Here is a 57671-nt window from a genome sequence, read left to right on the forward strand (position 1 = left end):
CGCGCTTGACTGCCTCGGCATCCCGGGCAGACCTCGATCGAAGCCGCGAACCGCTGCCGATAACGGGGAGGGTGGGGCGAATCGAATCCTGCCAACCTGCGAAGCCAATTGCAAAAAGCGCAACCTGACGGCGGCGCCCGGCAAATCACCGGCTTGGTGGATCGAGCTTTCATTTTACTTTAGGGGTTGTGAAAAGAATTCGGCAGGCTAGGATGGCGTGAAAGAAGATCATCGGGATGCGGGGGTGGCGTACAGCCAGGAAATGCGAACGACAATGTACCGGATAATTGCCGCGCTTCCCCGCCGCACGAAACAACTCATCATGGTCGGGGCGGATGCGGCCATGCTGCCGCTTGCCGTGTGGTCCGCTTTCGCCCTGCGCTTCGGTACGGTGGCGCCGCCGTATCTCACGCGTTTTTGGTGGCTGTTCATAGCGACGCCGTTGTTGACCATTCCCATACTGCATGCGCTTGGTCTGTACCGGGCCGTGGTGCGGTATATGAGCACACAGGCGGTGTTTGCCGTGGTCAACGGGGTGGGGATATCGGCGCTGCTGATCATCGCGATGAGCTTGATGATCAATATGCGCGGCTTGCCGCGCTCAGTGGTGCTGCTCTACGCGTTGCTCGCCTTGCTGTATATCGGCGGCACCCGGTTTCTCATCCGCGCCTCGCTGCAAAGCCTCATCCGGCGGCGTACGAACAAAGAGCCGGTCGTCATCTACGGGGCCGGTGCGGCGGGACTGCAATGCGCCGCCGCGCTGCTGAGCGGCAACGAGTACGAGCCCGTGGCTTTCGTGGATGACGACCCCGCCCTACAGGGCATGGTCATGCACGGCATCAGGGTTCACTCGCCGGAGATACTGCCGAAGCTGACCGAGACCCTCGAGGTCGTCTATGTGCTGCTGGCGATGCCCTCGCTATCGAGGATGCGGCGCAATGCCATTCTCACCCGCCTGGAGCCGTTGCCGGTGCACGTCAAGACCTTGCCCGGGCTGGCGGATCTGGTCTCCGGGGCCGCGCGGGTCGACGAGTTCCGCGAGGTCGACATCGAGGATCTGCTGGGGCGCGATCCGGTAATTCCCGAGCCGCGCCTGTTGGGGCAGTGTATCCAAGGCAAGGCGGTAATGGTCACCGGAGCGGGGGGAACGATCGGCAGCGAGCTTTGCCGTCAGATCCTGCGGCAGTCTCCGCGGGTGTTACTGCTGTATGAGTTCGCCGAACCCGCCTTGTACCAAATCGAGCGGGAGCTGCGCCATATTGTGCAGGCCGAGGCGTTGGCGGTCGAGCTGATACCGCTCTTGGGGTCCGTCACGGAACGCGCGATGCTGCGTCGCGTGATGTCCGTATGGGCGGTGCATACGGTCTTTCACGCGGCGGCTTACAAGCATGTGCCGCTCGTCGAGCAGAATTACGTCAGCGGGGTGCGCAACAACGTCCTCGGCACATGGTATGCGGCCGAGGCGGCATTGGCCTGCGGGGTCGAGCGTTTCGTGCTGGTTTCGACGGACAAGGCCGTTCGCCCGACCAACGTGATGGGGGCGAGCAAGCGCCTGGCAGAGCTGGTGTTGCAGGGCTTGAATGATCGGTGCACCCGGGATGCGACGCTGACGACGCGTTTCTGCCTGGTACGGTTCGGTAATGTGCTCGGCTCCTCGGGCTCGGTGGTGCCGCTGTTTCGCGAGCAGATTCAGCGCGGCGGCCCCGTCACCGTTACCCATCCCGAAATCACCCGCTACTTCATGACCATCCCGGAGGCGACGGCGCTCGTCATTCAGGCGGGCGCCATGGGCCGGGGCGGGGAGGTCTTCGTGCTGGACATGGGTGCTTCCGTGAAAATCGTGGATATGGCCCGGCGCATGATCCAGCTGGCGGGCTATGAGGTATGCGACGCGGATAATCCCCACGGCGACATCGCCATCGAATTCACCGGCCTGCGTCCGGGCGAGAAACTCTATGAGGAGCTTTTGATCGGCGATGAGGACGCCGCCACGCAGCACCCGATGATCCGTCAGGCCCAAGAGTCCTTCTACCCCTGGCATCAGCTCAAGCCGTATCTGGAGCAACTGACGCGCGCCTGCGATCGCTTCGACTGCGAGGGCGTGCGTACGCTGCTCTTGGAGACCGTGAGCGGATTCACTTCGACGCAGGACATTCACGACCTGATCTGGCAGCGCGAGCCGCGTCCCTCGGTCGCGCTCGTGCGCAATATCGAAGACGGGCGGAATGTCGCCGCCTCGCGCGCTCAGCTGCCGAAGCCTTAGCGCTCGGCCGGCCACGGCGGCTTGACCAGCGTATACGAGAACGCAATACCGGCGAGGAGCAGCCAGAAAAAGCGAAAGTCGATGTGTGTCCAGCGGAAATTCATGAGCGCCGCAAGAAGCGTTAAGCCGGCGGTACCCAGTAGAAATAAAAACATCCGCTGGGACATCGCTTGGCTACGGTAAGCTTGCCATACCCACCGGCTGAGATGTATGGCTCCACCAAGGTAGATGAGTCCTCCGAGAAACCCTAAGCGCACGAGCATAACCAGATAGCTATTGTGTAGGTCCGGCTGTTCGGCGAGGCTGGGAAAACCGTCTGCAGTGGCGAACTCATGCGTTACGACCGTGCTGGGACCCCAGCCCAGAAAAGGTCGCTCGAGCAGTTTTTCGAAGCCGTACACATCGAGGGAGAGCCGAACGCTGATTGTTGAGGGAATGTGAGACCAGTCCATCAAGGCGGCGTCTTTAAGTAGGATGAAACGCCGCAGAATTACTTCGCTGTTAGCAAAAAGAATTCCCAGCAAGCAGACCGCGACAATGACTGCGCCAATCAACAATTTGAGAATTTGTCCCCGAGTCAGCTTGTTGAGCTCTCTCCTGTAGCTATAGGTTACAAAGGCAAGCAACGAAATCCCGACTAGGATCAGCGCCAGCCAGGTTGTGCGGGATTGGGTGATGATGATTGCCTGAAGGAGCAATAGGGAAATTGCGGCCCAGGCAATAGAAGTGAAAATCCAAGTCACGTGATTTTTCAGATGCAAGTTCCACGGCCCGGCTAGAAGTAGCCAGCCGAGGAGTGCCGTGGCCGTATAAAGCCCAGCGGCCGCCGCCGTAAAGCCGATTCCGGACCGCCGACCTTCCGTCAGAGTCGAGAGCCATTGTGCCCAGTCGAACTCCATTGCCAAAGAAGCGACTAAGCTCACGAAGGCCAAGCCTAGAACAATTCGGATGCGCTGCTCGTTCCCCGCGCACCACCAGGCCGTGACGACGAAGAGCCACAGGCTGAACCAGCTCAATGCCGCCCGTGGCTGCTCGGAGGCGAGCCCGGGGTGGTGGTGCATGGCCCACAGCGTGTTGCCCAGCAGGTAGACGCCGGCGATGAGCACGAGCTTGAACATCGGCTCACACCGAATGCGCGGCCACTCGCCGGGAAGTTGCGCGAAAAAGGCAAGCAGGCACACGCCCAGGGCGACGTTGGCAAGCGCGGTGCTCACCCAGGCCGAGGCGGCGAATACGTAAAGCGCGCCGACGCCGATTCGGGTGCTTATGGTCCGGGCCAATTGGCTTGTCCGCGGTGGATGGTTCGCTACGCTGGTGATGGGGTATTTACCTCCTGCGTTTTTGCACCGGCGCCGATACTCCGGCTTTCATCGGCGCGTGCGGGAGAGTATGCGCAGGTGTACCTCGGCGGGCAATAACGAGACCGGCTGCAACGCGGAGCAGAGGTGGTATGCTGGCGTTGAACCTCGCTGCGAGGGTGGCGTGTGACGATGAACAAGCTGACGGCGGTCTTGAGCTTGGCGCGCGAGGCTTTTCGTCTGCCTCACCCCATCGATCCGGTGCGTCCGCCGGCCAAGCGTTGGATGCCTTCCCCTTGGGCCAGCAAGGTCCCGCTGCGCCGTCGCGAAAATTTCGCCGAAATCTTCCGAGCGTTGAACGAAAACGGCGATAATCTCGATTACGCCTGGCGTATTCTCAATCACGGCGTCTGCGACGGCTGCTCGCTCGGCACGGCGGGGCTGCGCGACTGGACGATGGAGAACATCCATCTGTGCAACGTGCGCCTGCGCCTGCTGCGTTTGAATACGATGCCGGCGCTCGATCCCGCCAAGCTCGAGGACGTATCCGCCTTGCGAGCCTGGCGCTCGCGCAATTTAAGGGCGCTGGGTCGTCTGCCCTACCCGATGCTCCGCCGTCGCGGCGAACCAGGGTTCAGCCGCATCTCCTGGGAGGAGGCGTTGTCGCGGGTCGCCGAGCGGATCCGCGCGAGCCGCCCGGAGCGGCTGTATTTTTACATGACCAGCCGCGGGGAGCCGAACGAGAATTACTACGCGTTTCAGAAGGCGGCCCGCGCCATCGGCACCAACAACGTCGACAACGCGGCGCGGGTGTGCCATTCACCGAGCACTTTTGGTCTCAAGGCGACGCTTGGCGTCGGTGCTACCACCTGCAGCTACCGTGATCTCATCGGCACGGACCTGATCGTCTTCATCGGCTCCAATGTCGCCAATAATCAGCCGATGATCATGAAGTACCTCTATTACGCGCGTAAGGCCGGTACGCGGGTGGCGGTCATCAACCCGTACCGGGAGCCGGCGCTCGAGCACAACTGGGTACCCTCGGACTTGGAGAGCGCGCTGTTCGGCACGCGGATGACCGACCGCTTTTTTCAGATCGCCGCCGGTGGCGATATCGCCTTCCTCAACGGCACGCTCAAGGCCATGATCGAGCGCGATTGGGTCGATCGCCGCTTCATCACCGACCACACTGTCGGTTTCGAGGATTTGCGCGCGCGGCTCGAAACCGAGAGCTGGGATGCGCTCGCACGCTCGAGCGGTGTCGCGCCCGGGCAGATGCACGAGTTCGCGCAGATGCTCTCCCAGGCGCCGCGGGCTGTGTTCGTCTGGGGCATGGGGATCACTCAGCATGTCCGGGGCGAGGAGAACGTCTACGCGCTGGTCAATCTCGCCATGAGCAAAGGTTACGTCGGGCGTGAAGGTTGCGGCTTGATGCCCATACGCGGCCATTCCGGCGTGCAGGGCGGTGCCGAGATGGGCGCTTATGCGACCGCGTTTCCGGGCGGGCGTGGCGTGAACACCGAGAGCGCACGGGAGATGGCGGAGCTTTGGGGATTCCCGGTTCCGGAGCAGCCGGGTTTGACCACGGCCGAAATGATCGGCTCGGCATTGGCTGGCGAGATCGACGTCCTCTGGTCCGTCGGCGGCAGCTTCAACGAGGTGCTGCCCGATCCGAGGCAGGTCGAGGCTGCGCTTGCCAACATTCCTCTGCGGGTGCACTTCGATATCGTGCCCGCCTCGCAGATGCTGATCGAGCCGAAGGAGGCCACCTTGCTGCTGCCGGCGGCTACCCGCTACGAGATGCCGGGCGGGGTGACCGAGACGACCACCGAGCGACGTATTATCTTCAGCCCCGAGATCCCCGGCCCAAGGATTGGCGAGGCACGCCCGGAGTGGGAGGTGTATCTGGATCTGGCGCGGCGGGTACGCCCCGAGATCGCCGATAAGCTTCGTTGTGCGGGCACACCGGCGCTGCGCGAGGAGATCAGCCGCGTCGTCCCGCTCTACCGCGGTATCGAGGCGCTCTGCCGCGAGGGCGATCAGGTGCAATACGGTGGGCGCCATCTCTGCGCCGATTGGACGTTTCCGACCCCAGATCGCAAGGCGCACTTCATCCCTGTGCCCTCGGAAGATGCAGAGCCGCTCGATGGGCGGTTTCATGTGGTCAATCGGCGCGGCAAGCAGTTCAACAGCATCCTGCACGAGGAATCCGACCCGATCAACGCCAAGCCGCGCGACGCGATACTCATCAGTACGGCCGATCTGGAACGCCTGGGCTTGCGCGAGCGCGACGAGGTCGTGCTGGAGAACGACTACGGTGCGCTCTGCGGCCGGTTGTTCGCGGCACCGGTCAGCGATGGCACATTGGAGGTGTATTGGCCCGAGGCGAACGTCCTGGTCAATCCGCAAAGCCGTTCCGCCCTGGCGCGGATTCCGGCATATCGCGACGTGGTCGCTACGCTGCGCCGCCGAGAGCCAGAGCGTGACGATGCGCTCAGACATAACGCGGTACAACTGTAAGCTGGCGTGCATGAGTGCCTCTGACGAGCTTTCCGAGCTCTATGCCGTGGATCCCCTGCTTGCCTATGACGCGCGGCAGATCCCGCGGGCCGCGCGGGTCGTGCGCACACGGGTGACGGAATACCGCGCTCGCAGCACTCGCCGGCACAGCGACGAGGTGATCGGCGAGGAGCCTTTGGAGATACGGGTGGTGGCCTGGGAGCACGGTGTCCAAGTCCACCACCGGCTGTCGGTAACCATGCGCTCGCCGGGCGCGGACTTTGATCTCGCCGTCGGTTTCCTGTTCTCGGAAGGGGTGCTCCGTGATCGACAAGCGATTGAGCGACTCGCCTACTGCACCGAGGAAGGCGAGGCGCAGCAATACAATGTGGTCAACGTTTTTCTAAAGCCGCAGGTACGGGTCGACCTGGAGCGGCTCAGCCGCCGTGTCTACACCACTTCAAGTTGCGGTGTTTGCGGTAAGGCGGCCTTGGAGCTCGTCGAGGCGAGCTGTCCGCAGCCGCCGCTCGGCGCCTCGCGCTTGACGCCGGCTGAACTGTTTAGGCTGCACCGTGCGATGCGTGTTTCCCGCTCGACCTTCGCGCGCACCGGGGGCTCCCACGAAACCGCGCTGTTCGACCCATGCGGCGAGCTGATGCTACGTCGCGAGGATGTCGGCCGGCACAACGCCACCGACAAGCTGATCGGCAACCTGCTGTTGGACGGCAAGCTTCCGGCATCCGATACCACCGTGGTCTTCAGCGGCCGGGCGGCCTTTGAACTGGTTCAAAAGGCGCTGTTGGCGGGGATACCCAAGCTCGTCTCCATCGGCGCGCCTACCAGTCTCGCCGTCGATCTTGCCAGGCGCTACGGGGCGACTCTGGTGAGTTGCCTGTGGCGCGACCGGTTAACCGTGTACAGCGGCGAGGAGCGCAACGCTCTGAACGCAAGAGCGAATGGAGTGACCGGGTGCAGAGGGGCTGGCCGAGCCGGTGCCTCGGTTCGGGACCGTTTCCTCGATGAGCGCCCGGTTTTCGACCGGCTGTCCAGGACGGAGGCACTAATGAAGGTTCTAGTCACGGGGGGGGCTGGTTACATCGGCTCGCATGTCGTTCGCCAGCTGCTCGCCGCCGACCACGAGGTTACGGTCTATGACAATCTCTCCACCGGCCACCGCTGGGCGGTACCGGACGTCCCATTGGTCGAGGGAGACTTGGCAGAGCACGAGAAACTCTCGGAACTCATGGAACGAGGCCGCTTCGAGGCGCTGATGCATTTCGCCGCGAGCACGGTGGTCCCGGAATCGCTTGCCGTACCATTGAAATATTACGCCAACAACACCGGCAACACACTCGCGCTGCTCGAGCTCATCGACCGCCATCGCATACCCTGGTACGTCTTTTCCTCTACGGCGGCGGTTTACGGTATGCCGGCGACGGCGGCAGTAACGGAGCAAACGCCTTTGGCGCCGATCAATCCTTACGGCGCCTCCAAGATGATGAGCGAGCGCATCTGCATGGATCTGGCGGCGGCCTCGGAGCTGCGTTACGTGATTCTGCGCTATTTCAACGTCGCCGGCGCCGAGCCTCAGGCGCGGATCGGCCAGGCCACCCCGCGGGCAACCCACCTCATCAAGGTCGCCTGCGAGGCAGCGCTCGGCGTGCGTTGGGGGCTGAAGCTCTACGGTAGCGATTACCCGACCGCCGACGGAACCTGCATTCGCGACTACATTCATGTCGAGGATCTCGCCCACGCCCACCTCATGGCGTTGGAGCATCTGGCGGCGGGCGGGGCGAGCGAGGTGCTCAACTGCGGCTATGGCCATGGTTACAGCGTGCGCGAGGTGCTCGATCGGGTGCGTGCCGTTGCAGGTGTTGGCTTTCCCGTGGAAGAGGTCGACCGGCGCCCCGGCGATCCGCCGGCCCTGGTCGCCGACAATACCCGCATCCAGCGCGTGCTGGGCTGGGAGCCGGCATACGATGACCTGGATCGGATCGTCACGCATGCGCTCGCCTGGGAGCGGGCGTATCAAGCAATGCAGCAACGCGTGTAATACGGCAAAATAATCGTTTGACGGGCCGGGTGCCCGCAGGTGGGTGCTCAACGCCCGTTAGGGGCTTGCCCGTGCCGAGGGTGCAGGGCATCATGCGCGGGCACGCCGCCGGTTGGCTCGATGTCCGGAGAAAACGGCGCCGTGAACAGAGACTATGATGTGGTGGTCCCGGCACCCTTCGGCGCGATTGCCGTGCATTGCGAGGCGGGCGCCGTCGTTGCTCTCGAATTGCTCGGTCGGCCGGCGTCGGTTACACCGGCCGGGTGCGGCTTCGCAGCGCGGGTAAAGGCACAAATCCAGGGGTATCTCAGGGACGGTCGCCTGAGCCTGACGCTTCCGGTGCGCTTTCGTGGCACGGCATTTCAGTGCCGCGTGTGGGAGCGCTTGCGGCGGGTCCCGCCCGGTGTTGTCTGCACGTACGGGATGTTGGCAAAGGAGCTGCGCACCTCGGCGCGCGCGATTGGCGGGGCGTGCCGTGCCAATCCCGTGCCGCTGGTGGTTCCCTGCCATCGGGTGGTCGCCGCCGGCGGGTTGGGCGGTTTCTCAGGCTTCCGCGAAGGCCGCATGCTCGCGATCAAAGGTTGGTTGCTGGAGCACGAGCGAAGCAGCGGCGGTTAGCGTTTACGCGCTCGCGGGAAACGCCAACACGGCGTCGTACGGCCGCTGCGCTTGAATTACCATGCGCGGGCGCCCATCTCCATGTGACTTTAACGAATTCGGCTATCACGGGTTAGGGGTTGATCACTCATGACGGTACAGGCGGAGAAGGAAACGCTCGAGTTTCAGGCTGAGGTTCAGCAGCTGCTGAAGCTCATGATTCAATCGGTATACAGCAACCGCGAGGCGTTCCTGCGCGAGCTGATCTCGAATGCCTCGGACGCGACCGACCGGCTGCGCTTCGACGCGCTGCGCGACGAGTCGCTGCTCGAGGACGATCCGGAGCTCAAGATCCGGGTCGACTTCGACCTCACCGAACGCACCATCACGGTAAGCGATAACGGCATCGGAATGAACCGCGACGACGTCGTGAGCAATCTCGGCACGATCGCCCGCTCCGGCACGCGCGCCTTCATCGATTCGCTCACCGGTGACGAGGCGCACGACGCCCGCCTCATCGGACAGTTCGGCGTCGGTTTCTACTCGGCGTTTATCGTTGCCGACCGGGTCACTGTGCATACCCGCAAGGCGGGCGAGAATCCCGATCAGGGCGTGCGCTGGGAATCCTCCGGCGAAGGCGCCTACTCCGTGGAATACGAGCACCGCCCCAAGCGGGGGACCGAGGTCGTGCTCCACCTGCGCATGGATGCCGAAGAATATCTTGACGGGAAGCGGTTGCGGGAGATCATTCGCCGTTACTCGGATCACATCTCGATCCCGATCGTCATGCCGGTGATGGGCGAGGCAAAGGACAAGGAGGAAGGCAAGGAGGCCGAGAGCGCCGAGGCAGCGGGCGAGCAACCGAGCGAGGAGACGGTCAATCGCGCTTCCGCTCTTTGGATGCGCCCCAAGATCGAGATCTCCGACCCGGAGTACATCGAGTTCTACAAGCACGTGGCTCACGACTACGAAGAGCCCCAGAACTGGGTTCACTACAAGGTCGAGGGAACGCAGGCGTACACGGCGTTGCTTTATATTCCGGGCATACGCCCGCTCGATCTCTATGCGCGCGAGCAGAGCCACGGCATAAAGCTTTACGTGCGCCGGGTCTTCGTTATGGAAGACACCAAACACCTGATGCCGCGTTACCTGCGATTCGTGCGGGGAATCGTGGATACCGATGATCTGCCGTTGAACGTCTCCCGTGAGCTGCTCCAGCACAACCGCTTGATCGACACCATCCGTGCCGCCTCGGTGCGCCGGATCCTGGAACTGCTGGAGAAGATGGCAAAAAAGGAGCCCAAGAACTACAAGGAGTTCTGGACGCGTTTCGGCACCGTCCTCAAGGAAGGCGTGGTGGAGGACACCAGCAACCGGGAACGGATCGCCGGGTTGTTGCGCTTCTGTTCGACTCATGAAACCGGCGATCAGGCCAACGTCTCGCTGGAGGATTATATCGGGCGGATGAAGCCCGAGCAGAAGGCGATCTATTACGTGACGGCGGAGACTTTGAGCGCCGCGCGCCGCAGCCCGCATCTCGAAGTGTTCAACAAGAAGGGCCTGGAGGTGCTGCTACTCCATGAGCCGGTGGACGAGTGGCTGGTGACCTATTTGCTCGAGTACAACGGAAAGCCGTTGCACTCGGTGGCCAAGGGCGAACTCGACCTGGGCGAGTTGGACGACGAAGAGAGCAAGGCCGCTCTGCAGCAGGCCCAAGAGGAATACAAGAGCCTGGTGGAGCGGATGCGCAAGACCCTCGATGAGCGTGTCTCCGAGGTGAGGGTGAGTCACCGGCTGACCGATTCGCCGGCCTGCTTGGTGGTAGGCGAGCATGAACTCGGCGCCGGTGTGATGCGCATGTTACGCTCCGCGGGTCAGCCGCTGCCGCAGGGCAAGCCGGCCCTGGAGATCAACCCGGAGCATGAAATCGTGCGCCGGCTCAAGGAAGGTGAGGACGGCGGCCGGTTCGAGGATTGGGCACAATTGCTCTTCGAGCAGGCCGTGTTGAACGAAGGCGGCCAGCTCGATGATCCGACCGCCTTCGTCCAGCGTCTGAACGCGCTGCTCAGCTCACGTTACGCTTGCGAGTGACCAACGGTCGCGATATAAGAACGGGGTGCGCCGCTGCTCAGGCGAGTCAAGAGATGGTCTAGCAGGGGCGCACCGGTATTTCTCGCACAGGCCAAGGGAAGCTCATGGCCCCGCAAACCAGCCCTGGACCCCGGGCAGCCGCTTTCGACCTGAAAGGTCGGATGGTGACCCTCACGGTGCTTCGCCTAAGCAGTACCGATATCGAATCCCTCCTCAGGCAGCTGGATGCCCGCATGGCGACAGCGCCGGACTTGCTTCGCGCACTGCCTCTCGTGCTTGACCCGCAACCGGTTGCCGCGGAGCTGACGGCATCGCGGCTGGCGGCGCTGCTGGTGGAGCTGCGCCGCAGGGAGTTGGTTCCCATCGCGCTCCGTGGCGAAGGAGAAGCCCTCGAGCGCCTCGCGGCGGAGACGGGGTTAGGCGTCTTGCGTCAGCTCGCGGACGGGCCGGATCTGCAGCGTCAGGAAGAACGGCCGCCCGAGGCCAGTGCTTTGCCGGGGCGCATCGTGACCCAGCCCGTGCGCTCCGGTCAGCAGATTTACGCGCGTGGCGGCGATTTGGTCGTCATCGCCTCGGTCAGCGCGGGTGCCGAGCTGCTTGCCGATGGCAACATCCATGTTTATGGTGCACTACGAGGGCGCGCTTTGGCCGGGGTGCAGGGAAATACCGAGGCACGGATTTTTTGTCAGAGCTTGAATGCCGAGTTGGTCGCTATCGCCGGGCATTATCAGGTAAGCGAGCAGATCGGCGAGGCCGACCGCGGTCGGCAGGTGCAAATCTTCCTACGAGGTGATGCGTTATATATCGCGCCGCTTGGTCACCCAGGGTAGGGGAAGACGCTCCGGGCGGTACGTCCCCGGTAAAGATATTTCATCCAAAAGCAAAGGCTGGTGTAGCCACCGAATTTTCGGGGGGAGGTAGATAACGTGACGAGAATTATCGTCGTGACTTCCGGTAAAGGTGGTGTGGGAAAAACCACCACCAGTGCCGCCTTTGCGGCCGGACTGGCGAGCGCTGGCAGGCGAACTGCGGTAATCGATTTTGATGTGGGGCTGCGCAGCCTGGATCTGATCATGGGTTGCGAGCGCCGTGTCGTCTACGATTTCGTCAATGTGATCAACGGAGAGGCGGTCCTCAAGCAGGCGCTGATCAAGGATAAGCGAATTCCCGGCCTTTATATCCTTCCGGCCTCGCAAACGCGGGACAAGGATGCGCTTACCACGGAAGGCGTGGAGCGGGTGCTCGACGAGCTCTGCGAGGATTTCGATTACATCATCTGCGACTCCCCGGCCGGTATCGAGCGCGGTGCCTACCTGGCCATGTATTTTGCCGATGAGGCCATCGTGGTGACGAACCCGGAGGTCTCCTCGGTGCGGGATTCCGATCGGGTGCTCGGCCTGCTCGCCAGCAAGACACGGCGCGCCGAGCGTGGCGAACCCTCGGTGCGCGAGCGGCTGCTGGTGACCCGTTATGCGCCGTCGCGCGTGGGCAAGGGAGAGATGCTCAGCGTCGAGGACGTCCAGGAAATACTGGCCATCGAGTTGCTGGGCGTGATACCGGAGTCGACGACGGTGCTCAACGCCTCTAATTCCGGTATGCCGGTCATATTGGAATCCCGCTCCGATGCCGGTCAAGCGTATCAGGATGCGGTGGCGCGCTTTCTTGGCGAGGAGCGCGAGCATCGATTCCTGACCGAGAAAAAGGGTCTGTTCGGGCGGCTCTTCGGGGGCTCCAGCGCATGAGTTTCTTGAGCTATTTCCGCTCTCAGCGCAAAAAAACGGCGTCGCTCGCCAAAGAGCGGCTGCAGATCATCGTCGCCCGCGAGCGTCTTCAGTGCGCGGGCGGGCCGGACTATCTGCCGATGCTGCAGGATGAGCTGCTGGCCGTCGTGCGAAAATACGTCCAGGTCGATCGCAATGCCGTGCGCATGCAGTTGGACCAGGAAGGTGATTGCGAGGTTTTGGAGCTCAATATCACGCTTCCGGACAATCCGGAGGCTTCCTCCGCGCGAGCGCGCTGAGCTTCCGGAGGACCGACGAACTACTTGCTGCGCCGTTCGTCCTGACGGCTGTCTCAGCTGTTGTCACTGATATGGGTGACGTCCACGCGCAAACGAAGCTTCTGGCCGGGTTGCAGAAATCGCCCTTCGTGCAGATTGTTCCAGCGTCGCAGGTCGTCGATGCTCACTTTAAAGTGGCGGGCGATGCGATAAAGGGAATCGCCGCGCCGGACCGTATACTGGACGGATTGGATCGTCGCCGGCCCGTGGCTATCGGCCAGGGCGAATGAAATCGATCGGGTAGCCGGTACAGTGAGGCTTTGACCTGGACGCAGCACGGTATCCGGTGCGATTTCGTTCAAGCGGCAGAGCCGAGTCACGGTGATCTGATGCGTGCGAGCGATTCTCCATAGGCTATCGCCGCGGCGCACCACGTAGCTCGTTTTGAGGTTGGCGATGCGGCGCCGGTTTGGATCGCTCGCGCCGCCGTGCGCGCGCTGCGCCGTCAGCGGGACGATCAGGTGGCTGCCTGTGCGGATGAGATTGCCTCTCAGCCGGTTGACCGCCTTGAGGACCGCCGTCGTCGTATGATAATGCCGCGCCAGCGCGCCGAGGGTGTCTCCCCGTTCGACCCGATGGCGTCGCCAGTGCACGCGCTCCTCCGGGGGGATTGCCGCCAATTGCTTCTTGAACCGCGCCACCTGGTTGACTGGCAGCACCAGTCTGTGCGGACCATCCGGTGCCGTCGCCCAACGGTTGTAGCCGGGATTGAGCCGGTAGAGCTCGGCGACGCTGACGTCGGCAAGTTGCGCGGCCAGCGCGAGATCGATCTGGGATTTGATTTCCACGACCTCGATCGGCAGCTCGTTCGGTATGCTCGGTAGCTTCAGACCGTAGGCGCTTGGCGTGGCGATGAGCGTGCGCAGCGCGAGCAGGCGCGGAACGTAGGCCTCGGTCTCCCGGGGCAGATCGAGATGCCAGAAGTCGGTCCGTCGGCCACGGACGGCGTTGCGTTTGATCGCTCTGAGGACCGTACCCTCGCCCGCGTTGTACGCGGCGATGGTGAGCAGCCAATCACCCGCGAAGAGTCCGTTCAGGCGCTGCAGGTAATCCAGTGCGGCCTGGGTGGCAGCAATGACATCGCGCCGTCCATCGTACCACCAGTTTTGCTGCAGACCGTAGTATTGACCGGTGGTGGGGATGAACTGCCAGATACCCGCGGCTTTGCTCGCTGAATAGGCGAATGGGCGGAACGCGCTCTCGACGATCGGCAGCAGCGCGATCTCCGTCGGCATGTCGCGCTCCTCGAGCGCTTGCACGATGTAAGAGAGGTAGGGTCGGGCACGCTCGGCGACCCGATCCAAATAATCCTGGCGTCCGGCAAAGTAGTCGATTTCGCGGCGCAAGAGTGGTTGACCGTTGACGCTGGGCAGTGCGAAGCCGTCTCGTATGCGCTCCCAGAGATCAGCGTAGTCAGCGGTGGCCGACGACGCCGTGGCAAGGGCAAGTGTTTCGCCCTCCGGTTGGGAGCGACGCTCCGCGCCGGCTACTGAAGAGGGGGCGTCGGAGCTTGCTTGCTCGACACCAAGCTGGGCGCAGCCGGCGAGCAGCACTATGGCTGCCGAGCCCGCACCGATCGCCCTCGCGCACGCGACCAAAGCGCTTGCCCCCACCCCCGAGTCTCCTTTCTTGATCTTAGGTCGTTGTTTTTATCGGCCGTGCGTCTCGCTCGCTTAAGCTGCCCATTTTCAGCTTTGTGATGGACTTTTTAATGTGATGGACTTTTTAAAAGGAATCTTTCCAGGCGCGCACGGCAGCGAATGTTTCCAGCCGTGAATTGAGTCGGCGCCCCGAATGTTGCTCCGCCAATCGCTTCACGGTTGCGATATCGGGGCGCAAAAAGGGGTTGGTTTCCAGCTCGATGCCGATGGTGGAGGGTATAGTGATTTCGTCATTGCCGCGCATCGTGCGAATGTGGGTGTAGCGCTCCCAGACGGCCATGTTGTCGGGCTCGACGGTGGTAGCGAAGCGCAGGTTTTTCTCGGTGTATTCGTGCGCGCAGTAGACTCGCGTCTTATTGTCGCGATCGGCGAGCTTACACAAAGAGGCGTACATCTGCTCGGCAGTACCCTCGAAGATTCGGCCGCAGCCCGCCGCGAACAGCGTGTCGCCGCAGAACAGCATCCCATGCCCGGCATACGCGATGTGCCCGGCGGTATGCCCGGGCACTTCCAATACCTCGAGTTCGAGGCCTTGCGCCTCCAAGCGAACTTTATCACCTTCGCTCAGCGGCTGTGTCAGCTCTGGGATCTGCTCTTTGGCTGGACCATAAACCGGTACGGAGTGCTCTCTGACCAGCCGGGCAATACCGCCGACATGGTCCGCGTGGTGATGCGTCGCCAAGATCGCGGTGAGTTCGAGCTCCTCCTCCTGCAAAAAGCGCAGGACGGGATCGGCATCGCCTGGGTCGATCACGCAAACGCGGCGTTTCTCCGCATCGTGCAGCACCCAGATGTAGTTGTCGCGGAAGGCTCTGAGGGGGAATGCTGGATCTATCATAGGCACCGATGGTAACGAGTTTGCGACACGGATTAAACCCGAACCGCGCCCCCACAAGGGCTGCGCCGCGGACGCTCGGAGCGGACGACCGGCTGAATCGGCTGCCCATCCTCAAAAGTGAGGTGCGCCGCACGGGGCATCGGCTGACGCCGCTCGCTGCGCGCGGTATTCTATGACTTGAACCTCTCCCTCGAGTTCGCAAGCATCCTGGCGCGCCGCTATGAAGAGTATAAACGATTGGTTCCGCACCCCCTTGGGTGGCGCCGTGGTCGAGGCTGAATGCCGGCTGCTCAGCCAGCGCCTGGCAGGTCTCTATGCTCGACATGTGCTGCAGATCGGCGGCTTTGACCGTGGACAACGCCCGCCTTTGTTCTGCGATGCGCGCCAGTGGGTTTTGGATGACTGGCCGGGAGGACCGGTGGACATCGCCGCATCTGCGGTGGAGTTGCCGTTTCAGAACGAATCGATGAATGTGGTCGTGCTCATTCATCAGCTGGAATTCAGTGACCGCCCCCATCAGATTTTGCGTGAGGCAGACAGGGTGCTGAGCCCGGAAGGGCATTTGTTGGTGCTCGGGTTCAATCCGTTCAGCTTTTGGGGGCTGCGGTCCTTGTTCACCAGTCGCCGCAGCGGACCGCCGTGGACGGGACATTACCGCTCGCAAGCGCGTATCGAGGATTGGATGAGGCTGCTTGGGCTGAAGATCGAAGGCAAGGAGAGGCTGTACTTCCAGCCGCCACTGACGAATCGCGCCCTGCTCGGGCGTCTGCACCGGTTTGAAGAGATTGGGTCACGCTATCTGCGCTGGATCGGTGCGATCCACCTCACTGTCGGGCATAAACGGGTGGCCGGCCTGCTCCCGCCCCGGTTGGTGCGCCGGCCACGCCTGACGGTCGTACCGAGTGCCCTGGGGCAGCCGAGTTCCAGGAGCCGAGTCAATGACGCCGGTTGAAATCTATACCGACGGCGCCTGTCGCGGTAATCCGGGGCCGGGCGGCTGGGGCGCCGTGCTGCGCTACGCCGGCCGAGAGAAGACCCTGCACGGCGGTGAGCCGCAGACCACGAATAACCGCATGGAGCTCACAGCGGCGATTCAAGCCCTGGAGAGTCTGAAACGATCTTGCCGGGTGGTGTTGGTCACCGACTCGCAATACGTGCGCCGTGGAATCACCGAGTGGCTGCCCAATTGGAAGCGCCGCGGCTGGCGTACCGCCGAGCGCAAGCCCGTGAAGAACGCCGATTTGTGGCAGCGCCTGGACAGCCTGGCCGCGCAGCATGAGATCGATTGGCGTTGGGTTCGGGGGCACGACGGCCATCCCGAGAACGAGCAGGCCGATCGGTTGGCCAACCAGGGCATCGACGAGATGCTGGCAAGACTCTGAACCGGAGGGAGTGCAGCGGGGATGCGGCAGATCGTTCTGGATACGGAAACCACGGGTCTGGAGACGGCGGAGGGACACCGGATCATAGAAATCGGCTGCTACGAGCTATGTTATCGCCGCGCGACCGGGCGGACCTTCCACTATTATCTCAATCCAGACCGGCAAGTGGATCCGGGTGCGATCGAGATACATGGGATCACCAATGAATTCCTTGCCGATAAGCCGCGTTTTCACGGCATTGTGGCGGAGCTCATCGAGTTCATCCGGGATGCCGAGCTGATCATTCACAACGCCCCTTTCGATGTCGGCTTTCTCGACTATGAGCTCGCTCGCCTAGGCAGTAGCTGGGGGCGGCTGGCCGACTACTGCCAGATCACTGATACGTTGGCGCTGGCCCGCGAGCGCCACCCGGGCCAGCGCAATAGCCTGGATGCACTGTGCGCCCGGTACACCATCGATAACTCCAAGCGTAGCGTGCACGGCGCATTGCTGGACGCCCAGCTCCTGGCCGAGGTCTATTTGGCCATGACCGGCGGACAAACGACGCTGTCGCTGGACACATCTGCCGGACATTTCAAGGCCCCGGAACTCGCGGACGGCATTCGCCGGCTCGATCCGAAGCGTCCCAGGCTGCCGGTCGTACGCGCCAGTCCGGCGGAGCAGGCAGAGCATGAGCGCTGGCTCGACGAGCTGGATCAGGCGGTAAACGGGCTTTGCCTGTGGCGCCAGCTCGATCGCGGGGCCGGAGAGGAGGCATGACTGGGCACACACGGTCCAACGTCTCGGTACAGGCCATCACCTTTGATCTGGATTTCACGCTTTGGGATCTGACCGGCGTGATCGATCGGGCCGAAGAGCGCGCGCAGGGCTTCCTCGCCGAGCGGTATCCGGAAGTGGCGAGGCGTTTCGGAGTGCAGGCGCTGCGGGATCTACGCGATCAGCTGGCCGCGGAGAACGCCGGGCTGCGCCATAATGTGACCGAGCTGCGCAAAGCAGTGTTTCGCAGGGCGGGCGAGACGCTCGGCTACCGCCACGCCGAGCTCGATACCCTGGTGGAAGATACGTTCACGGTATTCCTGGAGGCCCGGCATGAGATCGTATTGTACGAGGATACACTTCCCGCGTTGGAGGCGCTGCACGGACGCTTTGTCATCGGCGCCGTGACCAACGGCAATGCCGATGTCCGTCGTCTGCGCCTGGATCGGTATTTCGATTTCGTCGTCTCGGCCGTCGAGGTGGGTGCGGCCAAGCCGTCCCATCTCATATTCGACGTCGTCGGCCACCGCGCGGGTGTATCGCCCGCGGAGGTCGCCCATATCGGTGATGATCCCGAAAGCGACGTGGTGGGCGCGGCGCGCAACGGACTGCAGGCGGTCTGGCTCAATCGCACGGCTGCCCGGTGGCCCAGCGAGCTGGAGCGCGTTCCCTATCGCGAGTGCCGGGGGCTGCAGGAGCTGTGTGCGATGGTGACAGCGACCCCGAAGTCCTGATCTTTCTCTCCCTTGCTGCAATGCGCGGGCGGGGATCGCCATGAATGTACGCCGCTTCGGTCTGATCGTGATCGGTGACGAGCTGCTCTCGGGCAAGCGCCGGGACAAGCATATGGCTCAGGTGATCGAGCTGTTGGCGGCTCGCGGTCTCGAGCTCTCGTGGTGCCGGTTCGTAGGCGATGACGCCGATCTGGTGACGCATACCTTGCGCGAGAGTCTCGCCAGCGGAGACGTCGTCTTCAGTTGTGGCGGAATTGGCGCGACCCCCGATGATCGCACGCGCATGAGCGCCGCTGCGGCGCTCGGAGTCGGTCTCGAGCAGCACCCCGATGGCGTTCGAGAGCTGGCGGCTCGTTTCGGATGGCCGGTCGAGCCCGCTCAGCGACTGAAACTGATCGAGTTTCCGCAAGGCGCCCAGATCATTCCCAACCCAGTGAACCGGGTGCCCGGATTCTCCATTCGCGAGCACTATTTCGTACCTGGCTTTCCGAATATGGCCTGGCCGATGATCGAATGGGTGCTGGATACGCTCTATGCCCCCTTGCATGCGCCCGGCGCGTGTACCGAGCAGGCGATCACCGTATTCAATGCCCGCGAGAGCGACGTGATTCCGCTGATGGAGGCATTCGTGGCGCGTCATCCGGAGCTGCGGCTGTCGTGCTTGCCGGGCACGCGCCCCGGCTGCTACGAGCTCGAGCTTGGTGTGCGCGGTTCTCCGGCGGGCGTCAGCGCCGCCATGCAAGAGCTCACGGCCGGGGTCGAGGCGCTTGCCTTTGCCTGGAAACCCAGCAGGCCGCCGCGCCAATAGGGCGGAGATGGGAAAGCTCGCTATTGAGGTCCGGGTAAAATGATGGTCCGGATCGCGACACAGCCGGGGGAGCGACCGGCAAATCGGCTGCATTCATCAACACGTCTCTTGAATGACCGGGATGCGCCCTGCTTGCCGAAAGGAAGGTGTGAGACCAAAGTCCCATAGTCTCTTGTGACCCAATAGGCTAGCTCTAAGTATGTGGATGGGACAATAACCGCAACCAATCGCATGACGCGGTGTGTCGTCGTGCCAATACGATCATGGACAACCCAGAGTTGAAACAGGAAGCGCTCAAGCTCAGCGACCGGCTTGCCATTGAGCGCACGATACTGGCTTCGGACCGCTCGCTGTTGGCCTGGGTGCGCACCTCGTTGTCCTTGATCGGCTTTGGATTCACCATTTATAAGGTTCTCCAATACCTGCTGGAGCAAAATGCGGCAACGATGTTGCGTGCCCAGACCCCAAGGAACGTGGGGTTGTTTCTAATTCTGACCGGAACCATTCCCTTGCTGCTGGCGGTCATCGGCTACCGCCACACCTGGAAACGGCTACACCGCCAAATGGGCGTCGTGGCGCCCAGCCTGCTCTGGAATCCCAATTTTCTCGCCGCGAGTCTCGTCGGCCTGCTCGGCTCCGCGCTGGTGATCGTTGTCGTATTACGCATTCGTCTGCTTTGACCTGCATCGTCCCGGGGGAGGGACGGGGCCGGTGAGCCGCGACTACCGAACAGGATTTGTTTTCGGGAGAGCCAGTGGAGAGCACGAAGGCAGTCGCCGTAGCGCTGAGCGCATGGGTAGAACTCGCCGCCGAGGTGCTTGCTGTGCTGACCGTAGCCATCGGAGTGGCCAGCGCCGTATACACGGTAAGAGTCGCACGGACGTTGGGGGCACCGCTCGCTGTATCGGGCCCGTCCTTTCGGGCGATTCGTCCGAAACTCTCCCATTTCCTGGCGCTGGAGTTTCAGCTGGCTGCCGATATTCTTGGCACCGCCCACGCCGGACTGGAATCAACGGGGTAAGCTCGCCGCTGTCGCTGCTATCCGGACATTCCTGAACTACTCCTGGACCGCGACTTAAGAGAGATCGGGCGCCAGGCCTAGTGTGGCGATGGCCGGGTCTGTGCGAGACCGAAAACCCTCGCGCCTGGCGGCGTGGGCCTTTGGTCCAATTGTTCCGTTTTGCCCTGCCCGCTAGATTTGACATCAGGTGCATGCGACCCGCGGTTGCCGGCGGTAAGCACTCGTGGTCACGAGCGCAAGCGCTAAAGGAGGGTACGGCATCGTGACTTTCGCCGAGATCATTATTCTTGCTCTCCAAGCGAGTATCTTTTTTACCGTCTTCGGCTTCGGGCTCGCATCCAGTTTCGATGATCTGGCATATCTCCTGCATCGCCCGTCACTGCTCGGGCGCTCATTGCTGGCGATGTACGTCATCGTCCCGTTGTTCGCCGTGGCAACCGCGGCATTGCTCGATTTTCCTCCGGCGGTGAAGATTGCCCTCGTCGCACTTGCCCTGTCGCCGGTACCGCCGCTACTGCCGATGCGAGAGCTCAAGGCGGGAGGGACGGCATCCTTTGCATTCGGACTGCTGTTCACTGCGGCGCTGCTCTCGGTCGTCCTGATCCCCGTCGGCCTCACAGTGGTGGCTAACATTTTTGCTTTTGCGCCGCAGAGCGCAGTGCCTGCAATAGTGAAAATTGTCCTGCTGACGGTAATCGGGCCATTTGTCCTCGGCGTGGTCGTACATCACTACGCCCCGGACGTCGCGGCGCGCATAGCGAAGCCGGTCTCCGGAAGCGCGCTGGCCGTTCTCGCGGTGAGTGCTGTGCTCGTCCTGGTCGTGCTCATGCCGTCGATTATTTCCCTGATCGGCAACGGGACGGTTCTGGTGTTTGTTGCTTTCGTCGTGGTCGGACTTATCGCCGGTCACTTTCTGGGTGGCCCCGAGCCGGACAACCGCACAGTGCTGGCGCTCTCGAGCGCGGTTCGCCACCCCGCGGTGGCGTTGGCCATCGCCAGTGCCAATTTCCCGGACCAGAGCCTGGTGACACCGGCGGTTTTCCTTTACCTGCTCGTGAATGCGGTGGTGTCGATCCCCTACTTGGTGTGGCGGCGCCGCAGCCGCGCAGGGCGTGGAGGGACAACGGGCGCCGTCCGCGGCGACATGCCGTCTTGAAACGCGTGCGATGAAGCCTCGCTCAGCGCAGTGCCGGCCGGTGCAGTACGAGGCGGTCAAGGCGACGTAAAGAAAGTAGCAAACGTGCGTGCAGCCGGGCGCTCAAGCTTTCAACAACATTCAATGGAGACAGCAAATGGCACGCAAACCCGAAATAACCGGACGTGAAGTCCTGCCGATTCCGGACCAGGCTCGGAGCGGCCTCATCACCTACGACGCCAAGGATCCGGACACCCACTTCCCCAAGATCCAGGAACTGCGGCCTCCGGCAAGCGCCCCCAACGTCCTCGTGATCCTGCTGGATGATGTGGGTTTCGGCGCGAGCAGCGCGTTTGGCGGGCCGGTCAACACACCGACCGCCGAGCGCCTGGCGGCGACCGGGCTGAAGTACTCCCGGTTCCATACGACCGCTCTCTGCTCGCCGACGCGTCAAGCCTTGCTGACCGGACGCAATCACCACTCGGTCGGCATGGGCGGGATCACCGAGATCGCCACGGGGGCGCCGGGTTACTCTTCGATCCGACCCAACACCGCCGCGCCGCTCGCGGAGACGCTGAAGCTGAACGGCTACTCCACGGCCCAGTTCGGCAAGTGTCATGAGGTGCCGGTGTGGCAGACCAGCCCCGCCGGCCCGTTCAACGCCTGGCCGACCGGCGGAGGCGGCTTCGAGTACTTCTACGGGTTCATCGGTGGTGAGGCCAATCAGTGGTACCCGTCGCTCTACGAGGGCACAACCCCGATCGAGGTCGAGAAGACGCCCGAACAAGGCTACCACCTGATGGAGGACATGACGGACAAGGCCATTGCCTGGATCGGCCAGCAGAAGGCACTCATGCCCGACAAGCCCTTCTTCGTGTACTTCGCGCCGGGTGCAACCCATGCCCCGCATCATGTACCCGGCGAGTGGGCGGACAAATACCAGGGCTACTTCGATCAGGGCTGGGACAAGCTGCGCGAAGAGACCTTTGCCCGGCAGGCGTCCCTGGGCGTCATCCCGGAGAATGCCGAGCTGACCCCGCGTCCTAAGGAAATCCCGGCCTACGACGACATGCCCGAGGCCCTCAAGCCGGTGCTGGCCCGGCAGATGGAAGTCTACGCGGGGTTCCTCGAGTATACCGACCATCACGTGGGACGCCTGCTCGATAGCCTAGAGAAGCTCAACATCCTCGAGGACACGCTGATCTACTACATCATTGGCGACAACGGCGCCTCGGCCGAGGGCACGCTCAACGGCACGTTCAACGAGATGATCAACTTCAACGGTGCCGCCGCCCTGGAGAGCCCGGAATTCCTCATGGAGCGCCTCGAGAAGTTCGGCGGTCCCGAGTCCTACAACCATTACGCGGTGGGTTGGGCCTGGGCGATGGATACGCCCTACCAGTGGACTAAGCAGGTGGCCTCCCACTTTGGCGGAACCCGCAACGGGACCATCGTGCACTGGCCCCAGGGAATAAAGGCCAAGGGCGAGACCCGCTCGCAGTTCCATCACGTCATCGACGTGGCGCCGACGATCCTCGAGGTGGCCGGATTGCCCCAGCCTATCGCGGTGAACGGTGTCCAGCAGAAGCCGATCGAAGGGGTCAGCATGGCCTACTCGTTCGACGAGCCTACAGCGGCCGAGCGGCACGAGACGCAGTATTTCGAGATGTTCGGCAACCGCGGCATCTACCACAAGGGCTGGACGGCGGTGACCAAGCACAAGACCCCCTGGCTTCTCCTCGGCGAGGAGACCCCGGCCTTCGATGACGACAAGTGGGAGCTCTACGACACCAACACGGACTGGAGCCAGGCCAACGACCTGTCCAAGCAGATGCCCGAGAAGCTCCACGAGTTGCAGCGCCTGTGGCTGATCGAGGCGACCCGTTACAACGTGCTGCCGCTTGACGACCGCGGCATAGAACGCGCTAACCCGGAGTTGGCCGGGCGGCCGGTGCTGCTCAATGGCAAGTCCCAGCTCCTCTTCAGAGGCATGGGCCGACTGTCGGAGAACTCCGTGCTCAACATCAAGAACAAGTCGCACGCGGTCACCGCGGAGATCGTCGTGCCCGAATCCGGTGCGGAAGGCGTAATCATCGCGCAGGGCGGCAACATCGGCGGCTGGGTGCTCTACGCCAAGGGCGGCAGGCTCAAGTACTGCTACAACCTATTGGGCATCCAGCATTTCTTTGCGGAGAGCGAGAGTGCCCTGCCGGCAGGCAGGCACCAGGTGCGCATGGAGTTTGCGTACGCCGGCGGGGGGCTGGGCAAGGGCGGCAAAGTCTCGCTCTTCGTGGATGGCTCGCCCGTTGGCGAGGGCTCAGTGGAGGCGACGGCAGCCATGATCTTCTCGGCCGATGACACCTGCGACGTGGGCGCGGACTACGGTGGGGCGGTCTCGCCGGACTACGGCCCGCGCGGCAACGCATTCAACGGTGAGGTGAGGGGCGTGGCGATCGATCTTGCCGAGGCCGCCGAAGACGCCGATCACTACATCGACCCGGCGGAGCGGGTGCGGGTTGCCATGGCGCGGCAGTAATAGGCGAGTCAGGACTGGCCGTCCTCGGCGGAGGGTCAGTCCTGACTTTGCACGAGTTGATCGTGTTGAGAAACCGGAAAACTTGCGAAGCGCAGAGGCGATAGCCATGGCAAAGCCCCCGCCGTCCTTTCATCTTCTCGCGAAGCCTACGGGATCGATCTGCAACCTGGATTGCAAGTACTGCTTCTTCTTGTCGAAAGAGATGTTGTATCCAGGGGATCGGTTCCGCATGGCCGACGAGCTGCTGGAAACCTATATCCGCCAGCTGTTGGAATCGCATCACACACCTGAGGTGACGATAGCGTGGCAGGGCGGCGAGCCGACTTTAATGGGGCTCGACTTCTTCAAGCGCTCGGTCGAGCTGGCCGAGCGCTATCGCCAACCGTGGCAGCGGGTGCAGCACACAGTCCAGACCAACGGCGTGCTGCTCAACGCCAAGTGGGCGGCGTTCTTCAAAGAGCATGGCTTCCTCGTCGGGTTGTCGGTTGACGGGCCGCGAGAGCTCCACGATCGGTACCGGGTGGACAAGCGGGGCAACGGCTCCTTCGACCGGGTAATGGCCGGCTACGAGCACCTGCGGGCCCACGAGGTCGACGTCAATGTGTTGTGTACCGTGCATGCCGCCAACCAGGACCGTCCTCTAGACGTGTACCGGTTTTTCCGTGACGCGATGGGGGTGCGGTTCATCCAAATCATCCCCGTCGTGGAACGTACCACCGAGACGTTGCTGCCGCTGGCGAATCTGGGGTGGGGCACCAAGGGCAACCAGAAGCGCCCCCTCTATGTCCAGGCCGGCAACCGGGTCACCGAGCGCAGCGTTAATCCAGAGGCATTCGGTCGTTTCCTTATCGCCGTCTTCGACGAGTGGATCGTCCGCGATGTCGGCGAGGTGTTCGTGCAGATGTTCGACGCGGCCCTGGCGAACTGGCATGGGGAGCCGCCAGGGCTATGTGTGTTCTCCGAGACCTGTGGACTTGCACTGGCCCTCGAGCACAACGGCGACCTCTACTCCTGTGACCATTACGTCGAGCCCGCCTACCGACTGGGCAACATCACCGAAACTCCAATGGCCGAGCTCGTGGCCTCGGACCGCCAGCGGGCATTCGGGCTGGCCAAGCGGGACAGCCTCCCCCAATACTGCCTGAACTGCGAGGTGCGCCATGCCTGCCATGGCGAGTGCCCCCGCAACCGGTTCATGAGCACCCCCGATGGCGAAGGCGGCCTCAACTATCTTTGCGCCGGCTACAAGGCTTTCTTCAATCACATCGACCGCCCCATGCGTCTCATGTCCGAGCTGCTGCGGCAAGGCCGCGCTCCGGCCGAGGCATCACCCGTGCTGGCTGCCGAGCGCCGGCAGCGGCCTGAGTTGGTTTAGCAACGATGCTAGGAAGTAAAAATTTCAAACTATGACGGCACCAAACGCACCCAGCGTACTGGCCAGATACATGCCCATTCTGGGCTGGCTGCCGCCCTACCAGGGCGGCTGGTTGCGCTTCGACCTGGTTGCCGGCCTGACCGCCGCCGCGGTGGTCATTCCCCAAGCCATGGCCTATGCCACCATTGCCGGCTTACCGGTACAGGTAGGCTTGTATACGGCGGTGGTGCCCATGGTGGTCTATGCGCTGTTGGGCACTTCGCGACCGCTCAGTGTAAGCGCCGTATCGGCGCTCGCGATGCTAACGGCGACGGTTCTGGCCAGAGTGGCGCCCGGAGCGGGTGACCAGGAGCTGATGGTCACCGCCGCAACGCTGGCCGTCCTGGTGGGTGCGCTGCTGGTGGCGGCGTCACTGTTGCGGCTCGGGGTGATGGCCAACCTTATCTCCGCCCCGGTGCTGACGGGCTTCAAAGCCGGTCTCGGCGTAGTGATCTTCGTGGGTCAGCTGGGCAGCCTCCTAGGCGTGCCCGTGGCAGAGGGGTCTTTTCTGCAAACAATTGTCTCCCTGGTGAATCAGCTTGGCCGTACCCATACGCCCACCCTGGTTCTGGGACTGGCGATGCTGGCCATTCTAATTCTCCTACCGCGCCTGCTGCCGCGGTTGTCCGCGCCGCTTGTGGCCGTGGCCCTCGGCATTGCGGGCTCGGCGCTCCTTAACCTCGATGCACAGGGTATAAAGTTGGTCGGCGAGGTTCCGCCCGGTTTGCCGTCGTTCTCATGGCCTGATACGGCGTTGGCTCAGGCGCTGCTGCCCGGCGCACTGGGCATTGCTCTTCTGTCGTTCGTCGAGTCCGTGGCTGCGGCCCAGGCCTTCCGAAAGCACGGCGAACCAGCGCCCGAGGCCAATCAGGAGTTGCTGGCACTGGGTATGGCCAACATCGCGGGCGGCCTTTTTCAGGCAATGCCCTCAGGCGGTGGCGCGGCGCAGACAGCCGTGAACGACCGGGCCGGTGCCAGGACGCAGGTAGCCGAGCTCGTAACCGCCGGTGTAGGAATCGTCACGCTGCTGTTCTTCGCCCCGCTGCTCAGCTTGTTGCCCAAGGCCACCCTGGGTGCCCTGGTGCTGGTGGCAGCGGCCGGTCTGATCGAGGTGGGGGAATTCCGCGCCATTCGGAAGGTGGCCACCCGGGAGCTGGCCTGGGCCTTGGTCGCCTTTGCGGGGGTTGTGGTGCTGGGCACCCTGGAAGGCATTCTGGTCGCTATCACCGTGTCCATGCTGAATCTTATCTACCAGGCCAACCGTCCCCCCGTTTACGAGGTGGGACGCATGCCCGGTACGGACATCTACCGCCCCATGGTCGACCACCCGGATGATGAGACCGTTCCCGGCTTGTTGATCCTGCGCACCGAAGGCCGTTTGCACTTCGCCAGCGCACCCCGGGCGCTGGAGAAGATGCGGGTGCTGATTCAGCAGCGCCAGCCCAGGGTCGTGCTTTTGGAGTGCAGCGCCATTCCGGATTTCGAGTACACGGCACTCATCCAAATGGCAGAAGGCGAGGAAAAGCTGGGTGATGCCGGTATTACGCTGTGGCTGGCAAGACTGAATCCGGTGCCACTGCATACCGTCCAACGTTCACCGTTGGGCGCTGCGCTGGGCCCGGAGCGCATTTTTCTCGACATAAGAGAGGCGGTCGAGGCGTACACACAACGCTTTGGCCTGGGGGACACCAAGTCATTGAATAGGTGAAAAGGTATGCCGAGAGAAATGTCACCTGATGGAAATCTGAGGTCCAGCGCCGTGAGGACGACCTCCTTCGGTGTTGCAGGACACATTGCCATTGCGATTTTCTTCGCCGCTTTTATTGGCGCGATTCACTTTGCCTCGGCAACGGAAAATACGCGGTATAGCCCCGCCAGCTTTACGCAGACTATCGAGGCTGGCATGAAGTCATGCGCGAAGCGGATCGGGTACGATCCCGATGCCCCTATCGACGAGACGTCTCTGGGAGAGAATGAGCGCCCATGGCGCGCTTGTGTGTATGAGGTCATCGAAGACAAAATTTTTCCGACAACCCGCATTCCTGACCGGTACAGGATGCTTATTGCTGAAGATCAAGCAATGACCGACGCGATTCAGGAGGGCCTGTTAATGCGTAGCCAACGCCGTAGTCGTCTCCAACAACTGGCTGACGAGATTTCTGCTGCGGAAGCAGCGGAGATGGCGGTATCCGATCCGAAGGTGGAAGAGGCTGAGGCGCAAAGAGAAACGGGATTCGTCCGGCGCATGGTGAATGGCCTTCGCTGATTCCGCATTGCGTGGATGTCTCCTTTTAACGCCTGCACAGCCAGGATCAAAGTGCGCTCGACGTGTCAAAGGTGCTCCGTCATAAGGAGCATGAACTGTTTCCGCGCGAGAGGGCTGACGCGAGCCGATCCAATGGCGAATGGCCCCTCGAAACGGGCCGTAGTGTGGGCACGCAAGAGACGTTTGACACCGCGGCCGGCAAGCGCAGTTGGCACTCGATCAGGTTCCCGGTAGTTGAGTCGGACGGCAGAGTCTGGGCGCTCGGCAATATTGGGACCGAGGTCACCGAGGTGCGACCGCGGAGCAGAAAGCGCGTGTGTTGCGCCATCAGCTCCGGCATATGGAGCGAGTTGCACGCACAGACATGATCAATACATCGATAGCCCATGAATTGCTTGAATCGGAGCGCGAAAAAGGAGCCTACTGTTTTTATGGTTGAAGACGAGCCGAGTCTTCGCACGAACGTAGCGGCTGATTGCGGCAGCCGGCTATCACGTGGAATGTTATGAGAACGCCTACGATCTGCTTTTGGCCGTCTCCGAGAGCCCAACGGGTGCGCTTGGGTCGATGTGCGAATGCCGGGTGTGAAGGGTCCGGAGTCGCATGAGCTTCTCTGCGAGCGCAGCCCGACTCGCGCCGTCGTTTTCTTGCCAGTTTTCGCGATGTCCAAACCAGCGTTAGGGTGATGAAACAGGGCCCGTCTCGGCAGAGGTTCTGCTCGAGGCCGGCGACCGTACGTTGACACACAGTGCGGAAATGCGAGGCTAGCCTGCTTAGTGGTGGAGGTGGCCAGGGGGCGGATCCACGCCTCGAAGTGAGCCAGCTTGCGCGGCCGCCCGGGGCCACGGGAGGCGCTGTGTGCTGAGCGCTTTACCACGGAGGTAACGGCGTACGGTGTTGCACGAGACGCCGAGCTTCCTGGCGGTCGCCCGAGTACCCATGCCCGGCGGGTCAAAAGCCGTATTTCCATAATCGCTTCCCCTGTCAGCATTGGGGCGCCCTCCACGAAGAGCAGCCCAAGTACAGCAGAGGTGGGCCAATCGTTTTAACCGGATAGGGGTCAGTTTCGGTGTCCGCCGACAGTGCTGGAGAAAGCGCGTCCGCATCCTCGCAATCTACCTATAGGACCAACGTCCAATTTTCCTCATTTCGCGCCAGGGCTACGCTCACCCACGCGGCATGAAGGGAACAAGATTACGGCCCGTCCGCCGCTAGGTAAGCGAATGGATTATTTAATGACGCTTCAATGGAATGAAGTGCACGCCGATGCACGTTGGAACATTCGTTGTTCGTGCGCATTAGGCTGATCGCAATTGCTGCCCATGACTGGGCGTGAAGGTTGAGCGGCGAGGAAGCGGAAATCCGTATGCTCATGGTGCGGCAGCAGACAGACCACAGCCTACCGTAGGCCGCGATTCTCGCCAATGCGGTAACCATGCAAGCAGACGTCAAAACTCCGGAATTTTCACTGCTCGGTGGGCCATTGCACTGGATGGCATGCCGGATGGGCCTAACGCGCGCGCCGGCGAATTCTATTGGGCTCGGGCTGGCGCTCGGCTTGATTACATGGAGCGTGCTCATGGCGCTGTTTATCATCCAGTGGCTGCTGGATGGTGCAGCGGCCGCTCACTTTCCGACCATCGGTGCGCACATGCGGCTGCTAGTGGCTATCCCGCTGCTGTTCGTGACCGAGGCTTGGGTGGATCCGCGGGCGAGCGCTTTCGTGCGCGGAATCGAGCGTTCAGGACTTATACCGCCTTCCGATCTACCCGATCTGAGCCGAGAAATACGACGCACTCATCGCCTCAACGATTTCTGGCTGGTGGAGGCCGGTCTGCTTGGCGCTGCGTTCGGCATGGAAATGCTTGATGCGCGCTTCGGCATGCTCGAGATGGAGACCTGGGTTGTGGTCCCATCCGTGACCGGCGCTGAACTGACGCTGGCTGGACGTTGGTACTGGATGTTCTGTCTGCCTCTCTTCCGTTTCCTCTTACTGCGCTGGCTTTGGCGACTTGGAGTCTGGACCTTTTTCCTATGGCGCCTGTCGCGGCTTGAAATTCGCCTTTCACCCATACATCCCGATTATGCGGCCGGACTGGGCAATCTGGAGCTTGTGCACATTCACTTCGTTCCGCTTATCGCAGCAATCTCCACTGTGTTAGCTGCATCGTATGCAGAGGATGTCTCTTCGGGGAAGCTCGCATTCGAGGCTATCTTTCTTCATGTCGCGCTTATCTTGCTAGTGGATGTGGCTTTGTTCGCCGGACCACTTTTCATCTTCACCCCCAAGCTATGGCGCTGTCGTCTCAAGGGGTTGGATGACTACATGGTCTTTTCGGCGCGTTACGTGCGCGCGTTCGACCTGAAATGGTTGCGCGGCGGCGAGTGCTCTGGCGATGAGCTGCTTGGTACCGCCGATATTCAGTCCCTGGCCGACTTATCCAGCAGCATTGAGATCGTGCGCAACATGCGGTGGGTTCCCGTGAGCTACGGGTTGCTAGTCAGTTTCGCAGCCGCGGCGATTCTACCGATGCTGCCGCTTTTGCTTCTCAAATACCCGATTGACGAATTGGCGCAAAAGATTTTCCAGATATTGGTGGGAATATGACAACGGCCATTTATTTATTCACTCATTTATCCGGCGTGACGAGCCGTCAACAAGTGAATTTCTTACTGGTAGTCGTGCGCCTGAGCCGCGCTTGGCGAGTTGCCGGCTCGGAAACGGGCGCTAATTACATAGAGGATGACCGATGTGCTGAACACCGCGCATCACTTAGGCCACGATAAAGAACGCATTCGCGCCGCGGCAAGCGCGCTCCACGCCGCAGTCAAGCCGATCAAGGTGCTGAAGGCCATCGACTGGCCGCCGGCGGTGAAGCAGCGCTTCTTCGCGGATGGCGCTCGTGAGCTACCGCGTGTCAGCTACCGCGGCTTTGACCCGGCGCCGACACTCGATGCGCTTCGCGAGGCGCGCTCCCACATCGCCTCCGATTCGGTGATAGACCAGTGGCTGGCGCGCCAGGCGGATGCGCTTGAGGATGCGGCCCGCATGCTCGCCGCGGTCGGCACCCGCGAGTTCTTCGCGTACGGGCGACGCTTATATGGCGAGCCGACCGCGCCGCTGCGCTTTCACCCCGCCACGCCGCTCGAACTGGCGCAGCGCATGCGCGAGGTGACGGAGCAACTCGCGCATCTAAAAATCGATATCGGGCCGCCGTCGCTCCATAGCGCAGAGGAGGTCGCGCGGGACATCGGTGCAGCGGTGGGCAAACACTTCGGCGATGCCGCTCCGAAGATCGAGATCGTCGAAGTGCTCTCGGCGAATGCGTTGGCGAGCCGCAAGGCCATCAAGCTCAAACGTGGCGCGCGCTTCACCGACCGCGATGCCCAGCAATTATTGCAGCACGAGGCCTTCGTCCACGCCGCGACAGCACTCAACGGACGCACCCAGCACGACCTGCCGATTCTCGGCGATGGACATCCTTGCAATGCGCGTACCCAGGAGGGGCTCGCCGTGTTTGCCGAGTTGGCCAGTGGTACGCTTGAGCTTGACCGCCTCACGCGGCTCGCAGACCGCGTGTTCGCAATCCAGATGGCAGTGGAAGGCGCCGACTTCTTAGTGGTGTATCGCTGGTTCCTCGAGCGCAGTGATGACACGGATCGTGCCTTCGAAAGCGCCCGGCGCGTGTTTCGCGGCGGCGTGCTGAGCGGCGGCGCTCCTTTCACGAAAGACGTTGTGTACCTCTACGGCCTGCTGCAGGTCATCAATGCGTTCCGCGCGATTTTTGCCGCCGGCCGTGCCGACTGCTTGCAGCTCCTTTTTTGCGGCAAGCTCGATCTCGCGGACATTCCGGCACTCGGCGAACTCGCCCACCGGGGGATGGTGCGCGCGCCGCGTTTCGTGCCGCCGTGGATCAGCGATCCGCGCTCAGTCTATGCGCTGCTGGCGGTCAGCTCGTTCACGAGCCGCATCGATCTCGAGCCGATGACGAGGTTCGCGGAACAACTGCTGGCGTCCGTGCCGCGCGTAGAGCTCCGTCCATAATCTCTATCGATCGCGCTGACCATTTGCAGCGAAGTCAGCGAGCCACCATGGGTGCGATGCGGCCAAGAAGATGAGAAATACCATCGCCGTGCCATCTTTAACCCTCGTCCGTTAAGCCGCCAGACCGCGCGCGTCGTATAGGACGAAGGTCCAATTCCCGGCGCCGCCGCGGCGCCGTACCCTCCTGTGAAGTGAGACCGCAATCCGGGAGCTTCGATTTCGTCCGGATGATTCTTATCAGTGGAGGTTAGCCATGCATAAACAGTGGTTGATTCCTGCGGTCGCAGCCTTCGTCATGGTTTATGGTATCAACGCCGAAGCCGACGATAGCCTCAATACGGGGTGGGCGTTCGAGTTTACGCCGTACCTCTGGGCGGCGGGCATCGATGGCGATGTGACCGTGCGCGGCCGAACCGCCAACGTCGACATGGACTTCAATGACTTGGTGGATGATGTGGACATCGGCGGCTCATTCCTGGGTGTCGTGCGCAAGAATCGCTTCGTAATGTGGGCACAGTTTGATTACGTCGGGTTGGAGAGCGACGACTTGGGTGACGTGCCGTCGGACGCGAAATTAGAGACGAACATGTTGCTCCTAGAAGCCGCCGGAGGCTACCAGTTTCATGGGCCGTTCAAAGGTTCGACGATAGACGCGATGGTTGGATTTCGGTATGGATCTTTTGAGAACAAACTGACCATACAAGGCGCTAAGGCGAAGCGGACTCAAGAGCTGGTGGACCCCATGCTTGTCGTGCGCCCCAGGATTCCGCTCTATCACGACTGGATCGTGTTTAGCCCGACGCTAGCCGTCGGTGGGGGCGGCGATTCGGAATTTATCTATGAGCTGCAGCCTCAGCTGCAGTTCCAGTTCACGGAGAACCTCGCTGCCCGAGTGGGTTACCGTCGGCTGCATTACAAGTTTGAAGGGAAGAGGGACAACGAATTTGACGCAGACCTCCAGGGCTTCATCGTCGGTCTGGGTGTCAAATTCTGATCTGACTCAGGCGAGCTATGGAATGGCAAATCGGCATTCCAAAAGCAGCCGACTTTCTCGCCTGTGCGGTCAGGTCAGTGCTCGCCGTGGACCGCGCAATGGAGCAGCTGGGAATAACTTTGGTAGGGCGCGAGGGACAAGCCTTCACTGGTTTAGGCACGCCCTTATGCAATCACCAGGGCGGACTGTCGGATAAATAGTCAACTATCTCACGGTTTTGATTTTCCCTTCAGGGAAAGCGGTTCTGATCGATCGTGCAATCGCTCGGCTTAGCTTGGCAAGGCTGCGGCTCATGGCTGCCACCAGCTCCGGATAGCCGGGACCGCCAAGCTTTTCCCGGATGCTGGCCTCCTGCACTAAGGGCTCTCTTTCGCTGTCTGGAGCTGCTATGCTCCACCTCGCGTTGAGCAGCACATCCCCTCCGGGCGCGCCGTCAAAGCGCAAGATATCCATACCGACCTGCAAGTCCGGGGGTTTTGGATGATTCCAGGTGTAGAAGTCGATCCGATTGGTATTCAGCTGCTCTCCGAGGTCTTCGGCCAGCACTCTTGCAATATTATCACCCAGAGGCTCGGCCCAGCGTTCGAATTCAGCCAGCCGGAACTCGTTAAGCCCGCTCCTGGTCACGATCTGAGACCTTTTCAGGTAGCCGGGGATTCGCACTGGTGCGACCAGAATGGTCAGGTCGCCGGAAAGGGTGTCCGCCTGCGGTCTCCCCGACTCCGATTCGGACACGAAGGAAGAGCTTTCGAGCCGGTAAAAATGGGTCGCATTCTGGGTTCCCTTGCCGATGTTGACACATCCTGTTAAGAGGACTAGCAGGAGCGGGATGAAAGAGGAAAAGCATTGCCGGGTCTTCCTCATTTCATTTTCCTTCCTATTCGCTTTTGCCGCGGAGCAGGGCGTCCGGTCGGCGTTCAAGGGTGTCGGCCAGGCCGCGCAGCGAAGAGGCTGCGGCCGTTAATTCCTGAAGGGTCGCGGTGAGTTGATGGCCCAAGGGCGAATTGCCGTCCGCGATGTTTTCGGCTGTGGCAAGGGTGCGCTGGGCTTGCTTGAGAGCGGCAATCGCCGCCTCAGTGGTAGCCCGGAATCTTTCGGCCATGGGGCCTACCTGCTTGTTCACACTCTGCACGAGAACATGCATATTCGCCAGCATCTGGTTAAGGGTATCAAGACTCTTCTGCATTTGCGCCCCATTGGCGAGTTTGTCCAACCCTTTCGCAGCGCTGGAGAGGTTCTCAACCAGTTGCTCCAATGGAATCCTTTGTAGCGTGGCTATAACCTTCTCAGCGGTTCTCCCTATATCCTGGATGTCAGTCGGGACGGTGGGCACCTCGATATGCCGGGGGTCCGCACCCACCAGGCGGACTGGCTTGTTGGGAAATAAATCCAGGTTGATCATCACCTGTCCGGAGACCAGACTCTGCATTTGCAGCTGGGCCCGAAATCCCGTTTTGATCAGGCGATTGACGAACTGCTGCTGCCCCTTCTTGTCGAGAACTTTCGGTTTATTGACACCCTCTCCGACCACGGTAAAACGATCTGGGTCGAGCTCAATGTAGACAGGAATCAGCACCTTCGCCCTTTCGCGGTCGAGCAGCACGTCAACGCCGGTCACCTCTCCGATGGGAATTCCCCGATAGGCCACCTGAGATCCGACACTCAAGCCCTTCAGCGATCCTTCGAAGAAAAGAACGTAAGAGGGCCTTTGTTTAAAAAATTTTCCCGAACCGAACACCAGGACGGCGATAAATAACAGGGCGACTGCCCCAAGGACGAAGACCCCGATCAGTGTCTTATTCGCTTTTTTGCTCATCGTGCGGGCTCTTGATCAGGGGGCGGATGGCGGTTCACCTTCCTCCCCTCGCCTCTGGTCAAAAAATTGATGATTTTTGGGTCCTTCGATTCGGCGAGCAATTTTTTCGGGTCGCCGCTGGCCAGCATCGTCCTGGTTTCCGGATCAAGGAAAACCGAGTTGTTGCCAATGGCAAAAATGCTCGCCAGCTCGTGCGTGACTACCACGATGGTTGTCTCCAGGCTTTCGCGGAGCTGAAGGATCAAGTTGTCGAGCTGCCGGGCGCTCACCGGGTCGAGGCCGGCCGAGGGCTCGTCGAAAAAGAGGATGTCGGGATCGAGCGCCATGGCCCGAGCCAGGCCGGCTCTTTTTCGCATGCCACCACTGATTTCGGAAGGGTAGTAGTCTTCGAATCCCGCGAGTCCCACCAGGGAAAGCTTCAGAGCGACAAGGTCCATGATTCGGCCGGCCGGCAGGTCCGTATAGTGCTCCAGGGGCAGCGCGATGTTTTCCGCCAGGGTCATGGAGCTCCAGAGAGCGCCGGACTGATACAAAATCCCGAAGTGCCGCATGAGCTTTTCCCGTTCCTCCGGTAGGGTCTCCCAGAAGCTGGTCTCGCCGTACCGGACCCGGCCTCGCAGGGGCTCTTTCAATCCCACCAGAATTTTCAGCAGCGTACTCTTGCCGCACCCGCTTCCCCCCATGATGATGAAGACATCTCCTTTATCAATGGCGAAGCTCAGGTCGCGCATGAGCACAAAGCTGCCGTATCCCATGTCCAGGTTCTGTACTTCGATAACCGCCTCAGCCGGTCTTTCTTCTGGCATGGGCTAGATCCCCAGAACTTCACAGGCGTATGTAATGAGGGCCGTGGCCACAATAATCCACACGATGCCGGTGACCACCGCGGATGTTGCCGCCTCGCCGACGGCCGAGGCGCTTCTGCCGCACTGCATGCCCCGAAGACAGCCCGCCAGAGCCACCAGCACCCCGAACACGGCGCTGTGGAAGAGGCCGATCCAGAGATTGCTCAGGGGGACCGTCTCCTTGGTCTGTAGGTAATACTGCGTTGGGGTGATGTCGAGCATGCCAACGCCTACCAGAAAACCTCCCAGCACCCCCATGAGATCCGCGTAAAGAGTGAGCAAGGGCATCATCACGATGAGAGCGGTCATGCGGGGCAGGACCAGAAATTCGATCGGAGAAATGCCGAGGGTCCGCAGAGCGTCGATTTCCTCGTTGGTCTGCATGGTGCCGAGCTGGGCTGCGAAGGCGGCCCCAGTGCGGCCGGCCATAATGATGCCGGTCATGATCGCTCCCATCACCCGGATCATGGCTATGCCGACGAGACTGGCCACGTAGATTTGGGCTCCGAACATTTTTAACTGGATGGACCCGACGAAAGCGAAGATCAAACCGACGAGAAGGCTGATGAGGGAGACGATCGGCAGCGCCTGCGCGCCGCTCTCCTGGAGGGTCCGAACCAGATCCGTTCGCCGATACCGGGCCTTGCCAATCAGCATCCTCGCGAATGCAATGACCGCTTCGCCCAGAAAATCGACTGTTTCCCGGGTTCCTTGCCAGGCATTCACCGAGGTTGTGCCGACCCGTTCGAGAAAGGACTCCCGCTTTGCTATCTTCCGCGCCCCCTGCCTCTCGGCAACGGCGCTAGCCAGCGAAAGCAGACGCTGCACCCCCGCTGGAATATCCGAAGGCTGAAACTCAATATTGTTTCTTTTGCAATATTTGATTACAGCGACGAGGAAAATCAGCAGACTGCTGTCCCAACCCCGCAAGCGATGTGCATCGATGGTAACTGCGTTGATTCCCGGATGCGCTTCGATCCACTCCTCCACGGTGGTGGCCGACGGTACAGCACCCTCGAGGAACCAGTCTCCCGAGAGGGTGAGGAGCAGACGTCCTGATTCCGCACGGCTGAACTCCAGAGGGCTCTTGGCCGCCGCTTTCCCAATTTCAGGCTTGTGCTGCTCATCCATGAGTGGGCCCGCATGGTCTCAAGCTGTTCACCTTGCTCCCTTCGATGAAGCATTGCGATATCACCACCATAGGATAAAGGCGGGGAATCATCCTATCGGACTTTGGTCCAATAAGGATGTGTCTCGCAAAAAGTTCGCATCGTCATCGATTCCCTGCAGCGGATAGCGGAGATGACCGCAAAGGGGCAAGGGGACCCACGTTTGGGCGCCTTGCGCGTTCCCCCGGCATTCCTTGACGCGATGCGGCAGGAGGAGTTCACGGTGTTTATGTTCGCCAATCAACTCCCCCTGCTTCAGCTCGGACGGGAACCGCCGGCGGTGACAGGCAAGATCGACGACTACTGCAGCGCGGCTGGCGACAAGCAGGATGAGTGCTTGATGAAGCAGCTCAATATCATCGCCTTCTCGGATCCGAACGACATACTGAGCTGGACAGTACCACCGGACTACCCCGACAAGTATATGGACTCCCGCCTGTGTCCGGCCATGGACAACGTCATCATCAACGTTGCCGAAGTCATGACGCTCTTCGATACGGTCGAGCTAGCCAATCCGGCCGAAGCCCATGCCCAATATAACGACGATGAGCGTGTCATGAGCCTTATCGCGCGCGGTGTGGGCACAGGCGGAACCCTGCCACTGGTCAAAGAGCGCTGCGAGTGGCTCGAGGCGCCATCGCAATAACGCTGTGGGGCAAGCGCTTGCGCTAAGGAGTACACAGGCTTGGGGCCATCCCTGAGCCGGTGACATCCAGACGACGCAATTTCAGCGAAGGCCATTCACCATGCGCCGGACAAATTCAGTTTGTTCTTGCGCCTCAATTTCTTCCACCCTCGAATCGGATGCGGCAATCTGCGCTGCTTCGGCAGCGGAAATCTCATTGGCAAGCTCTTGGAGCCGACTGCGACGCTGGCTGCGGGCTAGCCGACCCTCTTCAATCGCGTCGGTCATCGCCCGATCTTCAGCAATAAGATTCTCGTACTTGTTCGGGACGCGGGTTCTCGGAAGAATTCTCTCTTCGATAACCTCGTAGACACAATTGCGCCATGCACGCTCATTCTCTCCAAGAGACGTTTCTTCGATGGCCGCATTGGGATCGTACCCGATACGCTCCGCGCATGAGCTCATGCCAGCCTTGACCGTCTGCCTAAAGCTAGCGGGGTTATATGTTGCATCTTCTTCTGCCACGGCAAGTTCGCTCGCGCCAATGAATGCGACAAAGATAATCGCAATAGCGATGCCTCTTGCGGCAGCGAAGGGGATCATCCCGAGGGTGAAGGGCCTCAGCTTTCTATAAAACGATGTTTTCCGGTGCATGCCTTTTACACCTTATCGTGGGTTGTTTCGTCATAAGCGTAGACTTCGTCATAAGCGTAGACCGATTCCGTGCCAACAAGCTCCATCCCACTGGCTCTTGTCAGCTGCCGAGGAGATTAATCGCGCGTGCCGCGACAACGACGAGTGTTGCAAGCGAGATCGCGCTCTCAACCATCATGAGTATCTTCGCGCGCGAGGTCAGTGGCAGAACATCGGTGGTGCTAAAAGCCGTAGCCGTCGAGAACGAAAGGAAAAGGTAGTCGACGTACGTCGGTCGCCAGTCGGGCGGCACCTGCTCGGGAAGCCCCGTCTGCGGAAAGAGCCAGTCGGGTCGCATATTAGCGTCGTTCCCGCGGGCTTCGGGGCCGCCACGATCGATCTGCCAATAGGCGATCGAAAACGTCAGCACGTTGGTAACCCAGGCCGCGACGCTTGTAGTGAACAGCTGACGGCCGCTCAATTCCTCCGGTCGGTTCAGCATCGCCAACATCAGATACGACAGAGTCGAAAAGGTCGCAGCTTCTGCAAGCACCACAGCGAGCAGCGCAGAAGCCCGCTCGGCTCTGCACCACTGCGGATGTCCAGCGGTCAGATAGAGACCGACCATCGGCACCAGCAAGAGGACTCCGATCCCATAGGCGAACCAGGATGGGAAAAGCCGAACGCGACTTGGCAACATTGTGAGCAAGAAGAGGACCACGAGAATTGCCAGTGCGGCGGGCCAACGAGACTCGATGCGAAACGCTCGCACCGGTTCATTGGTTGTCTTCAGCCATTGCATCAGCGTCTCCAGCGTTCTGCGCTGCGGCCGCTCGACCTTGCGGGAGCAAAATAAAGCAGGACAGCGTACTTGCGCCTGCGAGTCCAGCGATGACCTTGATAAAGGTCCGCAAAGCGCACATCACAACCGCGCGTTTACCCAGTCCACCAATATGTCTGGGCCTAAGCCCCCGCCAGGCGCGCGTGGTTTTCATCAATTTCAGTCCCCGCGTGCCTTAATGCGCTTGGTTTGTGTTTCTTGGTTGCGGTTGACGGGGGCTCTTCCTTCAGTTTGCGCGACTCGCTCTGGGCTTGCTCGTCGTTACCCACCATCTCAGCCTGGCTCCGGCTCCATTGCCTGGTCTCGGCTAATGAGAGGCTAAGACGGCACACAGAGCTGCTCCGCCGGCTCCCTTGCATGCGCTTGTAAGCAAAAGCGTACGCCCTCTGCATGATTGGAATAAATTGGACGTTGGTCCTATGGCCGAAGTGAGCCAACCTATTCCCGGGTTCCCGGTCCTTGCTCCGGTTCGGTATTGGTGATGGACGCCGACCGGAGCCGTCGCCGTTTACGATGGAAGCGGCCGCGCAGGACATCCGGATGGTGGGCGGCGGGAGCCACCGATTCCTGGGCAGGCGCGCGGAATGATGTAAGGGGGACTGCGGCTCGAGCAAGGCGCTGCCGCTCTTTGAGAAAACCTGCCCGCGATACCCTGTTGATGCAGGTCAACTCCTGACCGCAATTTGCTCCATATACTTAATACACGTCGTTCCTAAAACAAGGCCCCCGCGTTAGAAGGATGGAGATGGCGAAGTCGGTCTTTTTGCCCGCCCTCTATGTGACAGCCGGCATTGCCTTATTTGCGGCGATCCATCATGCCATGATCGGGTATCAACGACCGGCCGAGCGTGTCCAGCTTCTTTTCTCGGCCTTGTGCGCTGCGGTTGGCATTTACGTGCTCCTGAGAACGGCCACTTATCAGGCGCAGTCGGTCGAGGGTCTCATTAGACTGCATCGTTTAGACCTATCTGCGGCGATGCTGGCGTTGGCGATCATGCCTTGGTTCATCGCCAGTTACACCGGGGCCCGACCGAGATGGCCGCCGGTCATCCTGAGCGGCCTGTTCATCATTCTCTCTCTTGTCGGACTTCTCGTGCTCCGCCACGGGCTGCACTTTTCCGGAATGCCGGTCCTGCATATTCAAACGCTTCCTTGGGGCGAGAAGATCGTGGATCTATCGGCAGGTTCGCGATCTGCGTGGTACGTTGCCGCATGGTTCGGCTGCGGCGCGATGTTCGCCTACGCAGGCTACGCCTGCGTCCAACAGTACCGGAAGGGAGCCCGACGAGAGGCGGTATCGCTAGGCATTGCCATGGCGATTTTCGGAGTATTAGCTCTGGACGGAGTTGCTTTCGGCGGCATTTTCTACCTCTCTCAGTTCGCATTTGTCGCCGTAGTCATCGCTATGAGCAGGGTTTTGGGCCGTGAACGCCGTGAGACCCGGCAACGAATGCAAATCGTACTCGATCATGTCCCCGGCATCGTGTCGTTGAAGGATCGAAACGGAAGATATCTATACGTCAACCGCTGGTTCCAGGAAGAAAACTTGCTCGATCTGCCAAAGGTGCTCCGTCACACCGACCACGAGCTGTTTCCACGCGAGCGGGCCGATGTGAGCCAAGCCAATGACGAGCGGGTCATCGAAACGGGCTGGAGCCTGGACACTCAAGAGACGTTCGACACCGCGGCCGGCAAGCGCACTTGGTACTCGGTCAGGTTCCCGGTGGCTGATTCGGACGGCAGGGTTTGGGCGCTCGGCAACATTGCGACCGACGTCACCGAGCTGCGAGCCGCGGAGCAGGAAGCGCGTGTGTTGCGCCACCAGCTCTGGCATATGGAGCGAGTGGCGCGGACGGAGATGATCAGCGCATCGATTGCCCATGAGTTGCTGCAGCCGCTCGCCGCGATTCTCAGCAACGCGCAAGCGGGCTTGCGCTTCCTGGACAGGGACTCCGTGGATCTCACTCAGATTCGCGAGCTCCTGGTGAATATCGCAAGCGACGACAAGCGCGCCAGTAAGATAATCAGCGGATTGAGAACAATGCTCTCCAGCAAGGAGACTCCGCCCGAGCGAGTCGACGTGGCGGAATGCATTCTTGAAGTGGTGGAGATAATGCGTACCGAATTTACGGCGGCGGGGATCGAGTGTACGCATGGCCTGCGGGAAGGATGTTCGGTTGTGGTCAACAAAACACAGCTGCAGCAGGTGGTTCTCAATCTTCTGATGAACGCCGTTCAGGCAGTCGATGGGAGACCGCCGAACCGGCGCCGGATTCGTGTTGGGGTGGCAGCTGGCGAAGACCGGGAAGTGTGGATCTCGGTTCAGGACAACGGCCCCGGTATCTCGGAGTCCGATTTCCACGCAGTGTTCGATGCGTTTTTCACTACAAAAGCCGAGGGGATGGGTATCGGCTTGGTGGTGTGCCGCTCCATTGTCGAGACGCACGCCGGCAGAATCTGGGCGGAGCGCAACGATAGCCAGGAGGGCATGACGTTCTTCGTTGCATTGCCCGCTGCGGCCGATGATTCAAGCACTCACCTGGAGGGCGTTCGAACCTCCAAGGAAGGTAGCGAAGATGGATCGAAGCACGAAGGACGAGCCTACCGTTTTCATCGTTGACGACGACCCAAGCGTTCGCAAAAGCTTGCGGTTGTTGATTTCCGCAGCCGGCGGCTATCGCGTGGAATGTTATGAGAACGCCTACGATCTGCTCTTGGCCGTCTCTACGAGTGCCAGTGGATGTGCTGTCATCGACGTGCGAATGCCGGGCGTGAAGGGCCCGGAGTTGCACGAGCTTCTCCGCGAGCGCAGCCCGGCGCTTGCCGTCGTTTTTCTTACCGGGTTTGGCGATGTCCAAACCAGCGTCAGCGTCATGAAGCGGGGCGCCATAGATTATTTGCTGAAGCCGGTTTCGGACGAGGTTCTGCTCGAGACCGTTGAGCGTGCATTCAAACACAGTGCCGAAATGCGACGCCAGCTTGGTCGGTTGAAGAACGCGCAGCTCGCCGCGGACCAACTCTCGCCGCGAGAGCGGGAAGTCTTGGAGTATGTCATCGGCGGTTATCTCAACAAGCAGATCGCCGCCGAACTGGCAATTGCCGAGAAGACGGTGAAGGTTCACCGAGCCCGCGTCATGGCTAAAATGCGGGCCCGTTCGGTTGCCGAGCTGGTTCGCGTATGTGAGATAGCGCGGGTGCAACCGCGTGAGCGCGGAAGCGTTGACTACTCTGTCGTGCCGTAGCGATGCCCGAGCCGCACGATGCGTGTCTTGGCTCCGAAATCAACTGGACACCCCCAACATCGTTTTGTGTGACTACTCGCTAACATGAGAGGGTCGGCTCGGTGGGCTCGTTCGGCATCGGAAAATGCAGGTTCTCCGTCATCTGCGCGAGCTTCTTCCTTGCCGCTTTCGCCCAGCTCTGCCACTTCGGCAACTGCACGGCGTGACCATGGACGTAGACGTCGACTGGGGTGACCGGATCGCCGCCTTCGGTAGGCGCCAACGCCCAGTGCGGGCGGATCTCGTTGTAACGGCGGCGGAACTTTTCGAGCGATTCTCGGGCCTCGCCGGGCGTCGCATACAGCTTCCAGTACACTTCCTCGGTCTTCAGCGTCTGATGGAAACGCTCCAACAGCCCGAGCTGTGTCGGCGTCCGATACTGGATGCGCACGTGCGCGTAGTCGCCATCGATATGCCGTTGGAACGATCGAGCGAGAAAGCTCGAGCCATTGTCGGTCACCAGAAACGGCGTCTTCTCGAGTGGGCCGTGCAAGCGCTCAGCCTCCGCCCGCGCCGCATCGAGCGCCGCCGCGACATCTACGGCCCGGTAGCTCGGAGTGAAGTAGCAAGCGAGCAGGTAGCGCGAGTAGTAGTCGATCACCGTCACCGCGTACCACCAGCCGTGGCCGGGGATGTGGATGTACGTGACGTCGGATTGCCACAGATCGTTGGGCCCCTGCGGCAACAGCTCGAACAGCCGCGCCGCCTGGTAGAGCTCTGCCTGCCGAACACGCCGCTTCTGCAGCAGACCCGCCTCCTTCATCACCCGGTAGGCCTGCTTGTTCGACACGCCAATTCCCAGGCGCCGAGCAATTACCGCGATGCGCTTGTAGCCCCACCACGGGTACTGCTCGGCGAGCTGTCGAATCGCCAGCGCCAACTCCTCCGCCACCGCCTTGGGCTTGCGCCCCCGCTTCTTCGGTTCGTCCTTGCGGCGGGCGTACCAGACCGAGCGGGAAACACCGAGCCACTTCAGCAGCTGGTTCAGTCGCGCCGGCGGCTTCGACGCCTTCTGTGCCTGGGAAATCATCGAGCGCACCGCCTCCGTCAGCTCAAGTCGCCCGAAAGTTTTTTTAAAATGCGATTGGCGATCGTAATCTCGCCGATCACCTGGTCGCGCTCGGCCAGCTCCGCCTTCAGCCGCTTAATCGTTTTGGCCTGCTCCGAGTGCGCGCCGCGTCCGTTCAACGCCTGCTTGCCGCCGCTGAAAAACTCATCCCTCCAACGGTACAGCGTCTGCTCGGATATCCCCGCGCGTCGCGCAATCTGCACCGCTGGCTCTTCCTTGCTCAACAATCGCAGCACGACTTGGGCTCGCTGCTCTGGCGTCAACGTCGACTTCTTCGCCATTTCCACGTCTCCTTCTGGACACTTCAAGTATCACGTACCTTCGTGTCCGGAGAAATCGGAGCTATACATGCGGAAGCGGACGGCTCGACCGTCGCTGCGCGAGGCCTTGCGCGCATGATCAGGAGAGACGCGCGTCACGCCCTTATGCACTCCACATAACTGCTCTTCGCTTGCGCGGCCTTGTTCAAATCAGAGGGCGACTCGGGTCCGTGGAGCTATGTGTGCCCTTCGACTCCAGATTTCCTGTGAGCTAGCCGCGCCCATCTCCGGCTGGTTCCTGGCGATAAACAACAATCCACGTCAAACCCGTTGGCCGAAGGTCCAATATTCCAGATCGGTTTATTCCGCTAGTTTCCTTGCAGGCCGCGAGGATCTGGTGATGGCGGGTATCCGCAAAGCCATTACGGTTTACATACTCGACGATGATGAGTCGGTCCGCCGCAGCCTGTTACGCTTGCTTGGTGCCGCCGGCTTCGAAGCGGTCGCCTTCGACGCGGCGGAGTCATTTCTCTTGCATATTCCGTCCGTTACCCCGCCTGGCTGTCTCCTCCTCGACATCACGATGCCGCACATGAGCGGCCTGCAGGTGGTGCAACGCATGCGCGCCATGGGCGTCTCGGTACCGGTGATCGCAGTATCGGCTCGCGATGATAACGAGACGCGATGCCTGGCGCACCAGCTCGGCGCAAAGCTCTTTCTCGGCAAACCCGTAGACGATCGCGCGTTGATTGACGCCATTCAATGGGTGGCAGCGGATAGCTGACAGGGGGCCTCCCTAGACCGTGAGCGGGAACGTCGCTGCCCGCGGCAAAGGCGTGCGATCTCGCGAGGTCGATGTTAAGACCAAGGTCCAATGGCTTCTGCCCGTCACGGAGCTAACGTGTCCATATGTAAGGGCGGGTTTCCGCACAATGGCGTTGGTGCCTTGCCCAGCCCGGCTGCGGGAAGAAGAGGGGCTAAACAAATCGCCCTGGACCGGAGCCAATCAATGCGCAGAAGCGTGGCGGTTTCGCTGATTCTGATAGCCGTACTGGCGCTAACGCAGATCGACGCGGTGCGGGCGCAGGAGGATGCCGGTCCCTGGAGATTCGAGATCGGCACGGGGCTGCACGCACATTTCGTTGAGGGTGACGTTGGGTTCACCAGCTTCAGAGGCGCGGAGAAGGCCGACGTTGATCTGAGTGCAGGTGATATCGAAGAATTCACTGAGTCCGCCTTACAGGTCCAAGCATCAGCCGCGAAAGGCAGGTGGACATTCCACCTCGGTTATGCGCACTTGAAGCTTGAGGATGAGTCGACAATTGACGTCCCCGGTGGTGCTTTGCCCCCGCTAAAAAGCAAGTCAGCTTGGATTACAACGTCACGGAAGCTTCGGGAGCCTACCAGTTTGCGCAAACGCGAGGTCACCGGTGGGGCGCGTTGGCAGGCGTGCGGTATACGGAACATGAATATAACATACGGATTTCCGGTGCAAACACCGAGCGCAAGCGCTCGCTGAATCAGAACTGGATCACCTATCTCGTCGGCCTCAACCACGAGTATCCGTTTACCGACACGCTGTTATGGTCGAACCAGGCGGTGGTGGGCTTCGGAGAGCCGGATTCCTACTGGGACTTCACGACGCAGCTCGCTTGGCAGTTCGCTCGATCATGGAAGGCGGGTCTGCATTTCACCTACCGGAACATACACTTCGAGAATGATAGCCCCGGCGACCCCGACTACTACCGCTACGACGTCAGCGAGTTCGGGCCGAGCGTCAATATCGCCTACACGTTTTGACGGTTTGACCCGGGCCGTCCTGAGAGCCGGCGGCGCGTGGCTGGTGCCGACTTCTCTGAGCGGAGCCGCAAAGTGTTGTTTGTCCGCTAACAGGCCCGGGGAGAAAGCAATGAGTAAGGCGGCAGGTCTTAGGGTTGCAATCGCCGTCGCGCTGGCTGGGCAGCTAGGCGTCGCCGGGGCTCAAGACGAAAAATCGACCGGTCTGGCAAAGAAGCTCGCCAACCCGATTGCCTCCTTGATCAGCGTGCCTTTTCAGTACAACTACGACGAGAACGCCGGCCCGAATGACAAGGGCTCGGTAAGCCGGGTCAACATTCAACCGGTCGTTCCCTTGAGTCTGAACAGCAAGTGGAATTTGATCACGCGGACCATAGTCCCCGTCGTGATCGACCAAGACAATATTCCGACGATCGGAAGCAATGACTCCGGACTTGGCGACGTGCTCGCGAGCCAATTTTTCTCGCCGAAGGCGCCGACCGCCGGGGGATGGATCTGGGGGGTGGGTCCCGTGGAACTCCTGCGCACGGCCTCGAAGCATACGCTGGGCGAAGAAAAATGGGGCCTGGGGCCGACGGCAGTCGCTCTCAAGCAGAGCGGCCCGTGGACTTACGGCGCACTGGCCAACCACATCTGGTCGGTGGCAGGCGATGACGGCCGCGCCGACATCAACCGAACCTTCATGCAGCCCTTTCTCGCCTACGTCACCCGAACCAGTACGACATTCGGCCTCAATACAGAGTCGACCTACGACTGGAAAGCGGAGCACTGGTCGGTGCCCATCAACGTTTCGGTGGCGCAGTTGCTCAAGCCGGGCCGTGTGCCGATGCAGGTGAGCCTTGGTGCGCGCTACTGGGCGGCTTCTCCGGACAGCGGCGTGGAGGGTTGGGGTTTGCGAGCGCAACTGACCTTTCTGTTCCCGCGCTGAGTCCGTGGACATCTTCGCTGGACGAATGAACCGCTTGCCCCACCAGAACGCAGGGTGCCTTCCGCATATCCCGGCTGATACGCCCGTGTGCCCCGTCTCGCCGGGAACGGTCTCGCGCATGGTCACAGGCGCTCTGGCCTTCCTGTGGCGCGCCGATGCCTGGAACAAAGGTGATACCTTGCTCAGCCGTCGACGCCACGCCCCGCCGCTTCCGATCCGCAGCGCCCCGAATGAGATGAAACGGCGGCACAGGGGTGCCGTGCCCATCGGTATGGCCGTGCTCCTTGCCTGCTTTTTGACGTGCCTTTCGACAGCGCCCGCGCTCGCCCAGTCGCAGGAAGCGCTTGCCGGTTCGGTTACGGAGTCGCTGCGAGTCGCGCCGGTCGCAATCGACGGTCATGTGCTTTTCAGTGTTCGTGGCGTCTCCGCATTCCCTCCCGAGCAGCGTGCGGCGCTAATCGTGGAGCGCATCCGCACGATGGCTGCAAGCGACGTTGCCGTCGAGGATATAAAAGTCACCGAGTCGGGGCAGATTTCCATGATATCCGCGGCTAATCAGCGCTTGATGGGCGTAGTCGATGCCGATGCGCGCCTCGAGGGGGTGGGGCGATCGGTCCTCGTTCAGGTCTACGCGGAGCGGATCGCGAATGCGGTGCGCTCGTACCGGGCAGAGCGCACGCCGCATACCCTGCTGGTCCATGGAAGCTATGTCGTCATCGCCACCGTTGTGGTCATCTTGGCCTCCTGGACGGTCGTGCGGGCCTCCGGCGGGCTGCACGCTACGCTGCAGCGTCGCTACCGAGAGCGTTTTGAAAATCTGCAAATTCACAGACTGATGATTCTCACAGCGGAGCAGCTATGGGCCGGTATAACCGGATTTCTTCGTGCTGCACGCGTGATCATGCTGCTCGCCATCTTTTACGTTTACCTGCGGTTTGCACTCGGACTCTTCCCCTGGACGCGGAGCTTTGCCAACCGGCTCCGCGACATCGTGATCGATCCGCTAGCGACCATGGGCGCGGCATTTATCGAAGTTGTCCCGAATCTTGTGTTCCTCATGATTCTCGCCGTCATCACACGCTATCTCATCAAGTTGGCGAGGCTGCTTTTTGACGCGCTTGCGAGCGAGCGCCTGCGTCTCGGCCAGTTCGAGCCGGAATGGGCCTGGTCGACGTATCGAATCGTGCGCCTGTTCATCATCATTTTTGCTGTTGTCGTTGCCTATCCCTACATACCGGGGTCGAGTACCGATGCGTTCAAGGGGATCTCGATACTTGTGGGTGTCATCGTCTCACTGGGATCATCGACCGTTATCGCCAATATCATCGCTGGTTACACGATGACTTACCGGCGCGCATTCCGAAGCGGAGACCTAATCAAGGTTCAGGATACGCTTGGTCACGTGCTGGAAATGCGGCTGCTCGTCACACGCGTGCGCTCGTTCAAGAACGAAGAGGTGGTGATCCCCAATTCCCTGATCCTAAGCAGCGAGGTCGTGAGCTATACCGTGCTCGCCCGCGAGCAGGGGCTTATTCTGCATACGACCGTCAGGATCGGCTACGCGGTGCCGTGGCGGCAGGTGGAGGCGATGTTAAGGATCGCTGCCGAGCGCACCGAGGGAGTGCTCGAGGATCCTGCGCCGTTTGTTCTGCAGCGGGAGCTTGGCGATTTCGCCGTTGCCTATGAAGTCAACGGGTACTGCACTGAGCCCAGCCGCATGCCGGCCATATACACCGCTCTTCATCGCAATATTCTGGATGTCTTCAACGAGTTCGAGGTCCAGATCATGACCCCGGCCTACGAGGGCGACCCGCCTGAGCCGAAAATTGTGCAAAAGGGCCGATTGCACGCGCCGCCCGCGCCACCCGCGGCGGCCGACGAGCGCCGCCAAGAGGCCGGATCAGGCCCATAGCGGTATGCGCACATTGCCTTACCAGCTCATACCCCGGCCACTTAGTTTGAACCCGCCGGCTGACCCGGATGCGCGGGTCGGGTTTGCCGGTCACGCATCGTATGCGACCAAAGTCCAATGGCGGCCGAGCGCCGCCGATCTAGCCTTAGATTACCCGGAGCGAAAGGGCCTGCGGCCTGTCCGAAACGGCTTTGCCGACCTCACACCAGTGCGGATGGCGGACACACCCCGAGGTGGCGCTTCGAGAGCGCTTCGCGGGGGCAGCCGGCGGTTGTTGCGGTCTCAGCGTGCGATCCTCAGTGATCCAAGACAAAAGGATGAATCTGCGCTTTTTGTTCCACGCCATCATGCCGGGGCGGCAGTGGGGTTGCTGCATCCAGCAGCGGCGCAGTGACTCCTCATCTTGCCGTCGCAACGACCAGAGTAGGGAGCAGCATGGCAATGACACCGAGGAATGCCTGCGCGGCGCCCAACGAGTATCTGAGGGAATCACCCCGTGCAACAGGAACCGTTTTTAGAAGATTTCCCCGTTATCGCAGGCTGTTCACTGCGTGCATGGCGGGCGTGATTAGGTCGTCGATAGGGCTGCCACGCAGTCGTTTTGCCGAGGGAGTGGACACCGCAGGGCTCCGCGCGACGTCGATGGTAGCCTATGTGATTGAAAATTATAAGGCGAAGATCAGTATCATGTAATAGGAGGATCCGTTATGAATCACCAAAGGGACAGTGACAGCCAGCGTCAGTGGATGCCCCCCGGCTTTGGCAGCGCGTCGACTGAACCGGCCAGGCTCGTCAGGGGCTTCGTGGCGGCTCTGCTGTGTCTGCTAGGTGTAGTCGTGGTTTCAGGCTGCACCTCCACCAAGATCACTGACCGCGAGCAACTCGCGAAGGGGGAGCAACTGCCGCGGCCGAATCATATCTTGGTCTACGACTTCGCGGCTACGCCCGCCGAGGTGCCCGCGGATTCCGCCCTTGCCCAGAATTTCCAGCTCGAGAGCCAGACTCAAACAGAAGAGCAGATCGAGACTGGCCGGAAGTTGGGCGCGCAGATTGCCGCGAAGCTGGTCGAGGACATCCGCGAGATGGGAATGCCTGCAACACATGCCGCGACCAGAGCCGTGCCCGAACTCAACGACCTGGTGCTGCGCGGCTATCTCGTCTCCGTCGAGCCGGGCAGTGCCGCCAAGCGACTCACGATTGGCTTTGGTGCGGGCGGCTCCGAGCTGACCGCGGCGGCCGAAGGTCTCCAAATGACGGCTCAGGGCCTGCGTAAGCTCGGGTCTGGCACTGTGCAAGCCGGAGGCCGCGGCAAGACCCCGGGCACGGCCGTAGGGGCCGCTACCTTTGCCGCGACCGCCAATCCGGTGGGGCTCATCGTCACCAGCGGAATGAAAGTGTACGGAGAGGTCAGCGGCCGCGGCAAAATCGAGGCTCGGGCCGAGGAAATCGCCGAGGCAATCGCCAATGTGATCAGGGAGCGATTCCGGGAGCAGGGCTGGATCGATTGAGACGATTCACATGGAAGCGCTATCGAAGCTGGCGGCGACAGCGACTTGCTTGATCGCCTTGAGTATGTGCCTCAGCGGCTGCGCCAGCATGGCGGAGGGCATAACACGGGCACTAATGAGCAATGAGGAGGCCATTGTCGTGCTTAACGTGCGCGAGAGCGACGTGATCCCGCTGATGTAGGCATTCGTAGCGCACCACCCTGAGCTGCGCTTGTCATGTCTGCCGACCGCTCACCCGGAGCGCTACGAGTTCGAGTTCGGCGTGTGCGGTTCGGCAATCGTCAGCATGCCCATGCAGGAGCTCAAAGCCGGCCGGTGTGGGGCGGCCTGGATAGTGAGCCTATGCAGGCCGCTATCCGCCAGAGCCTCGGCATCGTGAGCTAATGTCCAAGATGGCGCGTAAACGCCATGGGAAAGCATGTCGGCCTGTCCGATTGGCTCGGGATGATCTGTCGCGTGCTTGGATGCGCTTCACCCGTTACCTGCGGCCCGCTCGCTGAAAGGCAGCGCTTATGATGCCGGTAATCGGAGTGGACGGCTGCCGTTCTGGCTGGTTGGCGGTGCGCTCGCAGGGCGGGTGCGAATGCGGATGCCAGGTTCGGGTGATTCCCAGCATCCGGGAAGTGTGGATGTGGGGCGGGGGAGAGGCCCTTATCCTGGTCGATGTCCCGGTCGGGCTGAGTGATGCGGGCAGTCGGCTCTGTGATTCGGAGGCGCGGCGTCGACTCGGTTTTCCGCGTAGCACGAGTGTGTTCTCCCCGCCGGTCCGTCGCGCGCTCTTGGCTTCCGGATGGCGGGAAGCGGCGGATATGAATGAGCGGCTCACAGGCAAGCGGATCAGTCAGCAGGCCTGGGGCATTGCCCAGAAAATCCGCGAGGTGGATGAGTTTCTGCGGGCCAATCCGCAGCGTCAGCGCAGGTTCCGGGAGGTGCATCCGGAGCTGCTTTTCTGGTCTCTGAACGGGCAGCGCGCCATGCGCATGCCCAAGAGGCGGGCGGCGGGCAGAGCTGAACGGCTTGCGCTGCTCGCAAACTACTGGCCTGCCGTGCGCCGTGTCTTCGAGCGCGAGCGAAGGCAGTTGCGCGGCCAGGGAGCAGCCGCGGACGATCTTATCGATGCGCTCCTCTGCGTCGTGGCCGCACACGCTTGCGCTGCCCGATTCCAGGCACTCCCGAAGGAGCCGCCGCTCGATAGCGCCGGGTTGCGGATGGAAATACTCTACCCGGACCCGGAGGCAATTCGATGTGGTCAGCTGCTGCAAGCAGAGCCGCTTCACGCAATGGCACCGCTTCGGAAACCTTGATCCGTGTGCTCCTCGCCCACATCGTAAGCATAATCCCGTCCGTAACATAGCCGCCGGCCGCCTGCATCGCTGGCCGCTATAGCGCCGTGGCAAAAGTATCCAGGGAAGGCGAGCGACCGCCGCAGCCGGCAGAATCCGGCTACGGGATTGACTTAGTGTCAAAGAAACACTAACTTCGGAAGCTAAACACACCGCAGGTCGAGGATGTTCGACGACAGCTCACGCCAATCTCGTTACCCAGGTAGTCCCCAGGCCTTCGGTATCTCCACCGACGTGGTGATTTTCACCGTGCGGGGCGGTGAGCTTGCGGTGCTGTTGGTTCGGCGCGGCCAGCCACCATTCGAGCGGCGCTGGGCCTTGCCCGGCGGCCTGCTTGCTGCGCAGGAGACGCCTGACGAGGGCGCGCGGCGGGTGCTCTTGGAGAAGACCGGTTTGTCGGGGGTATACCTGGAGCAGCTCTACACCTTCGGTGAGCCGAACCGGGACCCGCGCGGCCGGGTCGTGAGCATCGGCTATTTCGCCCTCATGCCTTGCAATTTCGACCGCTCCTGGTGCCCGCCGCTCGAGGAGATCGCCTGGCAAGCCGTGTGTGATCCGCCGACGCTGGCATTCGATCACGGCGAAATCATTGCGATGGCCCGGCGGCGTCTGGTGGCCAAGCTCGAGTATTCGACGATCGCCCTGCAGCTCATGCCGCGGCGGTTCACGCTCGGTCAGCTCCAGGCGGTATACGAGTCCATCCTTGGCGAGTCGCTGGATAAACGCAATTTTCGCAAGCGGTTTCAGGCATTGGGTTGCATCGAGGCAACCGATGAGATGTTTCAAGGCGGTGGTCACCGGCCAGCCCGACTGTATCGCCGCAGGCAGCCCCACCGGGTGCAGTTCATTAAATAGGCCCGCGCTCCAGCGCTTAAGCCGGATCGCGATGGAGGTGGAAGCGTTATGACACACCCGCAGGCGATGCCAGGGGAGCAGACGGTGCGTTTTTTCCGCGAGCGCGCCTTCGAGGCCGATGAAGGCCTTGTTTCGGGTGAGCGCGAGGCGCTGCGGGAGCGCATCCTTCGTTTGCTGCGCGAGCGCGATGCGGTGCTGGTTGCCCATTACTACACGGCGCCCGATATTCAGAGGCTCGCCGATGCGAGTGGCGGGCACGTCTCGGATTCCCTCGATATGGCGCGATTCGGCGCGGAACACTCGGCCACTACACTGGTAGTGGCGGGCGTTCGCTTCATGGGGGAGACGGCCAAGATTCTGACCCCGGAGAAGCGGGTGATCATGCCGGAGCTGTCGGCCACCTGCTCGCTCGACATCGGGTGCCCGCCCGATGTCTTCGCCGACTTCTGCAGCCAGCATCCCGAGCGCACGGTGGTCGTGTATGCCAACACCAGCGCTGCGGTCAAGGCGCGCGCGGACTGGGTGGTGACCTCGAGCATTGCCGTCGATGTGGTGCGCCACCTGCACGCGCGCGGAGAAAAAATCCTCTGGGCGCCGGATCGGCACTTGGGTGAGTACATTCGCAGCCAGACCGGGGCGGACATGCTGCTCTGGAACGGAGCCTGCATCGTTCACGAGGAGTTCAAGGGTCGGGAATTGCAGCAGCTGCGGGCGCAATACCCACAAGCGCGAGTGCTGGCGCATCCGGAATCACCGGCCGCCGTGATCGCGCAGGCCGACCGGGTCGGCTCGACCTCGGCGCTGCTCAAGGCGGTTGCGGAGATGCCGGAGAAGGTGTTCATCGTCGCGACCGACAACGGCATCTTTCACAAGATGCGCGAGGCGGCGCCGGGAAAGCTCCTGCTGGAGGCGCCGACCGCGGGCAAGAGTGCGACCTGTCAGAGCTGCGCGCATTGTCCCTGGATGGCGATGAACGGGCTGCGCAAGCTCGCGGGTGCGTTGGAACGCCTGGACAATGAGATCGTCGTCGAGCCGGCCATCGCCGCGCGGGCCAGGGTTTCACTGGGACGGATGCTGAAGTTCGCGCGCGCCGGCGGGGCACCGGTTTACGGGGCGGGTGACGCTTGAGCTGCCATGAATCCTGCCCGACGCATTTTCAATCCGCCTGCTCGGAATCACAGATGGGGCATGAACAGCCAGCAGAACGCGTCCCGTACACGCGCTGCATATGAGCGTTCATTGAGTTCCCGCAGCGTCACTTCGTTGCTGCCCAGCCGGACCTGGTCGATGTGATGGGCCAGCCCGCCGGCAACGGCCGGGTCGTAGACTTCCGCCACCAGCTCGAAATTCAGATACAGGCTGCGCGGGTCCAGGTTGGCCGAGCCGACCTGAGCGTAGTGCTGATCGACCACGAACAGCTTGGCGTGGCTGAACGGCGGGGGGCGGTAATAGATATGGACACCCCACTTGATGAGCTGCCAGAGCATGTTGCGCGTCGCCCAGTGCATGAAGTACAGGTTGTTACGCCCCGGCAATACGATGTCCACCCGGATCCCGCGAATCGCGGCGGCCTGCAATGCGGCGATCAGTTCCCGCGGCGGCAGGAAGTAGGGCGTCATGATGGCGATATGGTGTCGGGCGGCGGCGATGGCGCCGACGAGCACCATGGACAGCCGATTGAGGCTCTCATTGGGGCCGTCGATGATCGCCCGGCAGAAGGCGTTGCCCGGCGTGCCGGGCGGTGGATGCTGCGGCGAGCTCTGATCGCCGGTGGTGAACAACCAGTCGCTGAGGAAGACCGATTCGATTTGGCGGCCCACGGGCCCTTCGATACGAAAATGCATGTCTGTGATGCCGCGTCGGCCGTCGTGGCGGTGAATCAGGTGGCGGTCACCGATGTTCATCCCGCCGATGAAGGCGATGTCACCGTCCACGGAGAGGATCTTGCGGTGGTTGCGCAGATTGAGCAGCAATCGCGGGGGGAGCAGTCGCGGCGGCAGGAAGACCGCAACACGGACGCCGCGGCGACGCAAGATGGGGCGGATGCGGGGAATCGAGTACCACTCGCCGGCGCCGTCGAGTAGGACGCGGACATCGACGCCGCGCGCCTGGGCCTGCACGAGGGCGTCCGCAAATTGCCGGCCGGTCGGGTTGCTGTCGAAAATATAGGTGGAGAGGAAAACCGTTCGCTGGGCGTGCTCGATGGCGCTCAGCATTGCCGGGTAGGCGCTCTCGCCGTTGTGCAGCGACTCGACGCGGTTGCCCGGTATCAGCGGCAACCCGGTGACCGCGCTGGAAATCCGAGCCTGTTGCGAGAATTCAGGCTGCACCCGCCCGCTACGCTCGAGTGCGGCGGAGCCGTGAGCGAGCGGTTTCTGCTCGGAGCGCAACGCCCTTGCCCGCAGGTGAATGCGGTTTATGCCGAGCAGGAAGTAGAGCAGCGGCCCCACGATGGGGAAGAGCAGGGATACGGCGATCCAGCCAAACGCCGCGGCCGGCTCGTGCTTGTTGAGCAGAGCGTGTAGGGCGGTACCGACTGCGACGAAGCCATTGGCGAGGGCACCGATCCAGTACACGATTTCCATGCGCTTCCTTTGGTTTTCAGCTGCTTCCCCCGAGCATGGCACTGCGACCGCAGGCCTCCCGGTGAAACGCGTCCGAGGCTTGAATCAGTTTTCGATGCAGTCAATAGTAGTCATGAGTAAAAAGGGCTAGGGGAATCGCCACGATAGAAGCCTTGAACGTGGCGATTCTGGCGAATTCACCGGTCGGACGCGGTTATTCGGCAGCGCTAGAATGAACGGCCACGCAAGTACCGCCCCCTGCGGCCGCTCGCGGCTGAGCGAACTCGTAATGGGTACGGATTTGCAAGCTAGCGCAAGCGCTGCAGCGTCAGCGATTCGTTTTTCAATGCGTAGGGTAAGGCACGCCGCTGCGCTCGTCGAGGCGACTTGCCCGCTCCCATTGTGCATATTTCCGCGTGAACGGGCGCTTTCCTGGCCCGTGCCTGCCGCTGAAAGCCCCCTGCTCTCACGACCGCTTGGCAGTTAACTGGACACTGCGTCTTAATGATTGTCGTAATAGAAGTATCGCACGCTAAGTAGAGGATCAACGGGAGCCATCATGCTCGAGGCCATCAAGCGCTTCTATACGGACCACATCAGCCCCGCCACTGCTACCAACCAGACTTCCCCTGAGCATAGGCTGCAGCTTGCAACTGCGGCGCTGCTCCTGGAAATGGCGCAAGCCGACAATGAGCGGCACAGCGTCGAATTTCAGGCCATACACGAAGGTGTACGCGAGGTGTTCGAGCTCACGGACGAGGAGACCATCGCATTGATCGAGCTCGCTGACCGCGAGGCCCACGAGGCGACGGACCATTTTGAATTCACCCACCTCATCAACGAGCAATTCGAATACGCTGAAAAGTGTCACGTGGTGGAGCTGCTGTGGCGTGTATGCCTCGCCGACGCCGAAATGGACCGCTACGAGGAACATCTGGTGCGTAAGATCGCGGAGCTTCTGCACGTGGAGCACAAGGATTTCATTGCCGCCAAACTGCGCGTCCAGCGTCGTTACAGCCGCGGCTATTACGGCGAATTCGATCACTACGAATAAGCGCGAGGCGTACCACCCCGCGGATCCGGCGAAGCGCGCGGGCAGTGGCTGCCAGCGTATACTCTAAAACCACGGGCAGGCGAGCGGTTGCGGCCCATCGTGTGCCAACGCTTCGTGCTCGCCCGGTTGCCGCAGGTCGATTCCGGAGTTAGCGAATGGTCGGCTATCGGGCGCGACAGCTTGGCGCCATCCGTGATGCCATCGCCGCCGCACGCGAAGCGCTGCGGCGCAGCGATAGTGATGATCCGCTGGTGTTCGCCCACGCCTTTGTTGCCGCGGGCGGTATCCAGGTGCCGGGTCGGCCCGGCGATGAAGGCGCTATGCGCTCGCTCGGAGAACGCCTGCTGCGAGCGCTTTCCCGGGGGTGTCATCACGACCTGGACGATCCCGATCTGCAGCGGGAGCTCGACCGGGCCCGCCACGAGGCGCATTGGGTTAGCGCGATGCGCGATGAGAAGATCGTGGGATTTTACTTGCAGCTGCCGCCGCAGGCCCTGCGCAGCCCGACCGTGGAGGCGCTCAGCCATGAGAACAGGGGGCTGGGTCCCGGCGTTTTCCGCAAGGGCGATATCGTGGTATTGCAACCGGAGTGCGACGGCGCGCGGTTGATCCCGGTTCTGGAAGACGAGATCGAGAGCTGAGGGGCGCGATGTATGGAACGGCCTTGATCACGGGTGCTTCGAGCGGGTTGGGTGAAGCCACGGCGCGCCGCTTTGCCAACGAAGGCTGGCGCTTAGTGCTCGTCGCGCGCCGCATCGAGCGGTTGCAGCGGCTTCAGGAGGAACTGGGCCGCGCGGGGGAAATCCATTTGCTGGAGCTGGACGTGCGGGATCGCGCGGCCGTGACCGCAAAACTCGGCGAGTTGCCGGCAGCGTTTCGCGAGGTGCGCGTTTTGATCAATAACGCGGGATTGGCGTTGGGTCTCGAGCCCGCGTGGCAATCGGACCCGGATGACTGGGAGGCGATGGTCGACACCAACATCAAAGGGTTGATGTATGTCACCCGTACGATTCTGCCCGGAATGGTGGAGCGCAATCGGGGTCATGTGGTGAACATCGGCTCGATCGCCGGGAGCTGGCCGTATCCGGGAAGCCACGTGTATGGCGCGAGCAAAGCATTCGTGCAGCAATTCTCGCGTAACCTGCGTGCCGATCTTATCGGCACGCGGGTACGGGTCACCAACATCGAGCCCGGTCTGTGCGAAACGGAATTCTCGATCGTGCGTCTCAAAGGCGACAAGGAGAGAGCGGAAAGCCTCTACCGCGGCAACGATCCACTCGTGCCGGAGGATATCGCCGAGATCATCAATTGGGTGGTCAAGCTGCCCTCACAGGTGAACATCAACAGCATCGAGGTGATGCCGATCACGCAGACTTGGGGAGCATTACCGGTCAAGCCGGTCCGCCCGCCATCGGGTAGAAAGCAATGATCCACACGCGGAGGTAAATTCGGCGTGCGGCGTTCACTCGGCAAAGGCGCTCGACAGAACGCGTCGGCATGGCGAACCGACGGCCCGAAAGCGTGCTGCCGCGCCGCTCTGGCGAAACATTGTTATAACATAATAGATTAAAGTTAGAGATATTCATTCCTTCCCAATATGAGCCTGCATCCGTAGCTTTTCTCTTGGTCACAGTGATTTTCCCGAACGATGTCCAAGGGGATGCCTACCGAAGGTGGCGGTAATGGAACGGGCGGTGCGAGTTCTGAGGGAAGAGCAGATGGTTCTCGATCCGGAGCGGCTGGATCTCGATCGCATCAACGCGGAGCTGGAGCAAGCGGATGCCGAGAGCCGGATCGCATGGGTCTTGCGCACCTTTGGCCGCCACGTGGTCCTTTCCTCGAGCTTTGGCGCCCAATCGGCGGTCATGCTGCACATGGTGACCCGGCAGCGGCCGGACATCCCGGTGGTGCTGATCGATACCGGCTACCTGTTTCCGGAGACCTACCGATTCGTCGACGCGCTGACCGAGCGCTTGTCGCTCAACCTCAATGTCTATCGTGCCGATCTCTCGCCGGCTTGGCAGGAAGCGCGCTACGGCAAGCTCTGGGAGCAAGGGCTAGAGGGAATCGAGCGCTATAACCGGATCACCAAGGTCGAGCCGATGCAGCGCGCGTTACGCGAGCTCGACGCGCATGCCTGGCTTGCCGGTGTGCGTCGGCAGCAGGCGCGCACACGCCGATCGCTGCAAGCGGTGACGGAGCAGAACGGGCGAATCAAGGCTCACCCCATCTTCGACTGGACCGACCGCCAAGTCTACGATTACTTTATGGCGCATGATCTGCCGTATCATCCGCTCTGGCACGAGGGCTACGTTTCTATCGGCGATGTCCACACCACGCTGCCGCTGGCCGAGGGCATGGAGGAAGAGGAAACGCGGTTCTTTGGTCTGAAGCGCGAGTGCGGTCTGCACAAGTACGCCTGATACCTTTTTCGGCGGCACGAACGCCTTCTCGATTCGCGCCACAGTGAACCGCGTGCGGGGTGGGTGCTCCGATCGGGTGTTCGCCACCGCGCTCTTGCCAAGCCGTCGAGTCTGCTGGTAATCATTCCCTGACAGATCGTCAGCGGCGTGCTTGCACCGGGGAGAGAAGTTGAGTGGGCGCCGGGCCAAGCGTGTGACAGAGCCCCCCATCGGCCTCGTTCTGCCCGGAGGCGGAGCGCGAGGCGCTTATCAGGTGGGCGTCCTGAAAGCGATCGCGGACATGCTGCCCCATCGGGCG

General features: G+C 61.5%; 53 protein-coding genes and 1 pseudogene (1 of these 54 running past the window's edge). 42 read left to right on the top strand and 12 right to left on the bottom strand.

The genetic code is table 11. The features are described 5' to 3' along the window. Positions 1–274 precede the first annotated feature (274 nt). Positions 275–2263 carry a polysaccharide biosynthesis protein gene (locus AC52Q4_RS02455; protein ID WP_495535213.1) on the top strand — a complete coding sequence of 663 codons (1989 nt, stop codon included), beginning with the start codon at positions 275–277 and terminating at the stop codon, positions 2261–2263. On the opposite strand, the gene AC52Q4_RS02460 is transcribed toward AC52Q4_RS02455, so the two are convergent. Beyond that, positions 2260–3543, bottom strand: coding sequence for an O-antigen ligase family protein (locus AC52Q4_RS02460; protein ID WP_495535214.1), 1284 nt, complete (start codon positions 3541–3543; stop codon positions 2260–2262). The genes AC52Q4_RS02455 and AC52Q4_RS02460 overlap by 4 nt on opposite strands. Before the next feature lie 210 nt (positions 3544–3753). Here AC52Q4_RS02460 and AC52Q4_RS02465 point away from each other — a divergent pair, with 210 nt between their 5' ends. The 8 genes and pseudogenes from AC52Q4_RS02465 to minE all read left to right on the top strand — a co-directional run bounded on the left by AC52Q4_RS02465 (position 3754) and on the right by minE (position 12821). Further along, entirely contained in the window at positions 3754–6081 is a 2328-nt protein-coding gene (locus tag AC52Q4_RS02465) for an FdhF/YdeP family oxidoreductase (protein WP_495535215.1), read from the top strand. A 10-nt stretch (positions 6082–6091) separates the two neighbouring features. After that, a pseudogene (locus AC52Q4_RS02470) lies at positions 6092–6982 on the top strand (formate dehydrogenase accessory sulfurtransferase FdhD); the annotation flags it as partial. A gap of 141 nt (positions 6983–7123) precedes the next feature. Continuing rightward, entirely contained in the window at positions 7124–8113 is a 990-nt protein-coding gene (galE, locus tag AC52Q4_RS02475) for a UDP-glucose 4-epimerase GalE (protein WP_495535264.1), read from the top strand. A gap of 141 nt (positions 8114–8254) precedes the next feature. Then, the gene (locus AC52Q4_RS02480; RefSeq protein ID WP_495535216.1) at positions 8255–8731 is read left to right on the top strand and encodes a methylated-DNA--[protein]-cysteine S-methyltransferase; all 477 of its coding nucleotides are present in this window, start codon (positions 8255–8257) and stop codon (positions 8729–8731) included. A gap of 129 nt (positions 8732–8860) precedes the next feature. Continuing rightward, complete coding sequence (htpG, locus tag AC52Q4_RS02485; RefSeq protein WP_495535217.1) at positions 8861–10801, top strand: molecular chaperone HtpG; 1941 nt, start codon at positions 8861–8863, stop codon at positions 10799–10801. A gap of 104 nt (positions 10802–10905) precedes the next feature. Beyond that, entirely contained in the window at positions 10906–11631 is a 726-nt protein-coding gene (gene minC / locus AC52Q4_RS02490; RefSeq protein ID WP_495535218.1) for a septum site-determining protein MinC, read from the top strand. 96 nt (positions 11632–11727) lie between these two features. Then, complete coding sequence (minD, locus tag AC52Q4_RS02495; RefSeq protein ID WP_495535219.1) at positions 11728–12543, top strand: septum site-determining protein MinD; 816 nt, start codon at positions 11728–11730, stop codon at positions 12541–12543. Beyond that, positions 12540–12821 carry a cell division topological specificity factor MinE gene (minE, locus tag AC52Q4_RS02500; RefSeq protein WP_495535220.1) on the top strand — a complete coding sequence of 94 codons (282 nt, stop codon included), beginning with the start codon at positions 12540–12542 and terminating at the stop codon, positions 12819–12821. The genes minD and minE overlap by 4 nt, the downstream gene beginning before the upstream one ends. A gap of 53 nt (positions 12822–12874) precedes the next feature. Here the strand turns inward: minE and AC52Q4_RS02505 are convergent, their stop codons facing one another. Next, positions 12875–14473 (bottom strand): LysM peptidoglycan-binding domain-containing protein, encoded by a 1599-nt coding sequence (locus tag AC52Q4_RS02505; protein ID WP_495535221.1) that lies wholly within the window; start codon positions 14471–14473, stop codon positions 12875–12877. Between the two features lie 112 nt (positions 14474–14585). Next, positions 14586–15359 (bottom strand): hydroxyacylglutathione hydrolase, encoded by a 774-nt coding sequence (gene gloB / locus AC52Q4_RS02510; RefSeq protein ID WP_495535222.1) that lies wholly within the window; start codon positions 15357–15359, stop codon positions 14586–14588. Between the two features lie 220 nt (positions 15360–15579). Here gloB and AC52Q4_RS02515 point away from each other — a divergent pair, with 220 nt between their 5' ends. The 16 genes from AC52Q4_RS02515 to AC52Q4_RS02590 all read left to right on the top strand — a co-directional run bounded on the left by AC52Q4_RS02515 (position 15580) and on the right by AC52Q4_RS02590 (position 32450). Beyond that, positions 15580–16311, top strand: coding sequence for a class I SAM-dependent methyltransferase (locus tag AC52Q4_RS02515; protein WP_495535223.1), 732 nt, complete (start codon positions 15580–15582; stop codon positions 16309–16311). Next, positions 16298–16741: a ribonuclease HI gene (gene rnhA, locus AC52Q4_RS02520; protein WP_495535224.1), complete on the top strand. Its 444-nt coding sequence runs from the start codon at positions 16298–16300 to the stop codon at positions 16739–16741. The genes AC52Q4_RS02515 and rnhA overlap by 14 nt, the downstream gene beginning before the upstream one ends. 21 nt (positions 16742–16762) lie before the next feature. Beyond that, positions 16763–17500 carry a DNA polymerase III subunit epsilon gene (gene dnaQ, locus AC52Q4_RS02525; protein WP_495535225.1) on the top strand — a complete coding sequence of 246 codons (738 nt, stop codon included), beginning with the start codon at positions 16763–16765 and terminating at the stop codon, positions 17498–17500. Continuing rightward, complete coding sequence (locus tag AC52Q4_RS02530; protein WP_495535226.1) at positions 17497–18231, top strand: HAD family hydrolase; 735 nt, start codon at positions 17497–17499, stop codon at positions 18229–18231. Before dnaQ ends, AC52Q4_RS02530 begins: the two co-directional genes overlap by 4 nt. Positions 18232–18271: 40 nt before the next feature. Then, positions 18272–19039, top strand: a complete 768-nt coding sequence (locus AC52Q4_RS02535; protein WP_495535227.1) for a competence/damage-inducible protein A — start codon at positions 18272–18274, stop codon at positions 19037–19039. A 263-nt stretch (positions 19040–19302) separates the two neighbouring features. Then, positions 19303–19719: a YidH family protein gene (locus AC52Q4_RS02540; RefSeq protein ID WP_495535228.1), complete on the top strand. Its 417-nt coding sequence runs from the start codon at positions 19303–19305 to the stop codon at positions 19717–19719. 74 nt (positions 19720–19793) lie between these two features. Beyond that, complete coding sequence (locus tag AC52Q4_RS02545; RefSeq protein WP_495535229.1) at positions 19794–20060, top strand: hypothetical protein; 267 nt, start codon at positions 19794–19796, stop codon at positions 20058–20060. Further along, a complete protein-coding gene (locus tag AC52Q4_RS02550) occupies positions 20023–20118 on the top strand; it encodes a DUF1622 domain-containing protein (protein ID WP_495535230.1) in 96 nt (31 codons plus the stop codon). The genes AC52Q4_RS02545 and AC52Q4_RS02550 overlap by 38 nt, the downstream gene beginning before the upstream one ends. 204 nt (positions 20119–20322) lie before the next feature. Beyond that, entirely contained in the window at positions 20323–21216 is an 894-nt protein-coding gene (locus AC52Q4_RS02555; RefSeq protein ID WP_495535231.1) for a bile acid:sodium symporter family protein, read from the top strand. Between the two features lie 136 nt (positions 21217–21352). Next, entirely contained in the window at positions 21353–23731 is a 2379-nt protein-coding gene (locus AC52Q4_RS02560; protein ID WP_495535232.1) for an arylsulfatase, read from the top strand. Between the two features lie 106 nt (positions 23732–23837). Next, the gene (locus tag AC52Q4_RS02565; RefSeq protein WP_495535233.1) at positions 23838–25106 is read left to right on the top strand and encodes an anaerobic sulfatase maturase; all 1269 of its coding nucleotides are present in this window, start codon (positions 23838–23840) and stop codon (positions 25104–25106) included. 31 nt (positions 25107–25137) lie between these two features. Beyond that, complete coding sequence (locus tag AC52Q4_RS02570) at positions 25138–26853, top strand: SulP family inorganic anion transporter (RefSeq protein WP_495535234.1); 1716 nt, start codon at positions 25138–25140, stop codon at positions 26851–26853. Between the two features lie 6 nt (positions 26854–26859). Next, complete coding sequence (locus tag AC52Q4_RS02575) at positions 26860–27411, top strand: hypothetical protein (RefSeq protein WP_495535235.1); 552 nt, start codon at positions 26860–26862, stop codon at positions 27409–27411. Between the two features lie 1504 nt (positions 27412–28915). Then, complete coding sequence (locus AC52Q4_RS02580; RefSeq protein ID WP_495535236.1) at positions 28916–30019, top strand: hypothetical protein; 1104 nt, start codon at positions 28916–28918, stop codon at positions 30017–30019. A 135-nt stretch (positions 30020–30154) separates the two neighbouring features. Next, positions 30155–31456, top strand: a complete 1302-nt coding sequence (locus AC52Q4_RS02585; RefSeq protein WP_495535237.1) for a peptidase MATCAP family protein — start codon at positions 30155–30157, stop codon at positions 31454–31456. 253 nt (positions 31457–31709) lie between these two features. Then, the gene (locus AC52Q4_RS02590) at positions 31710–32450 is read left to right on the top strand and encodes a porin family protein (protein ID WP_495535238.1); all 741 of its coding nucleotides are present in this window, start codon (positions 31710–31712) and stop codon (positions 32448–32450) included. Between the two features lie 204 nt (positions 32451–32654). Here AC52Q4_RS02590 and AC52Q4_RS02595 read toward each other — a convergent pair whose 3' ends face one another. The 4 genes from AC52Q4_RS02595 to AC52Q4_RS02610 all read right to left on the bottom strand — a co-directional run bounded on the left by AC52Q4_RS02595 (position 32655) and on the right by AC52Q4_RS02610 (position 36242). Continuing rightward, entirely contained in the window at positions 32655–33314 is a 660-nt protein-coding gene (locus AC52Q4_RS02595) for a PqiC family protein (protein ID WP_495535239.1), read from the bottom strand. Positions 33315–33327: 13 nt separating this feature from the next. Further along, positions 33328–34266 carry an MlaD family protein gene (locus AC52Q4_RS02600; RefSeq protein WP_495535240.1) on the bottom strand — a complete coding sequence of 313 codons (939 nt, stop codon included), beginning with the start codon at positions 34264–34266 and terminating at the stop codon, positions 33328–33330. Further along, on the bottom strand, positions 34263–34997 hold the full coding sequence (locus AC52Q4_RS02605) for an ABC transporter ATP-binding protein (RefSeq protein ID WP_495535241.1): 735 nt from the start codon (positions 34995–34997) through the stop codon (positions 34263–34265). The genes AC52Q4_RS02600 and AC52Q4_RS02605 overlap by 4 nt, the downstream gene beginning before the upstream one ends. 78 nt (positions 34998–35075) lie before the next feature. Beyond that, positions 35076–36242, bottom strand: a complete 1167-nt coding sequence (locus tag AC52Q4_RS02610; RefSeq protein ID WP_495535242.1) for an ABC transporter permease — start codon at positions 36240–36242, stop codon at positions 35076–35078. 171 nt (positions 36243–36413) lie between these two features. Between AC52Q4_RS02610 and AC52Q4_RS02615 the strand changes: the two genes are divergently transcribed. Next, on the top strand, positions 36414–36926 hold the full coding sequence (locus AC52Q4_RS02615; protein WP_495535243.1) for a hypothetical protein: 513 nt from the start codon (positions 36414–36416) through the stop codon (positions 36924–36926). An 81-nt stretch (positions 36927–37007) separates the two neighbouring features. Here AC52Q4_RS02615 and AC52Q4_RS02620 read toward each other — a convergent pair whose 3' ends face one another. Both AC52Q4_RS02620 and AC52Q4_RS02625 read right to left on the bottom strand, forming a co-directional pair. Continuing rightward, a complete protein-coding gene (locus tag AC52Q4_RS02620; protein WP_495535244.1) occupies positions 37008–37559 on the bottom strand; it encodes a hypothetical protein in 552 nt (183 codons plus the stop codon). A 100-nt stretch (positions 37560–37659) separates the two neighbouring features. Next, complete coding sequence (locus AC52Q4_RS02625) at positions 37660–38340, bottom strand: hypothetical protein (protein WP_495535245.1); 681 nt, start codon at positions 38338–38340, stop codon at positions 37660–37662. A gap of 784 nt (positions 38341–39124) precedes the next feature. Between AC52Q4_RS02625 and AC52Q4_RS02630 the strand changes: the two genes are divergently transcribed. Next, positions 39125–40999 (top strand): sensor histidine kinase, encoded by a 1875-nt coding sequence (locus AC52Q4_RS02630; RefSeq protein ID WP_495535246.1) that lies wholly within the window; start codon positions 39125–39127, stop codon positions 40997–40999. Continuing rightward, positions 40956–41621 carry a response regulator transcription factor gene (locus tag AC52Q4_RS02635; protein WP_495535247.1) on the top strand — a complete coding sequence of 222 codons (666 nt, stop codon included), beginning with the start codon at positions 40956–40958 and terminating at the stop codon, positions 41619–41621. The genes AC52Q4_RS02630 and AC52Q4_RS02635 overlap by 44 nt, the downstream gene beginning before the upstream one ends. A 79-nt stretch (positions 41622–41700) precedes the next feature. Here AC52Q4_RS02635 and AC52Q4_RS02640 read toward each other — a convergent pair whose 3' ends face one another. Continuing rightward, positions 41701–42690 (bottom strand): IS3 family transposase, encoded by a 990-nt coding sequence (locus AC52Q4_RS02640; protein ID WP_495535248.1) that lies wholly within the window; start codon positions 42688–42690, stop codon positions 41701–41703. Positions 42691–42707: 17 nt separating this feature from the next. After that, positions 42708–43010 (bottom strand): transposase, encoded by a 303-nt coding sequence (locus AC52Q4_RS02645; RefSeq protein WP_495535249.1) that lies wholly within the window; start codon positions 43008–43010, stop codon positions 42708–42710. Between the two features lie 379 nt (positions 43011–43389). Between AC52Q4_RS02645 and AC52Q4_RS02650 the strand changes: the two genes are divergently transcribed. The 9 genes from AC52Q4_RS02650 to nadA all read left to right on the top strand — a co-directional run bounded on the left by AC52Q4_RS02650 (position 43390) and on the right by nadA (position 52460). Continuing rightward, positions 43390–43773: a response regulator transcription factor gene (locus AC52Q4_RS02650; RefSeq protein WP_495535250.1), complete on the top strand. Its 384-nt coding sequence runs from the start codon at positions 43390–43392 to the stop codon at positions 43771–43773. Positions 43774–44357: 584 nt separating this feature from the next. Next, positions 44358–44789, top strand: coding sequence for a hypothetical protein (locus AC52Q4_RS02655; RefSeq protein ID WP_495535251.1), 432 nt, complete (start codon positions 44358–44360; stop codon positions 44787–44789). Between the two features lie 109 nt (positions 44790–44898). Next, positions 44899–45714, top strand: a complete 816-nt coding sequence (locus AC52Q4_RS02660) for a transporter (protein ID WP_495535252.1) — start codon at positions 44899–44901, stop codon at positions 45712–45714. Positions 45715–45832: 118 nt separating this feature from the next. After that, positions 45833–47626 (top strand): mechanosensitive ion channel family protein, encoded by a 1794-nt coding sequence (locus AC52Q4_RS02665; protein WP_495535253.1) that lies wholly within the window; start codon positions 45833–45835, stop codon positions 47624–47626. Positions 47627–48333: 707 nt separating this feature from the next. Further along, positions 48334–49134 carry a DUF4410 domain-containing protein gene (locus AC52Q4_RS02670; RefSeq protein ID WP_495535254.1) on the top strand — a complete coding sequence of 267 codons (801 nt, stop codon included), beginning with the start codon at positions 48334–48336 and terminating at the stop codon, positions 49132–49134. Between the two features lie 10 nt (positions 49135–49144). Beyond that, entirely contained in the window at positions 49145–49315 is a 171-nt protein-coding gene (locus AC52Q4_RS02675) for a hypothetical protein (protein ID WP_495535255.1), read from the top strand. A 334-nt stretch (positions 49316–49649) separates the two neighbouring features. Beyond that, positions 49650–50438, top strand: coding sequence for a DUF429 domain-containing protein (locus AC52Q4_RS02680; protein ID WP_495535265.1), 789 nt, complete (start codon positions 49650–49652; stop codon positions 50436–50438). A 204-nt stretch (positions 50439–50642) separates the two neighbouring features. After that, entirely contained in the window at positions 50643–51332 is a 690-nt protein-coding gene (locus AC52Q4_RS02685) for an NrtR DNA-binding winged helix domain-containing protein (protein WP_495535256.1), read from the top strand. A 48-nt stretch (positions 51333–51380) separates the two neighbouring features. Then, positions 51381–52460, top strand: a complete 1080-nt coding sequence (gene nadA, locus AC52Q4_RS02690; RefSeq protein WP_495535257.1) for a quinolinate synthase NadA — start codon at positions 51381–51383, stop codon at positions 52458–52460. Positions 52461–52507: 47 nt separating this feature from the next. Here the strand turns inward: nadA and AC52Q4_RS02695 are convergent, their stop codons facing one another. After that, positions 52508–53917 (bottom strand): phospholipase D-like domain-containing protein, encoded by a 1410-nt coding sequence (locus AC52Q4_RS02695; RefSeq protein WP_495535258.1) that lies wholly within the window; start codon positions 53915–53917, stop codon positions 52508–52510. A 538-nt stretch (positions 53918–54455) separates the two neighbouring features. On the opposite strand from AC52Q4_RS02695, the gene AC52Q4_RS02700 reads away from it, so the two are divergent. The 5 genes from AC52Q4_RS02700 to AC52Q4_RS02720 all read left to right on the top strand — a co-directional run. Beyond that, complete coding sequence (locus tag AC52Q4_RS02700) at positions 54456–54950, top strand: tellurite resistance TerB family protein (protein WP_495535259.1); 495 nt, start codon at positions 54456–54458, stop codon at positions 54948–54950. Between the two features lie 155 nt (positions 54951–55105). Beyond that, positions 55106–55591, top strand: coding sequence for a hypothetical protein (locus AC52Q4_RS02705; RefSeq protein ID WP_495535260.1), 486 nt, complete (start codon positions 55106–55108; stop codon positions 55589–55591). Positions 55592–55599: 8 nt separating this feature from the next. Then, positions 55600–56379: an SDR family oxidoreductase gene (locus tag AC52Q4_RS02710; RefSeq protein ID WP_495535261.1), complete on the top strand. Its 780-nt coding sequence runs from the start codon at positions 55600–55602 to the stop codon at positions 56377–56379. A 253-nt stretch (positions 56380–56632) separates the two neighbouring features. Further along, positions 56633–57373, top strand: coding sequence for a phosphoadenylyl-sulfate reductase (locus AC52Q4_RS02715; RefSeq protein WP_495535262.1), 741 nt, complete (start codon positions 56633–56635; stop codon positions 57371–57373). Between the two features lie 193 nt (positions 57374–57566). Then, positions 57567–57671 carry the beginning of a patatin-like phospholipase family protein gene (locus AC52Q4_RS02720; RefSeq protein ID WP_495535266.1) on the top strand. The gene runs 1089 nt beyond the window's last position, so 105 of the gene's 1194 nt are visible here — the first part of the coding sequence; the start codon lies at positions 57567–57569; its stop codon lies off the right edge, out of view.

The organism is Nitrococcus sp. (assembly GCF_059432795.1).

Bases quoted from the DNA above. Each gene is read 5' to 3' on its own strand.
- AC52Q4_RS02455 (WP_495535213.1), top strand. From the start codon at position 275: ATGTACCGGATAATTGCCGCGCTTCCCCGCCGCACGAAACAACTCATC.
- AC52Q4_RS02465 (WP_495535215.1), top strand. From the start codon at position 3,754: ATGAACAAGCTGACGGCGGTCTTGAGCTTGGCGCGCGAGGCTTTTCGT.
- galE (WP_495535264.1), top strand. From the start codon at position 7,124: ATGAAGGTTCTAGTCACGGGGGGGGCTGGTTACATCGGCTCGCATGTC.
- htpG (WP_495535217.1), top strand. From the start codon at position 8,861: ATGACGGTACAGGCGGAGAAGGAAACGCTCGAGTTTCAGGCTGAGGTT.
- minC (WP_495535218.1), top strand. From the start codon at position 10,906: ATGGCCCCGCAAACCAGCCCTGGACCCCGGGCAGCCGCTTTCGACCTG.
- minE (WP_495535220.1), top strand. From the start codon at position 12,540: ATGAGTTTCTTGAGCTATTTCCGCTCTCAGCGCAAAAAAACGGCGTCG.
- gloB (WP_495535222.1), bottom strand. From the start codon at position 15,359: ATGATAGATCCAGCATTCCCCCTCAGAGCCTTCCGCGACAACTACATC.
- AC52Q4_RS02515 (WP_495535223.1), top strand. From the start codon at position 15,580: ATGAAGAGTATAAACGATTGGTTCCGCACCCCCTTGGGTGGCGCCGTG.
- rnhA (WP_495535224.1), top strand. From the start codon at position 16,298: ATGACGCCGGTTGAAATCTATACCGACGGCGCCTGTCGCGGTAATCCG.
- dnaQ (WP_495535225.1), top strand. From the start codon at position 16,763: ATGCGGCAGATCGTTCTGGATACGGAAACCACGGGTCTGGAGACGGCG.
- AC52Q4_RS02530 (WP_495535226.1), top strand. From the start codon at position 17,497: ATGACTGGGCACACACGGTCCAACGTCTCGGTACAGGCCATCACCTTT.
- AC52Q4_RS02535 (WP_495535227.1), top strand. From the start codon at position 18,272: ATGAATGTACGCCGCTTCGGTCTGATCGTGATCGGTGACGAGCTGCTC.
- AC52Q4_RS02540 (WP_495535228.1), top strand. From the start codon at position 19,303: ATGGACAACCCAGAGTTGAAACAGGAAGCGCTCAAGCTCAGCGACCGG.
- AC52Q4_RS02560 (WP_495535232.1), top strand. From the start codon at position 21,353: ATGGCACGCAAACCCGAAATAACCGGACGTGAAGTCCTGCCGATTCCG.
- AC52Q4_RS02565 (WP_495535233.1), top strand. From the start codon at position 23,838: ATGGCAAAGCCCCCGCCGTCCTTTCATCTTCTCGCGAAGCCTACGGGA.
- AC52Q4_RS02570 (WP_495535234.1), top strand. From the start codon at position 25,138: ATGACGGCACCAAACGCACCCAGCGTACTGGCCAGATACATGCCCATT.
- AC52Q4_RS02575 (WP_495535235.1), top strand. From the start codon at position 26,860: ATGCCGAGAGAAATGTCACCTGATGGAAATCTGAGGTCCAGCGCCGTG.
- AC52Q4_RS02580 (WP_495535236.1), top strand. From the start codon at position 28,916: ATGGGCCTAACGCGCGCGCCGGCGAATTCTATTGGGCTCGGGCTGGCG.
- AC52Q4_RS02585 (WP_495535237.1), top strand. From the start codon at position 30,155: ATGACCGATGTGCTGAACACCGCGCATCACTTAGGCCACGATAAAGAA.
- AC52Q4_RS02590 (WP_495535238.1), top strand. From the start codon at position 31,710: ATGCATAAACAGTGGTTGATTCCTGCGGTCGCAGCCTTCGTCATGGTT.
- AC52Q4_RS02595 (WP_495535239.1), bottom strand. From the start codon at position 33,314: ATGAGGAAGACCCGGCAATGCTTTTCCTCTTTCATCCCGCTCCTGCTA.
- AC52Q4_RS02600 (WP_495535240.1), bottom strand. From the start codon at position 34,266: ATGAGCAAAAAAGCGAATAAGACACTGATCGGGGTCTTCGTCCTTGGG.
- AC52Q4_RS02605 (WP_495535241.1), bottom strand. From the start codon at position 34,997: ATGCGCGACCTGAGCTTCGCCATTGATAAAGGAGATGTCTTCATCATC.
- AC52Q4_RS02610 (WP_495535242.1), bottom strand. From the start codon at position 36,242: ATGGATGAGCAGCACAAGCCTGAAATTGGGAAAGCGGCGGCCAAGAGC.
- AC52Q4_RS02615 (WP_495535243.1), top strand. From the start codon at position 36,414: ATGACCGCAAAGGGGCAAGGGGACCCACGTTTGGGCGCCTTGCGCGTT.
- AC52Q4_RS02620 (WP_495535244.1), bottom strand. From the start codon at position 37,559: ATGCACCGGAAAACATCGTTTTATAGAAAGCTGAGGCCCTTCACCCTC.
- AC52Q4_RS02625 (WP_495535245.1), bottom strand. From the start codon at position 38,340: ATGCAATGGCTGAAGACAACCAATGAACCGGTGCGAGCGTTTCGCATC.
- AC52Q4_RS02630 (WP_495535246.1), top strand. From the start codon at position 39,125: ATGGCGAAGTCGGTCTTTTTGCCCGCCCTCTATGTGACAGCCGGCATT.
- AC52Q4_RS02635 (WP_495535247.1), top strand. From the start codon at position 40,956: ATGGATCGAAGCACGAAGGACGAGCCTACCGTTTTCATCGTTGACGAC.
- AC52Q4_RS02640 (WP_495535248.1), bottom strand. From the start codon at position 42,690: ATGATTTCCCAGGCACAGAAGGCGTCGAAGCCGCCGGCGCGACTGAAC.
- AC52Q4_RS02645 (WP_495535249.1), bottom strand. From the start codon at position 43,010: ATGGCGAAGAAGTCGACGTTGACGCCAGAGCAGCGAGCCCAAGTCGTG.
- AC52Q4_RS02650 (WP_495535250.1), top strand. From the start codon at position 43,390: ATGGCGGGTATCCGCAAAGCCATTACGGTTTACATACTCGACGATGAT.
- AC52Q4_RS02660 (WP_495535252.1), top strand. From the start codon at position 44,899: ATGAGTAAGGCGGCAGGTCTTAGGGTTGCAATCGCCGTCGCGCTGGCT.
- AC52Q4_RS02665 (WP_495535253.1), top strand. From the start codon at position 45,833: ATGGTCACAGGCGCTCTGGCCTTCCTGTGGCGCGCCGATGCCTGGAAC.
- AC52Q4_RS02670 (WP_495535254.1), top strand. From the start codon at position 48,334: ATGAATCACCAAAGGGACAGTGACAGCCAGCGTCAGTGGATGCCCCCC.
- AC52Q4_RS02675 (WP_495535255.1), top strand. From the start codon at position 49,145: ATGGAAGCGCTATCGAAGCTGGCGGCGACAGCGACTTGCTTGATCGCC.
- AC52Q4_RS02680 (WP_495535265.1), top strand. From the start codon at position 49,650: ATGCCGGTAATCGGAGTGGACGGCTGCCGTTCTGGCTGGTTGGCGGTG.
- AC52Q4_RS02685 (WP_495535256.1), top strand. From the start codon at position 50,643: ATGTTCGACGACAGCTCACGCCAATCTCGTTACCCAGGTAGTCCCCAG.
- nadA (WP_495535257.1), top strand. From the start codon at position 51,381: ATGACACACCCGCAGGCGATGCCAGGGGAGCAGACGGTGCGTTTTTTC.
- AC52Q4_RS02695 (WP_495535258.1), bottom strand. From the start codon at position 53,917: ATGGAAATCGTGTACTGGATCGGTGCCCTCGCCAATGGCTTCGTCGCA.
- AC52Q4_RS02700 (WP_495535259.1), top strand. From the start codon at position 54,456: ATGCTCGAGGCCATCAAGCGCTTCTATACGGACCACATCAGCCCCGCC.
- AC52Q4_RS02705 (WP_495535260.1), top strand. From the start codon at position 55,106: ATGGTCGGCTATCGGGCGCGACAGCTTGGCGCCATCCGTGATGCCATC.
- AC52Q4_RS02710 (WP_495535261.1), top strand. From the start codon at position 55,600: ATGTATGGAACGGCCTTGATCACGGGTGCTTCGAGCGGGTTGGGTGAA.
- AC52Q4_RS02715 (WP_495535262.1), top strand. From the start codon at position 56,633: ATGGAACGGGCGGTGCGAGTTCTGAGGGAAGAGCAGATGGTTCTCGAT.